The following is a 57671-nucleotide window of genomic DNA, read 5'->3' as shown; positions in this document are numbered from 1 at the left end:
CGCTCCATTAATTCATCAGCGTTTGCCTGATTAGTACGAATAGCGCAGTTAGCAGCATAATACGCACAGTCTGATTTCAGTTCTTCAGTAGTGGCAGTTTCTTTAACTTTATTAAAAATAATTTGCGCAGATGCATATTGTGCATCATTAAACAAGGAAACCGCTTTATTAAAATCTTTTGAATCGCTAGTGTAAATAGTTGATTTTTGTGCTGAAATAGTAGCAGTTATAATGAAAAGTGGTAAATAGAAGAGCCAAGAAATTTTACGCATTGTGATTTTATTTTAATAATTCAAATGTATTATATTCTGAACTCTATAACGAATCGCAATTCGTTTTTATTATGAACATTCTTTTAAACATTGTGAAATTTAACTTTCATACTATATATTCATCGCTTTAAACTATTTGACTTTCCAATAATTATTTATAATTACCCAAATTCTATTTAATTGGATGGAATTTATTTTGAATAGAACCGTTATCTTATTACTTTTACCCCATAAACAAATGCAAATTATGTCACAATCCATACTGTCTTTAAAAAATGTAAATATTTATCAAGAAGGTAAATCTATTTTATCCCACGTAGACTTAGACGTAAAACATGGTGAATTTCTTTACATCATTGGAAAAACAGGATCCGGAAAAAGTAGTTTAATGAAAACTTTATATGGCGATTTAGCTTTGACTGAAGGAGAAGGTCATATAGTAGATTTTGATTTAGCCACTTTGAAAGAAGATGACATTCCGTTTTTAAGAAGAAAGATTGGAATCGTTTTTCAAGATTTCAAATTACTGCCAGACAGAACTGTAAAAGACAATATGCTATTTGTTCTTAAAGCTACAGGCTGGATTGACATTGCCGAAATGCAACGAAAAATTGACGAAGTTTTAGATAAAGTAGGCATGAAAGAATTTGGCAATAAAATGCCGCATCAACTTTCCGGAGGAGAACAACAACGCGTGGCAATAGCCCGAGCTTTGCTCAACGATCCTGAATTAATTCTTGCTGATGAACCAACTGGAAATCTTGATCCACAAACCAGCGTCGAAGTGTTAGAAGTGTTAAAAAGCATCAATGCCAACGGAAAAACCATTATTATGGCGACTCACGATTATGCTTTATTGATGAAATTCCCTTCGAAAACATTGAAATGTGAAGATGCCAGAATTTTTGAAGTGGTTCAGCAACGAACGGCATAATGCTTTCCATACTTGTTCCAATATACAATTATAATGTCTATCCACTCGTTTTAGAGTTGCACAGGCAAAGTCTGGAATCTAATATAGTTTTTGAGATTATTGTAATTGATGATGGTTCAAATTCCGAAATAAACGAAGAAAACAATTCCATAAATTTACTTGAAAATTGTTTTTTTACTCCTTTAAATAAAAACATTGGGCTAAGTTCGAATAGGAATCTCCTTGCTTCCAAAGCAAAATATATCAACCTACTTTTTATAGACGGTGATTCAGTCATAATTAAACCTAATTATGTCAAAGACTTTATTGATGCCGATGCTATTGAAAATGTGGATATTATTTATGGCGGACGTGTTCATCCTGAAACGGTTTTTTCTTCCAACCAAAAATTACGCTGGAAATACGGGAGAACCATTGAGGATAAAACAGCAACTCGAAGAAATTCAGCCGGCTACATAACGTTAATGTTCAATAATACGTTGATAAAAAAGGACTGTTTTAATCAAATAAAATTTGACGAAAATCTCACAAAATATGGCCATGAAGACACCCTTTTTGCCTATCAGGCGAGCTTATCAAACCTCCGTGTAAAACACATAGACAATCCTATTGAGCATAGTGACATAGATGAAAGCAGCATTTTTATTTCTAAAGTAAAGAACAGCTTAGACAACTTGAATTTAATTGACCTAGAGCATAAAATCGATCCAAATTTCGTTAAAATATTACGTTTGTACCATTTTTTCAAAAAATACAAACTGAATTTTGTAGTAGCTTCGTTTTACATCCTCTTAAATAAAATGTTATACAAACAATTAATTTCTAATAACCCTTCTTTATTTTTGTTTAACGCATACAGAATCGGGTATCTTTGTTCTTTAAATCAAAAAAAATCAACTCTTTTTGATCCCAATGAATAATTGATTCCAAGTTTGCATGATTTCCTCGATGTTGTATTTTACGCTGGATAATTTTGCGTTGTTACCCACTTCTATTCTTAATGTCGCATTTTCGATTAAAGCACTTAGTTTTTCAACAAACAAATCGGCATTGCCATCTTCGATTAAAAATCCATTTACATTGTCTTTTATAATTGCTCTTGGTCCACAAGGACAATCATATGCAACACACGGTAAACCGCAAGCCATAGCCTCAATTAACACCATTGGAAAACCTTCGTACCGGGATGTGATTACACATATAGAAGATTCAATATACTTTTCTTCTATATTTTTTACAGGATTAAAAAACCGAATTTTAGAATCTATTTTCAATTTTTTCGCTGCTTCTTTTAAACCTACAGTGTCTTTTCCGTAAATTTCAAGAATCCAATCAGGATGTATTTTGGCTATTCTTTCCCAGATGCTCAGCAATCTATCTAATCCTTTTTCATAAGAATGTCTTGCAACGACAATTACTTTTTTTGTTTCTAATTTTGCTGAAATATTAGTTTGTAACCATAAAGGATTAGGAATAACAAGACCGTTTTTCACATCCCATTCAATCAAACTTTCGTTTGATAAGGCAATAAATTTGGTAAACCTATTTGCTGAAAAATCTTTAAATAACAACTTTATTTTTGTTGAAGACAAATATTTATTTTGCCGCTTTTCTTCAATAAATTTAGAACCGTGACTTTCAAAAATTATCGGAATTTTAGTTTTTAAAATAAAGGGAATTGTATATGCTTTTAAACCGTTGTCACAAACTAAAATTACATCTGGATCAATTGCTTTAATCGTACGCTTTAAGGCTTTTCGATACGAATTAATAAACTGAAAACCCGAACCATTTAACAGTATATCGTGAAAAACAATTTTCTTATTGAAAATATAAAACAATGAAAAACTACCTTCGTTTTGAGTAAGAATATGGATTTGATATCCAAATTTCTCAATGAGGTAATTTGTTTTCATGGAGAGTACTCTGGCCACTCCCCCTTCATTATTTATCTCCGGAACAATATAAAGCAATTTCATTTTTTTGATTTCAAAAATTCATCAAAATCCCTGATGTAATCGTCTGCATTATAAATATCAGATGCAAAAACTAAACAAACTGCTCCGGATGAAAAATTTTCCAACTCGCGCCACATCCCCGTTGGAATGTACAATCCAACATTTGGTTTATTCAAAAGAAATGATTTTTTTTCGAATCCGTCATTTAGAACAATTTCAAAACTTCCGCTCAAAGCAATTAGGACTTCACTTTGATTAATATGAGAATGACTGCCGCGAAAGGAATTGCTGGGCACATCAAAAAGATAATAAACGCGCTTAAATTCAAATGGCAAAACGTCATTCTGAACAAAAGCCAAATTCCCTCGTGTATCCTCTATAACGGGCAATTTAAGTAATTGTATATCTTTTAGTGTAGTCATATTGTATTATAAATTTTCATTAAATCTAACCATTGTTTTCCTATTTTATTTAACAAAAATGGGGTTATGCTTTCCAATGCGTTCTGTTTGCAATATCGATATAGCGTTTCATCAGACACCAATAAATTCATTGCTTTTGTAAGGTTTTGCCAATTTTGATTTTCCACTAAAATCCCATTTTTTAAATGAATTATAGTTTCTTTTGGCCCAGATGGACAATCAAATGCTACAACTGGAGTACTACATGCTAAAGATTCCAAAATAACATTGGGCAAACCTTCATTTTTACTGCTAAGAACTAGAAATTTGGCTTTTATCAAATATTTGAAAGGATTGTTTTGGTAACCTAAAAAATGAACAAAATTATCCACCTTTTTCTCTTTTGCTATTTTTTCTAAAAGCGCTCGCTCGCCATTTCCTATAATTACGAGATGAATTTGCTTATTGGGCAGAATTGAGTTCGCATAACTCAAAATTAATTTATCAAATTGCTTTATGGCATTCTCATAGTGTCCTATTGCAATGATGTAATCAAAATGGATAGCGATGGTTTCTTTACCTTTTTCAATCGCTTCATCCACATTAACAGGATTAAAAATAGTCACAACATTTTTTAAATTATGGGTATCCACAATTAGCTCCTTCACCTGATTAACAATGGCCACATTGGCATAACAATGATTGTACATCAATCTTGTCAGCCAAGAATTATTAGGCATATAATGATCTATCAAAAAACTGTGAACTGTAAAAATCGTTTTGGTTTTATAAATTAACCTTGCTAAAATTAATTCCTGAATAACTTTTGTACGAAATCGAAAGTCTATAATAAAATCAAAATCATTAGCGTTCAGATATCCGCGTATTGCCATAAACCGCTTGTATTTATTCACTAATCCATTACTTTGATTCTTTAACAAACCCAAATTGACCAGCTTTCCGGAATAGGGATAGGAGATTTCATCTATAACAATTATGTTATGGACTTCAATGCCCATTTTTTCAAAAAAAATGGATAATGTTGCCATAACCCTGTCACTGCCACCCCCGCTCAGACGGTAGCCAATTAAAGCAATTTTATATTTTTTGTTGGGCAATATCAATATTGATTTCTTATTTTCGTATCAAATATAACACTTTTAAAAAAAGATGCAAGACAATCCTTTGGTTACCATTATTTGCTTGTGTTACAATCAGGAAGACTATGTTTTGGAGAGTTTATTTTCAGTAATTAATCAAGACTATCCGTCTATACAGCTTATTATTGTTGACGATTGCAGTACTGACAATTCTAAATCAATAATTAAAAAATGGCGTACTGATTTTCCGAAAATTGAATTTATTGCAAATAAAACTAATTTAGGAAGTACCCAATCTTTTAATAAAGCACTCAAGAAAGCCAAAGGAGAATATATTATTGACTTGGCTGCAGATGATGTATTACTACCCAATTGCGTTACTTCGCAAATAAATGCATTCAAAAACACAACTTACAAAAATCTCGGAATTGTATATGGAAATGTTGAATTAATCACTGAAAAAGGTGAATTTGAATCTTATTATTTCCCTGTTGATCGTTTTCAAAAAGTAATTACCGCAAGAACAACAGGTGATATTTATAAATCCGTTCTTTCAGGTGGAGATAGCATTTGTTCCGTATCGGCGATGATAAAAAAAACTGTTTTTGACCATTTAAATGGCTATGATGAAACGCTGGTTTACGAAGATTTGGATTTTTGGATTCGTGCTTCCCGAATTTATGAATTTGATTTTATAGACGATATCCTAATGCAGAAAAGGATTGTTCCGAATTCTTTAGGAACCGATTTTTTTAAGAAGAAAGATTCAAGGGCACAAAAAATAAATCATTCTACTTATTTGATTTTAAAAAAAGCAATTGATCTCAATAAAACAAATGAAGAAAATAAAGCCATATTAAAACGAATTCATTTTGAGATGATTTTAGCTTCTAAAACATCCAATCTTAAACTATTATTAAAGTATATTTTGCTGGAAATTAAGCTAAGAATTCATTTGATGGCTTCCTAAACTAGACGATCAAATAAGCATTTAACGAATCTTTTTCCGCTTCCCAATCTCGGGAAATAGCATCTTTTATAAATTTTGCGGGAATACCGCCAATTAAAATATTTGAACCAAAGGAAATATAATCGGTATTACACAAGCTATTGGAAGCAACGGTACAATAATCCGGAGTTTTAGTATTCTGCATCATAGAAACTCTACTGCCTACATAATTATAATTTCCAATGACGATTGGAGCTGTCATTTTAAACTTCTCTTGCGTAATTGTATTCATCATGGGATGAAAATTAGTATCAATAATTTGACATTCGGAACCAAAACGAGCATAATTACCTAACACAATACTTTCAATACAAATTAATTTAGCATAAGATCCTAAAGATGACATGTGACCAAATTCACAATAGCCATTCTCACCGATGTAGATAAAATAATCTTTCCCAAATTGAACATGACCCTTGAATACTATTTTTCCCAAAATATTAATTTCGGCAATCCCTTTGTGGAGCGTATTCATTTCGTAAGGCTGTCCAAAACCAATCATTCCTTTTTTAATTTTTCCTTCAATTTCTATTTTACCGGGTATTGAGGCAAATTTTACCGTTCCATAAAAAAATACAGGTAGTTTTTTGGCGGTACTGAAAGGAAATTTTTTAAAATTAAAATATATGGTTTTAGTCCAATTTACAGCATAAAAAAATCGAATCTTTTCATAACCTAATTTTGCTTTTCTATAATTATTTTTTAAAATTTTAATCATTGCTCTTTTTGAATATCGTATTAAACAAACCTTTCAGTTCCATTTTTTTATTCATTTGAAATAATACAAAAACTATTGAAACGGGAACCATTGCTGACATTAAACTATATTTCACAATCGAATTTGAAATATATCGAAATAAAAAAGTAGTCATACACATCAAAAAACAAATACCATAAATAGTATAAAAATCGGAGTCAAAATAAAAACCATATCTTTTTTTAGTAATTATTTTTAATCCAAAAAAATGAATCAAATAAAAGACAAAAAAACTAATTCCAAGTCCTTCCAATCCATAAAAATGATATCCTAAAATATTTAAAAATAACGAAATAAGGTTAAACCCAAAAGCCGTTTTCATAAACATTTTTGAATCCCCTTTGGCAATCAAAATATAACCCATTGACCAGGAAACTGCTCTAAACAACATCGCTAATATCCCGAAACAAACCATTGGAATAATCGAAATGAATTTTGGCGTGTAAATAATTTTTACAATGAATGGAATTAGCGTTAAAAACAATATAATTATAGGTGTTATAATCATTATTGAGATGAAAGATTGCTGAACCACACTTGTTCTGATTTTTTCGTTTTCATCACTTATGGAAGCTAATCTTGGGAAATAATCGGTACTCAATGCAGTGAAAATTATTCCGACATAAGAATTCAATAATGTAAAACCAGCGTTATAAAATCCTACTTGTTCTAAACCTCCTTGTTTTCCAACATAAATTTGAATTAAATAGGTTGAAAGCAAAGTCAGCAAACCACTTATTGTCAAAAGAATTCCCAGTTTAATAATACTTTTTCCTTCGCTGGTCAATTGCTCATTCGAAAGGACAATTTTATTTAATTTTATCTTTTTCGAATAAAAGAAAGAGAATACTAATGACCAAAATGAAGCGACAATAATTGTAGGGACAATAGCGTCAATTCGGTAATAATAATACAATGGAATTGAGAATAGCAAGCCAAATAAATTTCCGTAAAAATTGGCTTTCGCCAAAAGTCTCATTCGCCTTAAACCTTGTAAAACTACAAATTCCCCGATCATTAATTGTCTAAACAACAACGTAATCGAAATAAAAACAAACGAAAATACATGATTTGAATTTCCAAAAGTTAACTGACTCAGCCAACTGGAAAGACAAACAGTAACAAGACATCCTAAAATTCCCGTTAATAATGCCAGCCTTTTTACTATTGCTACAATAGTCGCTATACTACTTAAATCATCCTTTTTATAAGTGCTCGAAACATGTTTAATCCCACTAGTTTCAATTCCTAAACTTGTAATACCCCCTATAATATTTACAGCTGAGTTCAATAAAGTAATAATTCCCATTCCTGCCGGACCAATGAAAACAGCAATTAATTTAGTCCGAATTATAGAAATAAGAATAGTAAAAAATTGTACTCCGCCAAAAAGCGAAGTAGTTTTAACTATTTGACGATATGCTGCTTTACTATCAGACACTATTGATACTTATTTAAAATCGCTATAATGAAACCCACTTCATCCATTGTCAAAACAGGACTTATGGGCAAACTTAGTACTTCATCATGAATTTTTTGGGATATCGGAAAAGACATATGGTTCCAAAATGACAAAGCCTTTTGATTGTGTGGCGGAATAGGATAATGGATAACCGTTTCAATCCCATTTTGATGTAAATATTCCTGTAAATCAAGTCTATTTGGGGTCCGAATAACAAACAAATGAAAAACATGGTTGCTTGAAAAATCCCAAAATGGAAGCGTAATTTTATCGTTATTAATTTCAGACAAATACCGTTTTGCAATTCTTCTTCTTTGCTCATTTTCAGTATCCAAATTAGGTAATTTTACATTCAGGAAAGCAGCTTGCAATTCGTCTAATCTTGAATTTATACCAATATGATCATTCTGATATTTCGTTTCTGAACCATAATTTCTAAGTGACTGAATGACTTTAGCTAATTCGGAATCATTTGTAGTTACTGCGCCACCATCGCCTAATGCTCCTAGATTTTTTCCTGGATAAAAACTATACGCTACGCTTGATTTTTGATTCTTGATTACTTCGTCAGTTCGACCTGCGGTCTCGTGTGCTGATTCTTGATTTCTGATTGCTCCATGGGCCTGAGCCGCATCTTCAACAACCAGTAAATCATTTGCTACAGCAATTTCATTTATCTTATCCATTTCAGCCAATTGTCCGTAAAGATGAACCGCTAAAATTGCTTTTGTTTTTGAATTAATTTTTTCTGAAATTAAATCGGGATTGATATTGTAGGTTTCCAGCCTTGGCTCGACCAAAACAGGAATTAAATCTGCTTGCAGAATAGCGAGAATACTGGCAATGTAAGTATTGGCAGGCACGATAACTTCATCACCTTTTAGCAATTTCCCTAATTGTATATAGCCTTTAAAAATTAAAACTAAAGCGTCAAAACCACTTCCTGTTCCAATACAATAGTCAGTCCCGCAATACTTGGCAAAATTGGTTTCAAACTCTTTGACTTCATTCCCTAAAATATACCAACCCGTTTCTAAAACTGTTTTCAATTTTTCTTGAAATGCGTTTTGATAAGGCTCGTTTATTTTCTTTAAATCGAGAAATGGTATCATTTAGTAAGTATGTTTTTTGATTTAGTAAAAAAGGAATCCAGCTTAACATAATTAGCGGTTTCCACTTCGTAAAAATCGTGAACTATGGTACTGGCTCCAAAACTTTCTTTCCAATACGATAATCCATCATTCAGTTTTTTTCCTTGCGATTCATTAGAAATTCCAAAGTCGAAAAATCGTTTACCTGCAAATGTTTCAGTAATTAAGTAATTATATAAAAAGTCTAAGCTTCCCAGATTCTCGTCATTTTCATATTTAGAAATGTATTGACAATGTGCTACCGTTTCACTTTCGAAAACAGTTGTTCCCGCAACAATTTCACCGTTATGATATACATTAAACTGTCTGATATTGTTAGGAAAAAGACTTTTCAAAACGTTCATTTCTTCTAAAGAGTGAACGGGTTTTACGCCATGTCTTTCGTCTAAATTTGGAATTAATATTTCATCCCAAAAAGATTTAAAATCAGTTTCTTCTTTAATTACCAATCCGTTTGTTTTCCCTTTCTGAATCCCTCTTTTTCTACTTTTAGAAAAATTATATTTTTGAGATAAATCAATAACAGACAAACTATCTCTTCTCACTAATTGGGCTTCCGCCAAAAACAAAGCATACTGAATTTCCTCGGCTGGCTTAGTGTGATAAATAGATGGAATTGTTTTTACATGTAATTTTTCAATTCCATCAGCTTCTAAAAACAACAAAACAGCCCTAAAAGCAGTAATTACAGTTGTCAGTTTAGACGCTTCATTATAAACTAATCCGCCATAAGTCAATCCCTGATGTGAGAAAATTTCATTCCCGACTCTATTGGCCGAAAGAACCCCTACCCATTTATCCTTGTACAAAACAATCAAGGAATAGTCCTCAAATCGATCCTTATGATATTCCATAAAATCACGATGAAATAAGAAAGTAGCATTTTTGGCTTGACCAATAAAGGCATTCCAATTTTCACAATCACTTTCCTGGTATTTTTTAACGGAATAATTTTTCACACTTTGGTTTTAGACTTCGTTAAATTAAGCTTTTTTTTATTTATGTTCTAAAGTAGGCAAATACCATTTGTATTTTACGGCCATCAAGCGAACTGAAATGATTACTAAAGAAGTGGTTAAGTATAAAACATCATTTTCCAAATTCAGTTTTCGAAGGAGAAAAAACACAATTCCACCTAAAATACAAATCGTTGCATAAATCTCTTTTCTGAAAATAACAGGGATTTCAGTACACAAAATATCGCGAATAACGCCTCCAAAACAGGCCGTCATGGTTCCTAGTGCAATACATATAACAGGATGAAGTCCAATATTTATTCCTTTTTCAAGACCAATTAATGTAAAAACACCTAATCCAATCGTGTCAAATAAAAATAAAGAAGTACGTAAACGATCGAATTTTTTTCTAAAAATGATGGCTAAAACAAAGCCCATTATTATTACATAAACATACTTTAAGTCCAGCATCCATCCCACCGGCGTTCTACCAATCATAATGTCTCGCAATGTTCCTCCACCCACAGCGGTTACAAAAGCAATGATAAAAACGCCAAAAGGATCCAGCTTTTTATTCATTGCGGTCAATGCCCCTGACATGGCAAAAGCCATCGTACCGATAATATCTAATAGATGAAACACTTATAATTTAGGATTTATGATTTTACAAATTTAAAGAAAATACTCCTTAATAATTACAATAACCGTGTTTTCTAATACGTAGATATTGCATTTTAGAATTTAAAAAAAGGTAGTAACTTAGCGCCTTAGTAACCAAGCGACATTTCCATTGAAACAAATTTCTTCCGTACAAAATCCAGTTATAAAATCTTTAATGTTATTGCAGGAAAAAGCAAAAGCACGCAAACAATCCGGAACATTCTTAATTGAAGGAAAACGTGAAATTTCGATTGCCATAAAAGGGGGTTACGAAATGGAAACACTACTGTTTTTACCTGAAATTTGTTCAGAAGCAGAAGCTAGGAAATTATCTAACAGTGCTGACTTAATAGAAATCAACAAAGAAGTCTATCAAAAACTGGCCTATCGTGATACTACCGAAGGTCTTTTGGCTGTGGCCAAAACCAAATCGTTGCAATTATCCGATTTAAAATTATCCGAAAACCCATTAATTCTGGTTGCAGAAGCTCCCGAAAAACCAGGCAATATTGGAGCGCTACTTCGTACTGCCGATGCTGCCAATCTGGATGCCGTGATTATTGCCAACCCAAAAAGTGATTTATACAATCCAAATATTGTGCGCTCGAGCGTAGGCTGTTTGTTCACCAACCAAATTGCTACCGGAACAACATCAGAAATTATTGCATTTTTGAAAGAAAGAAAAATCAATTTTTATTGTGCTACTCTGCAAAATTCCACATCGTATCACACGCAAGATTACACTACTCCAACCGCTTTGGTTGTGGGTACCGAAGCAACAGGTTTGACAGAAGAATGGAGAAAAGAAGCGACACAAAATATTATAATTCCAATGCAAGGCGAAATAGATTCCATGAATGTTTCGGTTGCAGCAGCGATTCTAATTTTTGAGGCCAAAAGACAAAGAGGGTTTTAGATTGCAGATTTAAAAAAAAAATATAAATAATATGAAAAATAAATTATTCGTTGCATTAACGTTAATCGCAACTACCCTTTCTTTCGCACAAATCAGTTCTTCTCAAGTGGACGAATTAGTAGAACGCTCATTAAAAACATTTAACGTTCCGGGTATTGCAGTAGCCATTGTAAAAGACGGTAAAATAATTCACGCTAAAGGATATGGAGTAAAATCAATTTTGACTAATGAAAAAGTGGATGCAAATACACTTTTTGGAATTGCGTCCAATAGTAAAGCGTTTACAAGCGCTGCTCTGACCATGCTTGTTGATGAAGGAAAAGTGAAATGGAATGATAAAGTCATCAAATACCTTCCTAATTTCAAGATGTATAATGAGTATGTAACCAATGAATTTACAATTCGCGATTTATTGACACACCGCAGCGGATTAGGTCTTGGCGCAGGCGATTTAATGATATGGCCTGACGGAAGTAATTTCACAGCGCAAGATATCATTCAAAATTTACAATATTTAAAACCCGTTTCAGCTTTTAGAACTAAGTATGATTACGATAACTTATTATACATTGTTGCCGGCGAAGTTGTTGCTAAGGTAAGTGGTCAAAGTTGGTGTGATTTCATAGAAGAACGCATCATGAAACCGTTAGAAATGAATCAAAGTGCAGCCTCCTTTTTACGATTAAAAGACACCACAAATATTATTGCTCCTCATGTTCCTATTGACGGAAAACTTAAAGTAATCAAGCGTTATCAAAACCAACTTTTTGATGCGGCTGCCGGAATTTATTCCAGTGTAAATGATTTGAGCAAATGGACAATTATGCAAATGAATAATGGAAAATATGGTAGTGATAACAAGCAGTTATTCTCAGAAAAAGAGCACAATGAAATGTGGCAATTACAAACTATAATACCCGTAACTACAAAACCACCCTACAATACCCATTTTAGCGGTTATGGACTGGGTTGGTTTCTAAGTGACATAAAGGGATACAAACAAGCTACTCATACAGGCGGATTAGAAGGAATTGTCACCCAAGTAACATTACTTCCAGAACTCAATTTAGGAATTATTGTTTTAACAAATCAGCAATCAGGTGCAGCTTTTAACGCCATTACAAATACTATAAAAGATAGTTATCTAGGAGTAAAATCAGAAGATTATGTTACAATTTATAGCACCCGATTAAAATCAAATGTAGCAACTGCCGACAAAGTCACTGATGATGTTTGGGCAACCGTAGCAAAAAACAAAAAAGACAAAATCAAAATAGACTTCGATACTTTTACCGGGACTTACAATGATAATTGGTTTGGAGATATTACACTTTCGCAAAAAAAAGGAAAATTATATTTTGTATCAAAACGTTCTCCTCAACTTTCAGGTGAAGTTTTTTTCTATAAAGAAAATGATTTTGTGGTAAAATGGAATAATGCCTATTTTCATGCCGATGCGTATTTGTTTTTCGAATGTGATGCAACTGGAAAAGCAGTAACTTTAAAAATGAAGCCAATTTCTGAATTAACAGATTTCAGTTATGATTTTCAGGATTTGGATTTCAAAAGAGTACCATAATAATTTCAGTAATTCAATTTTGAATTTTATACTCCAAACCCTTTTTTACTTGCATATCTCCTAACTAATTTCTATTTTTAGGAATTGAACCATGCCGTTATGATAGAAATAGATATTGAAAAAGAAAATAAAGCAATTGCTCAAGAATACAAAGAGTTGCTACGCATAAGTTATCAAACCTTAAGTGATGAAGATAAAAAACTGATCCGAAAAGCTTTTGACGTTGCCGTAGATGCCCATAAAGATCAACGAAGAAAATCAGGCGAAGCCTATATTTTCCATCCCATTGCTGTTGCCAAAATTGTTGCTTCCGAAATAGGTTTGGGGGCCACTTCTATTGCTGCTGCATTATTGCATGATGTAGTTGAAGACACGCTAATGACTGTACCAGATGTTGAACGATTATTTAATCCTAAAGTAGCACAACTTGTAGAAGGATTGACAAAAATCTCCATGGTACAAAAGGATCTAAATGTATCCATGCAAGCGGAAAACTTCCGTAAAATGATATTAACCCTCAATGATGATGTACGTGTCATTCTTATAAAACTAGCCGATCGATTGCATAACATGCAAACAATGGATTCGATGCAAGAGGACAAACAAACCAAAATTGCGTCTGAAACTTTATATATATATGCTCCATTAGCACACCGATTGGGTTTATACAACATTAAAACAAAACTCGAAGATTTAGGATTAAAATATACGGAACCCACTATTTACAACGAGATTGTAAGTAAAATAAAAGAGACCAAAGAAGAACAGGATTCCTATATAAAAGACATTTCTGATGTGCTAAAAACAGCATTGGATGCCGAAGCAATTGATTATATCATAAAAGGTCGTCCAAAATCTATCTACTCCATTCGTAGGAAAATGAAAGCGCAAAATGTAAGCTTCGATGAAGTTTATGATAAGTTTGCTCTTCGTATTGTATACAAATCAACTCCGCACGAAGAAAAATTTCTTGCTTGGAAAATCTATTCTATAGTAACGGATTATTACAGACCGAGTCCAAGTCGTTTACGCGATTGGATTTCTTCGCCTAAATCTACCGGTTATGAAGCCCTGCACATCACCGTTATGGGACCAAAGGGCCGCTGGGTAGAAGTTCAGGTACGTAGTGAGCGTATGGATGAAATTGCAGAAAAAGGCTATGCAGCACATTATAAATATAAAAATGGAGCTACTGAAGAAAATGAACTCGATGCATGGCTGAATTTATTAAAAGAAGCTTTAGAAAGTTCTGAAACCAACGCAGTGGATTTTGTGGAAGATTTCAAAATGAATTTATATTCTAAAGAAATCTTTGTATTTACTCCAAAAGGCGAAATAAAATCTTTGCCAAAAGGAGCTACTTCACTCGATTTTGCATTCAGTATTCACTCAGAAATAGGAATTCGTACCCGAGGAACCCGTGTCAATGGAAAATTAGTTCCTTTGAATTTCGAATTAAAAAGTGGGGATCAAATTGAAGTGATCACCTCACAACATCAAAAGCCAACTTCTAGCTGGTTAGACTATGTAACCACTTCGAGAGCCAAAACGAAAATTAAAAACGTTTTAAACGAAAATACTAAGAAGATTGGTGAAGAAGGAAAAGAACTGCTTACTCGAAAATTAAAACATTTAAAAATAACTTTAAATGAATCCGTTGTTAACGAATTAGTCAACTTTTTCAAATTAAAAACAAGTTTAGATTTATTTTATAGAGTGGGAATTGGCGCCATAGAGAATCAGCAGCTCAAAGATTATGCAGCTCAAAAAAGCAACACTTTTATTAATTTCTTCAAAAATAAAATAAAACGTTCCGCAAGTAGCACAGCCGATGAAGATATTCACAAGCCAATAATAAGCAGCAATTACGATTTGCTCGTTTTTGGAAAGGAACATGACAAACTGGATTACAAATTATCTCCGTGTTGCAACCCAATTCCGGGTGATGATGTATTTGGATTTGTAACCATCAATGAAGGAATAAAAGTGCACAAAAAAGATTGTCCGAACGCCATTGGAATGCAATCTAATTATGCTTACAGAATCATGACAGCCAAATGGATTGACTCATCACAAGAGGAATTCAAAGCCATAATAAACATAACGGGAATGGATGTTTTAGGACTTACAAACCAGTTAACAAAGGTAATTTCGAACAATATGCATGTTAATATTCAAAGTATTTCTTTGAGTACCGATGCAGGAATTTTTCATGGTCAAGTGACAGTAGTTGTTCAAAATAATACAATTTTGAAGAAAATGATCAACAATATCAAAAAAATTGACGGAATTGACAAGGTAACAAGAGTATATAAAACTTAGAAAAGTTCGGCGAAATTTTGTTTGAGGTTACCCGTTTCTCTGCTAAAAACTAAAAAAACTTGAAACTAAACAAAGCTGAAACTTTAAACTTTAAACTAAAAAATTTATCTTTGCCCACATATGACACTCATTTCCACAGATAACACCAAAAACCAAGAAATTGTAAAAAATGTTTTCACAATGTATCTTGAAAAAAAAGGACATCGTAAAACTCCTGAACGTTATGCTATCCTTCAGGAAATATACGATAGCGAAGAACATTTTGATGTAGAGAATCTTTATATCAAAATGAAAAATAAAAACTATCGTGTCAGTAGAGCAACCCTTTACAATACTATTGAATTGCTATTAGATTGTGCGTTGGTTCGTAAACATCAATTTGGGCAAAATCAGGCACACTACGAAAAATCGTACTTTGATAAACAGCACGATCATATCATTATGACCGATACTGGCGAAGTAATTGAGTTTTGTGATCCAAGAATTCAAAGTATTAAAAAGACTATCGAAGAAATATTCGACATAGAAATTACCAATCATTCCTTGTATTTATACGGAATAAAAAAACAAAAATAGTACGACAGCTTAATAGTTGTCTTTTGAATATAAAACTAACTACAAATAAAACACAGAGAATGACCGCAGATTTATTACTAGGCTTACAATGGGGAGATGAAGGAAAAGGAAAAATTGTTGATGTTCTTACTTCAAATTATGATATTATCGCTCGTTTTCAAGGTGGACCAAATGCAGGACACACTTTGGAATTTGACGGAATAAAACATGTTCTTAGAACTATTCCTTCTGGTATCTTTCATAAAACTGCCATAAACATTATTGGAAATGGAGTTGTAATAGATCCTGTAGTTTTTCAAAAAGAAATTGAAGGTCTTGAGAAATTTAATTTAGACATCAAAAGCAAATTAATCATTTCAAGAAAAGCTCATTTAATTTTACCTACGCACCGTTTATTAGACGCCGCTTCTGAGGCTTCTAAAGGGAAAGCGAAAATTGGCTCTACATTAAAAGGAATTGGCCCAACTTATATGGACAAAACCGGAAGAAACGGTCTTCGTGTAGGAGATATTGAATTAGAAGATTTTGCAGATCGTTACAGAGCTTTGGCTGACAAGCATGAAGCCATGATTGAATTTTACGATGTTGACATTCAATACAACTTAGAAGAATTAGAAAAAGAATTTTTTGAAGCAATCGAAGAAATAAAAAAGCTGGATTTTATTGATAGTGAAGAATATTTACACCAAGCTCAAAAAGCGGGTAAATCCATATTATGTGAAGGAGCTCAAGGTTCATTATTAGATGTTGATTTTGGAACTTATCCATTTGTAACTTCATCAAACACAACTGCTGCCGGTGCATGTACTGGTTTAGGAATTGCTCCAAATAAAATAAAAGAAGTATACGGAATTTTCAAAGCGTATGTAACACGTGTAGGAAGTGGCCCATTCCCAACCGAACTTTTTGATGAAGATGGTGCAACTATGGCACGTGTAGGAAACGAATTTGGATCCGTTACAGGAAGACAAAGACGTTGTGGATGGTTAGATTTAGTGGCACTTAAATACGCTGTTCAAATTAACGGTGTAACACAACTGATGATGATGAAAGGGGATGTACTTTCAGGATTTGAAACCTTAAAAGTATGTACCGAATACAATTATAAAGGAGAGAAAATTTCTCATTTCCCTTATAACATCGAACCGGAAAATGTAACTCCAGTGTACCAAGATTTCAAAGGATGGCAAGCGGATTTGACCGGTATGACAACCTATGAAGAATTACCGATCGAATTGAAAGAATACATTGAATTCATCGAAAAAGAAGTGGAAGTTCCTATCAAAATAGTTTCTGTAGGACCGGATAGAAAACAAACTATTATTAAATAAGATTACTAAACGCTCTGAAAATTCAGAGCGTTTTTTTTAGTTTCCAAAAATCCCAACGAATGAAAAATCCAGCTATAAAAATACAAAAAACCGAATTACTTTCTGACAATTGGTACATTTTAAACAAAGTAACTTTTGATTATCAAAAAAAAGACGATTCTTGGATTACCCAAAAAAGAGAAGTTTATGACCGAGGAAATGGTGCTGCCATTTTACTATACAACACCCAACAAAAAACGGTTATTCTAACCCGACAATTCCGCTTGCCAAGTTACCTTAACGGAAATGAAACAGGAATGATGATTGAGGTTTGCGCAGGACTTTTGGACGAAGACCATCCGGAGCAATGCATCATTCGAGAAACCGAAGAAGAAACAGGATACCGCATTACTAAAGTTGACAAAATAATGGAAACGTATATGTCGCCTGGAGCTGTAACTGAAATTTTATATTTATTCGTTGGTGAATATGATGAATCCATGAAAGTCAGTGAAGGTGGTGGAGTTGAACATGAGGAGGAAAATATAGATGTCTTAGAAATGACCTATGACGAAGCTTACGCCATGATTGAATCTGGGGAAATAAAAGATGCAAAGACAATCATGTTGTTGCAATATGCAAAAATAAAAAATCTCGTTTAATTTAACGATGAGCAATCAAAATAAAGGAGCGTTTTTCGCTTTATTGGCCACTTTACTTTGGTCCGTAAATATGGTAATCGCCAGCGGTATTAAAGGGCACATTCCTCCTATTGGACTGGCTTTTTGGCGCTGGACAATCGCTTGTATCGTTTTGGCTCCATTTGCAATCAAAAGTACTATCGAAAGTTTTACCTTTATAAAGAAACACATTCGGTATCTCATGGGTACAGCGGTATTAGGCATCACTATTTTTAATACGCTTATTTACTTTGCAGGAAAAACAACTAGCGCTGTCAATTTATCATTAATAGCCATTTCGATTCCGTTGTTCATTGTGGTACTCTCCAGAATTATTTTTAAAGAGAAAGTGTCAACTATAAAAATAGTTGGAATTGTAACCATAATTACAGGAGTTCTTGTACTTATTAGCAAAGGGTCTCTAGAAGCATTACTGCATATCAACTCTACAATTGGGGATTTATTAATGCTTGTGGCCTGTTTCTTTTTTGCCTATTACACGATACTAGTTCGACAAAAACCAGATGAATTAACCCCAAAAGTATTTTTATTTAGTGTTTTTGTTATCGGCACAATTTTCCTTTTGCCTTTTTATATTTGGGAACATTTATTTTATAAAAAAGTAATTTTTGATACTAAAACAGTATTGGTAACTACTTATGTGGGCATCTTTGCTTCACTGGTTTCTTATTATTTGTGGAACGAAGCGATTCGGTTGATAGGCACCTCAAAAACAGCATTAATTTATTATTTAATTCCGGTGTTCAGTGGAATTTTAGCGTATTTTTTTCTGGGTCAGGCAATTGTGATCACTCAAATTATAAGCATGGGAATCATTATTAGCGGTTTATTGATAACCAATAGGAAGTAACTATTTTTAGTCTCTTTTATAAAAACAAAAAAGTGCAATGAACGTATTTTCATTGCACTTTTTTTATGCTAAAGTCTTATCTGAGAAAACAAATTACTTATTAGGTTGCGGAGTCATTCTTAAATATGGTTTGACCCTTTCATATCCTTTTGGAAATTTAGCAGCAATATCTTCATCTTTAACCGCTGTTGAAATAACCACTTTTTCTCCATCTTTCCAATTTGCAGGTGTTGCAACACTATAATTTGCTGTCAACTGTAAGCTATCAATTACACGAAGTAATTCATCAAAATTTCTTCCGGTTGACGCAGGATAAGTCAAGGTTAATTTTATTTTTTTGTCAGGTCCAATTATAAAAACCGAACGAACTGTAAAGTTTTCATTGGCATTAGGATGAATCATATCATACAATTGCGCTATATGTTTGTCTTCGTCAGCAATAATTGGAAAGTTAACTGTTGTATTTTGCGTTTCGTTGATATCTTTAATCCATTCCTTATGAGAATTTAATCCGTCAACGCTTAATGCGATTACTTTTACATTTCTCTTTACAAATTCAGGATAATAATTAGCCATAGTTCCTAATTCAGTAGTGCAAACTGGAGTAAAATCAGCAGGATGCGAAAATAATATCCCCCAAGAATCCCCTAGCCATTCCTGAAATTTTATCTTTCCTTGTGTAGTTTCTGCCTCAAAATCTGGAGCAATATCGCCTAATCGTAGTGTTGCCATAATATTTTTTTTTTTGATTATTAACAATCTAAGTTATTGAATTAAGGGTAACAAAAATTAAAACAAATCTTAAAGTTGTACTAAAAAATTAACAGGATAAAGCTTTTGATTATTCTCAGCTACAAAAAACATTCTTGCGGCCAAAATACCTAGCCACGATAAAAGTGGAAATCCTTTCTAGCAGTAAATCCTTAAAGGTTTACTGCTAGAAAGATTGCAACGGATAGCGGGAAAAAGCTCCAAAAATAAATAGTTAAGAAAGATTATTTCTTTTTTATATTGGGTAAAAAATAAGTAAAAACACCAATAAGCGGCAGAAAAGAACTTAATTTATAAACGTATTCAATACAGGTTTGATCTGCAACATAACCCAAAATTGCTGAACCTAAACCTCCCATACCAAAGGCAAAACCGAAAAATAGTCCGGAAATCATTCCTACTTTTCCTGGCATTAATTCTTGTGCAAAAACTAAAATTGCTGAAAACGCAGAAGCGATAACAATTCCAATGATAACCGATAATACTCCGGTCCAAAATAAATCAGCATAAGGCAATAATAAAGTGAATGGAGCAGCTCCAAGTATCGAAATCCATATGATATACTTTCTCCCAAAATGATCTCCTAAAGGCCCACCTATTAATGTTCCTGCAGCCACTGAAGCTAAAAACACAAACAAATGAAACTGAGATTCTTGTATTGTTAGCCCAAATTTATGCATGAGATAAAAAGTAAAATAACTTGACATACTCGCCATATAGAAAAACTTCGAAAATATCAACAACAATAAAACTGCTAATGCTGTATTAATTTTTCTTTTGGATAATGAAACAGCAACCTCTTCAGTGTCTATTTTTTTTGCAGCTCGAAGATTCAAATGATTTTGATACCAAAGCGCGATTTGGGACAAAATAATTATTCCTAAAATACCCACAATTACAAACCATATTATATTCGATTGTCCAAAAGGAGCAACAACCAATGCTACTAATAAAGGACCAATTGCACTTCCTGAATTTCCACCCAATTGAAAAATAGATTGCGCCAAACCTCTCTTCCCTCCCGAACCTAAATAAGCAACACGAGACGCTTCCGGATGAAATATAGAGGAACCAACTCCTACAAAAGCAACCGACACCAACAACATCAAAAAAGAAGTAGAAATCGATAAAAATCCCAATCCTGTTATAGTAAATAACATCGCAACTACTAAAGAATAAGGTTTTGGATACTTATCGGTATAAAAGCCTATAAAAGGCTGCAGAATAGAAGCTGTAAGTTGGAAAACGAATGTTATCAATCCAATTTGAGTGAAACTAAGATTAAAATTTTCTTTTAATATTGGATAGGTCGAAGGAATAACTGATTGCATTAAATCATTTAACAAATGAGCAAAAGCTATTGAAAATAAAACCGAATAAACTGTTTTTTGAACAATTGGAGCGCTAATGGTCTGTGGCGCTGTTGCTGATAAAATATTCATATGCTAATAATAAAAGGATCTCAAAATTAAATAAACTGTGCCACAAAATACCAAAAAACTAATGTTAAGAATGACAATGGTATTCCAAAACCAATCATCATACTGCTCAACTTGGGTTTTAAACCATGAGAAGTAGCCAAAATACTGGCTGTAATCATTGGAGCCATAGCTGCTTCCATGATGGACACCTGAATTGTTTTAGAATTTTGGTCTAAAATTACGACATACAACAAATATATTAAAGCTGGAGTCAATATTAATTTGTACAAAAGTCCCAGTCCCAAAAATTTCCAATGTTTGCTTTTCCTATCAAATCGCAATTGCAATCCAACAGAAAGCATTGCCAATGGAGTCATCACCTTAGCCACATTTTGTAAACCAAACTGGATATATTCGTGAAAATCAAAATTGAATACATTCATTAAACATGCCAATAAAAAAGTAATAAATGGAGGGAATAACAGTATTTTTTTGGCAATATGAAATCCGTTTGGACTTCCTGGAGAAAATAGAGTAGCCACAAGAATTCCTAATGTTGAGAGTACTACAAAAGTACCCGGCTGATCAACTAAAATGGCAGTTTTTAAGCCCTCTTCACCATATAAAGCTTGAATAATTGGAAAACCTAAAAAAGAAGTATTTCCCAAACCTGCAGTTATAATTAAACAACCCGTAAGTTTTTTTGGCCATCCAAATCTATTTCCTAAAAAACTAAAAAACAAATACGAAACTATAAAACCAATCCATGTAACACCGATAGGAAACAGCAGCTTATTATCCCATTCTATTTTCGGAATATAATATAAAGCCAAAGCAGGAAGGCAAATATAAATGACCACATTGTTTAACATCTTGTACGTACTGGAAGGTAAACGTTTCACCTTTTGCAATGCGATTCCAAGAAATAAACAAACGAAGATTAGAATAAAGTTGCTCATAATTCAGCAAAGATATTGACTAATGATTTATAAAATGAATTCAAAAAAAATAAAATTTGCACTTTATGAATAAAAGGAGTTACCAATCACAAATGAAATGACAATTTATTGGAATGACTGTCTATTCAAGATAGTTTTTTATTAATTTTACTTTTAAAATAAGCTCCTTTGCCAAATAAAAAATCGCCTTTTTCCGCCCTTAACGAAAAGCCCGGTATTTCTCCACCAGAAATCATCAATGCAATCGCCGTGGAGCATATCAAAAAATTTAGAAAAATCCAACCTTCCTCAAAAGAATTGGTTGAGGGAATTTTAGCAGGTAATATAACTGCGTTGAGTCGAGCAATTACGTTAGTCGAAAGCATCAATAGCGCTCATTTGACAAAAGCCAACGAAGTTATAAATGCTTGTTTGCCTCATGCTAACAAATCCGTAAGAATAGGTATAACTGGAGTTCCCGGTGTTGGAAAAAGTACCTTTATTGAAGCTTTTGGAAAACAGTTGACCAGTTTAGGGAAAAAAGTAGCAGTACTCGCCGTTGATCCCAGCAGCACCATTTCGCATGGAAGTATTTTAGGTGATAAAACCCGAATGGAAGAATTAGTTAAAGATGAAAATGCTTTTATTCGTCCTTCTGCATCTGGAGAAACATTAGGTGGTGTGGCTCGAAAAACCAGGGAAACGATTACGCTTTGTGAAGCTTATGGGTTTGATACTATTATTATTGAAACTGTGGGAGTTGGACAAAGCGAAACCGCCGTTCACAGTATGGTAGATTTCTTTTTACTATTAAAAATTTCCGGTGCGGGAGATGAATTACAAGGCATCAAACGGGGCATTATGGAAATGGCTGATGCTATCGTAATCAATAAGGCAGATGGCGATAATATTAAAAAAGCAAATTTGGCAAAAGTAGAATTCAATAGCGTTCTGCATCTTTTTACGGCTAAAAAATCCGGTTGGGTTCCTAAAACTTCAACTTGTAGTGCGATAACACATCAAGGAATTAGCGCTGTTTGGAAAACTATTACCCAATTTCTGGAACTCACAAAAGGGAATAATTATTTCTTTGAAAAGCGAAAAGAACAAAACCAATATTGGATGTTAGAAACCATCAACGAACAATTGAAATTGAATTTTTATAATCATACTGTAATTCAGCAATTATTGGATTCAACTAAAAAAGCGGTGCAAAACGATGAAATTTCACCCTTTGCAGCCGCTCAATTATTATTGGAAACTTATTTTAAAAAATAACCTTACTCTTTTTCGTAAAGTTCCATTTCCCTATCATAAAATTCATTCGCAAGAACAATCAATCCCTCCATTTCGGCATTCAATTCTCCTTCATCAAGATCTTCTGCTTCTTCCATGAATTCTACCTCATCATCTTTTAAATTGATAATAAATCTTGGATAGTCAAGGTGAATGATGAAAATATCTTCCGGAAAATCAGTATTGTCGCCTAGTAAAAATTTTGGTAATTCCATTTTTTTATGTTTAATCGTTAATCATTGTTTTCTTTATTCGATTAAACAAATAACCGAATAAACTTTTTTAAAATCTATTTGTCAGAAAGTATAACCGGTGTATTTCCTCTACCATTCATAAAAATGATTTTAGTATTAGGAGAAGCAGCTAATTCTTTTTGAGCTTTTATTTGTTCGTATTGCAATTGTTTATCTGATAAGCCCGTTGAAATAATTCTTTGATAATCCGCGATACCTTGTGCTTCAACTCTTTTTCGTTCGGCTTCCTGTTTTTCTTTTTGAAGTACAAAAGTCATCTTTTGAGCGTCTTGTTCGGCATTTATTTTACTTTCAATAGATGCTTTTACTGATGTAGGAAGATTGATATTTCTAATTAACAATTGCTCTAAAACCAATCCTCTGGTTTTAAAATCAGCTTCTATCGTTTTAAAAATTCGTTGTTGAAATTCATTTCTTTTAGTAGAATATAACGCGACTGCATCATAATAAACCGCATTATCTCGTATACGGGTCCTTGTTACGGGACGAACAATTTTATCCGAATAATCAACTCCAATTTGTTTTAAAATTTTAGGCGCTGCTTCTGGCGAAACACGGAATAAAACGGTCAAATCTATTACCACTTCCAATCCGTCGTTTGACAAAACACGAATGGCATCATCACCTGCTTGAGCACCTTCTCCATGAACTGCTGACATAGTGTAATTTTGGGTTTGAATATCAAACTCGGTAACATCTAATAATGGATTTATCAAATGCAAACCACTTTCCAAAACATCAGGTTGCACACTTCCGTATAGCGATTGAACTCCTACTTTTCCCGCATCAATCTGTTTGAACATTGAAGAAAAAAGCCCTAAAGCAATTACTAAGAAGCCAATAATTTTTAGAACATTTGCGAATTTTGAAAACGGATTTACATTGTTTTTTAGTGAAAAACTTGTAATCAATAAAATTATTCCAAGAATAATAAATAGTATCATTTTTTTTATTTGGTTGGTTAGGTTTGTATGCTTATTGTACGAAGAAAGAAATTAGAAGTTACATTGTCAGAACATTATTATTTATGATTCTTTAAAACTAATTTTCTTGTTAATCTCGCAAAGCGAATATACAAAAATAAAGCGGCAGCTGTTAATCCCGCCAAAAGCCCAATCCATATTCCTACTGCTTGCAAAGAAGTATATTTTCCTAGATAATAAGAAATTGGAAAACCTATAACCCAATACGCAACAAACGTAATATACATAGGAATTTTCACATCTTGTAAACCTCTTAAAGCACCCAAAACCACTACTTGAATACCATCTGAAATTTGAAAAACTGCTGCTACTAATAAAAGTTTAGCTGTTATAATTATTATTTCATTATTATCTAATACTTGTGCGGAATCAGTCATATTCAAAAATAAATGTGGCAAGTAATTATGGAAAACAACAAAAATAATCCCGAAAAGTGTTTCCAACATAATCGCTAATAAAAAAATAGAACGAGCAACAATTATTAAATTTTTATAATCGTTCATTCCTTTAGTATGACTCACTCTGATCATCGCGGTAACACTTAAACCCATAGCTACCATGAATGTTGATGAAGCAAGAGTCAGTGCTATTTGATTGGCTGCCTGACTATTTTTTCCTAAAGAACCGGAAAGCCATATTGCCGCCGTAAATAGAGTTACTTCAAATAGCATTTGCATCGCTGAAGGCAAACCTAGATTGATGATTTTTTTCAAAACTGATTTCCGTATTTCTTTGAAACTAAAATTCTTGAAATAACGTTTCAAATCTTCATTTCTTTTCATAAGATAATGCATAAAAACCACCATCATAATTCTTGAAATTACCGTTCCTAAAGCTGCACCTAGAATTCCTAATTTTGGGAAAATCCAAAATCCATAAATCAGCACATAATTAAAAAACACATGCACCACATTTGCCATAAAAATAGCATACATCGAATATTTTGTTTTCGCTAAACCATCTGCAAATTGTTTGTATCCTTGATACATTATAACCGGAATTAAAGAAAAAGCTACCCAGTCTATATAAGGAGCAGCCATATCAGCTACTGCTTTGGGCTGGTGCATTAAGTACATTATTTGCTTAGACAATACCGTCAAAATGAATAACGCTACTCCTAGAACAGTACACAGCAGTAATCCATGGTGAAAAGTAGTTCTAATTTTTTTATCATCGTTTTCGGCATCAGCCTCCGCGGTCAATGGTGTTATAGCTGTAGAAAAACCTATTCCTAAGGATAATGCAATAAAGATAAAACTATTACCCAAAGATACAGCTGCCAACTCAGTAGAACCAAGGTTACCTACCATAAAGTTATCCACTATACCTATCAATGTATGGCCTAACATTCCCAAAATTACAGGATAAGCTAGTTTAATATTATAAGAAAACTCTTTGGTATATTGAGATAAATTCACTTTCTATTTTTTTTGGCAAAGATAATTAGAAGGTTTCAATTGTATTGATACAATTGAAAATATATAGCCTCTCTTTTAGTTATTATTTACATATATCGAGGAATTCTATAACAAAACCCATTAATTCTATAACATTCCGAGGAATGGGGAGTTCTACATTTGCAATGTTGTTTTGTATCAAATAAAAATCAGAACAATGAAAATAAAAAAATTATTAATAAAAAATTACAATTATGAAAAGCACAGGAAAAATCAAAATGTTATTTCTATTCGCAATAGCAATGATGTTTGCTAGCAATGTACAAGCACAAGAAACAAAAGAAGCTACAAATTATGATCAAGGTTTCCGTTTAGGATTTGGTGTAAATGCAGGATACTCCGTTAATGATCCATACAAATTGGTATTAGGAGCCGATGCAAGAGTTCAATACGATTTGTCAAAAAAATACTCTTTAACTTTGACAACTGGTTATACTAACTTATTTGTAAGTAAAGCAGACGGTAATGATTTAGGATTTATCCCAGCTAAAGCAGGTTTTAAAGCTTTCGTATGGAATGACCAATTTTATGTAATGGGAGAAGCTGGTGCTGCTTTTGCAGTAAGTAATGGTTATGATAAAACGTCTTTATTATTATCTCCTAGTATTGGTTATGCTACAAAATATATTGATGTATCATTGCATTATGAGCACTATTCTGACTTTGCAAAAGTGAACAACAACGGTTCTATAGGAAAAGGTGTTGGACAAGTAGGAGTTCGTTTAGCTTATGGTTTTGAGCTATAAGACATATAGTTTTTTTTTAAAAATGCCCTGAAATTTCAGGGCATTTTTGGTTTATAAAACTTTTTATCCGTTAGGGTCTTCATAAAGACGATCAGCTGCTTTTTTTCCAAATCAGTTAAATTCAGTTTATCCTCAGGTAAAGTCTGATTTGGTAAATTAAATCCCAATCCATTTCCACCACCTTCATTATAAAAATCAAGTACTTCTTCCAAAGTTTTAAAAATACCGTTATGCATATAAGGAGCTGTTAAGGTAACATTCCTTAGAGTTGGTGTTTTGAAAGAATTGCGATGAATTGCTGCTTTTGTTAATTCAAATTTCCCTAAATCGGCATCCAATTTTTTAGTGGCATCAGGTACACCTAATACCTCACTTTCGGATTTTACAAAACCCGGAGGGACTGTTCCGTTAGTTAATGGAATAAAATGACAGGTAGCACATTTTGCTTTTCCAGCAAATAAATTAAATCCAGCAATTTCATCCAAATCAAATGTTTCATTTCCCCGCATATATTCATCAAATTTTGAATCATAATCACTCAAAGATCTTATATAAGAGGCTAATGCATTTTTTATTCCAAACTCGTCTATTGCTTTTCTCGGAAATGCTTTTTGGAATTTAGTTACATAACTCTCGTTCTTTTTTAAAATCAAAACTGACTTTTTCAAAGAACCGTGCATTTCATTTTCATTTGTAATTACAGCTACAGCTTGGTCTTCCAGATAAGTAACTCTGGAATCAGAAAAGAAAGCACGTTGGAAAGCGATATTAGACAGCGTTGGCGTATTTCTCTTAACCAACGATTGTCCATCTAATGAAACTGCTTTTTCTAATCCATCGGTAAAAGCTTTGTCAGCATGATGACAGGAAGCACAGGAACGAGAATTATTCCCGGACAAAATGGGATCGTTGAACAATAATTTTCCTAACTCGATTTTTTCTGGAGTAGTTTCATAATCTGGAAATGCTGAAAAAGCTTCGGTATCAAACGCGTTTTTATCAAAAAGTGTTTGAGCCGTTGTTTTTAATCCTCTGATTTCTTTCGTCACAGGTATTTTCAAATCCATTTGAATTTTATATAAACCCTTACTGAGGGGATTAGCAATTTTCCGAATAAAAACAGCTCGGTCAAATTCATTGAACTTGGTATTTTTTTTCAAATATGCTGTTCCTTCTTCAATCGTTTTTAAAACTAAATTAGAAGACGATTCATCATAAATTTGATAATATTTTTCGATACTTTCTAATGATGCAAATGCTTCTGGAATGGAATTTTGGGCGATTGGAGAATCAAATCCGGTGATTCCTAAAGTAATAATTCTAAAAACTTCTAAACGCATCGCATCAAAAACATGGGAATCAGTCAATTCATTGGTTTGCGAAACTTTGTTCAACCGTTTTAAGTTGGCAGAAAGAATTCCAATTTCTTTTAAAAGTTCCTCTTTTGATCTAGAATCATATTTAGGAAAAAGAAATTCTTCGATTACCTGAAATCCTTCCGGAGGAACTGTTTTTCCTTCGTCTTCTTCGAATTCATCTAATGCAGGTCCATTAATCGCTTTTGAAACAACAGGGAAATAATATTCGCTTATCGTTTCTACGCGCTTATAGTTAACATGCGCCAGAAGAAATTGTTTTTGAATTTGTGTCGAAATCGAATCTGATTGTACCAAGAGTTCCAATTGGGAAATATCTTGAATTAAAACCTGAATATCGGATTGAAACAAATCATTTATTTTTTCGTGCTTGGATTGGTTTTTACAAGAGAAAAGAAAGGGCAACAGTAAAAGAAAAAAGAAATTTTTCATAATAAAATTAAAAATGAGGAAAAAAGCAAAAACCACGATTCCTAATAAGAAACCGTGGATTTTGTAACTATTTAATTTAGAGCTAAATTATCTAGCAAGTCCTTTGATAATTACAATTTGACTGGCTTGATCTTCATTTGGACGATTGGTTCCTCCATCAACTCCTTTATATTTTGTTCCTCTCCAGGTATGTGGTTGAACACTTAATAAAAAGGTATCGTCAATGCCTACTTGTTCCGATACATCAATTAATGCTCCATATTCCCAATCTCCAAATTTAGAAGTTCCTCCAACATTATATTTTGCAGCATCTATAGCGGTACGACGGTGATCTAACTCTACGACAACTTTTAATGCCTTGGTAGCAATATTATATTGATAAATGTAACCGTCGTGGGTTTCGTCTCCATATCCATTAGCGTCTTCTTGCACATATACATAGTTTTTTGTCACGCAAATATTATCTGGATTTTGAAATTTTCCGGCAACTCCAGTACGATCATCACCATCAAGGATTACTTGTAAAGTTCCAGTCAACGGATTTGCAGCGTCTAAATTCAATTTGTAAACTCTACCATACTTCGTTCTTGAAGCATCCGCATTAGTTCCAGTAGTATTTTGTCCTGTAACATTAAAGTAAATTTCACGATCAGCTGCATCGCCTCCTTTTCTATAATCTAAGTCTTCTACTCTACCAAATTTAATTGCTTTTAGCGTATTTACCGATGCGTTAATTTGGGCTCCTGTCATACTAGTATGATTTTCGATTTTCACAAACGAAACAGTATACGTTTGTCCTACAGCCATATCTTTTTCTCTTTGATTTTCATCTGTTCTTTTCATCATGTATAAAGAACCATTCGCTAAATCACCAACCGTATTGGAAACGTACATAAATACCTGACCTCCATAAGTACCAGAATCATCATCACCTATTACAACAACCGTTTTTCCTGTAAAGGCAGTCTTTTTTAAAGGCAAAGCATTCTCCGCGCTTAATCTTCCTAAGCCCGGCAATTCTTTAGAAACAGCTGCTGACCCAACATCTCCATAAGGATTTAGAGCATGAGTACGAGATTCTTCACCTGATTCACCACTCGTTAAATAAAGTGGCCCAAAACCATGTTCAGCGACTGTTGCCATCGTAGCACCACATAATCTCCAAGTTCCTCCATTAGAGTTCAACAAATATTCTCCTTTTGTAGGTTTGAATGTTTTGTCTAATGTAATTCTGGAAACCGCAAAGTTATCTTCTTGATTTACTAAAAAAGTAAAAGTTCCATCTGAATTTTTCAACAATCCTGAGCCGTCAGCTGAGCCACCAAAAACATAATTTGGACTCCCTGCCAAAACATCATCTGAAGTAATCAGTGAAAAAAGTTCTAAGCTTTCAAAACCAGCTTGCTTTTTCAATAATACTGGAGTTACAGATTGGTTTACTAAAACTACATCCGTAGTTTCATTTGAAGATTTAGCATCATTCTCACAAGAGATTAATGAAGCTAAAAATAACATTGGTAAAATAATTCTTTTCATCTTGGTCGATAGTTTTAAATTCAAGGCAAAGAAACGCACTGAATTTTAACTTCAAATGAACCGAACATTAACAAAAAGCTAAGAGTTAACTAGGGTTTCCAACTCTAAAAAACAATAAATTTACATACTAACAATACCGTAATACAATGATAAACTTGAAATAACTTTCATGAGAAAATCATTAAACTATTTCTCTTTCTTAAGCATTTCTTTATACATTTCAATATTCTCCCTGATTTTTTCATCCATTTCGGGTTCTTTAATATCGGTATGTTTTTGCATTTCTTCCCAAATAATTTTGGCTACAATATAGCGGGCCATTTCTTTATCATCGGCAGGAATAACGTACCAAGGTGCATAATCAGTAGATGTATTATTAATTGCTTCTTCGTAATAATGCATATAATCGTCCCAACGTTCTCTTTCTTTTAAATCACCGGTTGAGAATTTCCAGTTGTGTTTTTGTTCTTCCAGTCGGCGTAACAAGCGTTGTCGTTGCTCTTCTTTACTTATATGTAAAAAGAATTTCAGCATAATCGTTCCATTTTGAGTAATGTGCTTCTCAAAATTATTGATTTGCTGCATTCTATTTTCCCAAAATGTTTCAGTAATTGCTGAAACGCTATCAATTCCTGGCAAATTTTCATTCATAATATATTCCGGATGCACTCTGGTGACCAAAACGTTTTCATAATGCGATCTGTTAAAAACCGTAAACTTCCCTTTTTCAGGTAAAACCAAATAATGTCTCCACAAATAATCATGTTCTAACTCGCTTGAATTTGGTGTTTTAAAACTATGAACAACCACCCCACGGGAGTTAAATTCCTTAAAAACTTCCCGAATCATACTATCCTTCCCCGAGGTATCCATGCCTTGCAAACAGACCAAAACACCATAGCGATTGTGTGCATACATCACATCTTGTATTTCGCTCAATTTCCCTTGCACTTTCTCCAGTTTCTCTTCTTTATCATCATCATCGGCTTTGCTAAACAAGTTCGTAGGAATTTGAGACAATTCAATTTTGCCAATCACTTTAAAATCATCGGGTTTTATAGACTTCATAAGAAATAATTTATCTTTGCATCTCAAATATAAGAAATATTAGGGAATTATCCTGATGAATTTCAGGAGCTATTTCCTGCTGTACACTTGTATCTTTCTAGTCCTTAACCTGTTTCACTATCCTGAAACAAATTCAGGACTAAAAAGGATACCGCTTCCATAAGGGCTAGGACACTTCTTTCCAAAATAAACAATATGCTACAATTTCAACTCGAATTCCTATTTCAAATCAAAGGGATTGGTTCCGCTTCAGGGCTCATTCGCAAAGACGATTCCTTATTTATAATCGCTGACAACAGCTCTTTTCTTTACGAATATGACATCAAAGAAAAAGAACTCCATAAAATAAAGCTCTTCGAAAACAGTCAGGAAAACATTCCTAAAAAAGACAAATTCGATTTTGAATCCATAACCCAAAAAGGAAATAAAATCTATCTTTTTGGTTCTGGTTCCACTTCAAATAGAAACAAACGCATCAGTTACGATCTTACTTCTGGAGCAATAGAAGACAAAGATTTGTCTGCCATTTATGAAAAACTAAAACAAACTGCTTCTATTTCGGATGCAGATTTAAATATAGAAGGCGCTTTATTTCACAACGAAAAATGGCATTTGTTTCAGCGAGGAAATGGAGCACAATCCAAAAACGGTATTTTTATTTTAGACAAAGATGGAAATGATATTCGCTTTGTTCCAATCCAATTGCCAGAAATCCAAAACATTGAAGCTACCTTTACCGATGCAATTCATGTGGAAGATAAAATCTATTTCTTGGCAGCGGTAGAAAACACGACCTCAACCTATGAGGATGGTGAAGTATTTGGAAGTTTCATCGGAGCTTTATCATTAGACACTTTCGAAGTTGCATTTACCCAAAAAATTTCAGAAACTCATAAATTTGAAGGATTAACTGTATATACACATTCAAAAGAAAAAATCGAGTTCCTACTTTGTGAAGACAAAGACACCGAAGCTTTAGAAACAGACATTTACAAATTGACTTTGGATTTAAAAAGGAGTCTATTATATTAAAAATATTCGTTTCAGTCAAAACACTATAACGTTAAATTTAAATTAAATAGAAACCCAAAATAGATTTCAAATATAAAACGAGGTACTTTTACTGTAAACGAAGCCCTATATTGGCTTCCCAATAATTGATAAAATGACAGACTTAAAAAATAAAAATGCCCTGATTACGGGGGCAGGAAAAGGAATTGGAAAAGCGATCGCTTTGGCCTTAGCCAAAGAAGGTGTAAATGTGATTTTGGTTGCCAGAACACAAGAGGAAATTGACAGCGTAGCTGCAAAAGCACGCTCTTTAAGAGTAAAAGCACTGGCAATAACCGCTGATGTTGCCGATATGAATTCGGTAAACGCTGCCGTTGCCAAAGCCTTAGCTGAATTTGGAACTATTGATATCTTAATCAACAATGCCGGAATAGCAGCTTTTGGAAAATTTTTAGAATTAGAACCAACCGATTGGGAACGCATCATTCAGGTAAACCTGATGGGAACGTATTATATAACCCGTGCCGTTTTGCCCAATATGATCGAAAGACAAATGGGTGATATCATCAATATTTCCTCCACAGCAGGATTAAGCGGAAATGCTTTAACCAGTGCCTATAGCGCTTCTAAATTCGCAGTCTTAGGATTGACTGAATCGCTGATGCAAGAAGTCCGTAAGCACAATATTCGCGTGACGGCATTAACACCGAGCACCGTTGCCACCGAAATGGCCAAAGATTTAAAACTGACCGATGGAAATCCGGAAAAAGTAATGCAAGCAGAAGACATGGCCGAATTAATCATTGCGCAACTCAAATTAAACCGACGCGTTTTCATCAAAAACAGTAGTATTTGGTCTACGAATCCTTAAAAGTAGTCGAAAGTCAAAAGTCTTAAAGTCGGATGACAAATATCTAATAAAAAAACCATTAAGAAATTAAGTTTGCTTCGCCTGTTCGCTATCGCTCGGGTCATTAAGTCTTACGCTTAATTTTCTTAATCTCTTAATGGTTAAAAAACTTTCGAGTTATTATTTTAATATCCTCATTAGTTTCTTAATCTCTTTGTTAATTAAAGTCCTGATTAGTCCTAAAAACTTATGTGACTTATATGTTTAGTAATTAAACCAAAGCCGTAACAAAATCCATTCGTACACTTCCATCTTCATCAATTTTTGTCAAATTGATTTCATGTAATGTATTTACCAATTCCGGATTCCAAGGCGTTTTTACTTTCACGTAATTTTCGGTAAAACCGTGAATATACCCTTCTTTATTTTCGCTTTCAAACAAAACAGTTCTGTTAGTTCCCAATTGACTTTCATAAAAAGCACGACGTTTTTTAACCGATAAACCGCGCATCATTTTGCTGCGCTTGGCACGAACATTTCCAGGAACAACACCTTCCATTACTGCCGCTTCGGTATTATCACGCTCTGAATACGTGAAAACATGCAAATACGAAATATCCATATCATTCAAGAAATGATAGGTTTCTAAGAAATGCTCATCAGTTTCACCCGGAAAACCAACAATCACATCCACACCAATACAAGCGTGCGGCATGACTTCCCGAATCTTATTTACTCTTTCCGTATATACTTCACGTTGGTACCGACGTTTCATCAACTTCAAAATATCATTGCTCCCGGATTGCAACGGAATATGAAAATGCGGCACAAAAGTCCTGCTTTTCGACACAAATTCTATCGTTTCATTTTTCAATAAATTCGGTTCAATAGAGGAGATTCGCAGTCTTTCGATACCTTCCACTTTGTCTAATTCCTGAACTAATTCTAAGAATGTATGTTCGTGTTTTTTATTTCCAAATTCCCCTTTACCGTAATCGCCAATATTTACACCAGTAAGCACAATTTCCTTGATATTTTGTTTTGAAATTTCAGCTGCATTTTTCAATACATTTTCCAGTTCATCACTTCTCGAAATTCCTCTTGCTAATGGAATCGTACAATAGGTGCATTTATAATCGCAACCGTCCTGCACTTTCAAGAAAGCACGCGTTCTGTCTCCTATCGAATAACTTCCCACATAAAAATCGGCTTCGGCAATCTCACAGGAATGTACTTCTCCAAAATCATTTTTGGACAAATCATTAATATAATCGGCCAATTTAAATTTCTCAGTTGCACCAAGAACTAAATCCACTCCATCAACAGCAGCTAATTCTTCCGGTTTCAATTGCGCATAACACCCTACTGCCGCGACAAATGCTTTATCATTCAATTTCATTGCTTTTCGCACCACTTGCTTGAACTGCTTATCTGCATTTTCCGTCACCGAACACGTATTAATCACATACATATCAGCCACTTCCTCAAAATCTACCCGATCAAAACCCTCGTCTTGAAGATTACGGGCAATCGTAGAAGTTTCCGAAAAATTCAATTTGCAACCAAGCGTATAAAAAGCAACTTTTTTTCTGTTTTCCATAAGATAACTCAATTAATGAAATCGTTGTCAAAAAATTGAGTGCGCAAATTTACGAACAAAAATTTATACTTTAAAGCTCATATTATTTATATTTGTAGTACAAATAATTTATACTAATATTATGCAATCAACTAATTTACAAAAAGATAAACTAGAGTTAATTGAAAAAATTATTCATTTAGAAGACCAAAACACATTGGACTACATAAAAAGTATCTTGAATGACGAAACTTCTGAATATGAATTAACTACTGAACAGAAATTAGTTTTAGAAGAAGCGACCGAAAAATACTATTCTGGAGAAGAGCCTTCATTCACTTGGGAAGAGATAAAAATCAATGCCAGAAAAAGCTACAATGAAAAGAAATCTTAAATTTACTTTTCGAGCTAATATTGATACAATCGTTACTTATGAATTTTATGAATCCAGACGCAAAAATCTCGGAGAACGATTTCTTGACGAATTAGAAAACTGCTATAAATCAATCGTTTTAAATTACACTACATACAAAGTTGTTCATAAAATATAAAGGCAAGCAGTCGTAAAAAAATTTCCTTTTGTTGTTCTATACAGTGTTGATTAGAAAGACATTATCATAACAGCCGTTTTCAGCACTAGCAAAAATCCAAGTAAAAAATTCAAATAGTTCCCTTTTTAGGATACTATTTAGATTTCAGAAAACATACTTTTTCTTTTCTTAAAAAGATTTTTTTTATAGTGGTATAAATCCCTCTTAAAAACAGTTTATCCACTTCTCCACAAAACAGTAGACAAATATTTCTTTCTTCGTACCATACAACAAGACAAGAACTGTTATTAAAATATCCGATAATTTACATCGCGCACCATGTAAATTATCGGATATTTTAATAATAGACAAATCGAATATTTGTCTTATGGTGCACTTAAAAAAAAATTAATTCAAAATAAACCGTCTCACCACCTCAGCTACACCGTGATCATTATTTGAAGCTACAATAACATCTCCTTGATCTCTTAATTCTGGATCTACATTATCTACCCATACCCCTAATCCGGCATATTGGATCATGGTTAAATCATTTCCTGCATTTCCAACGGCTATGATTTCACTTTGATGAATGTTCAGTTTTTCAGCTAAAAATTTGATGCTGGCACCTTTATCAATTCCGTTTTGTGCAACTTCCAGAAAAAACGGTTTTGACATACATACACTCAGATGTGGCATGGTAGCCCTTAAGTCTTTTTCAACTTCTTTGAGATAGGCTGGCTCTTCCAATAAAATACATTTTATGGCTGCCGATTTAACTTCCTCTTTAAAGCTAAGGACTTTATTGTGTTCTAAACCGGTGATGTTTTTTTCGATTTCAATGTATTCAGAATCCGTCTCACTCACAATTTTCCCGTCAAGATACGTAATAATATGCGTATTACTTTTTAAACTGTAATCATACAAATCATGGATTTGTTCTTGGGTTAGCGTTTGCTCAAAAATGATTTTATCTTCTTTTAAATCAGTAATTACAGCGCCGTTATAGGATATCATATAGGAATTATCCAATTGCAATTCTTTCGCGTAAGCAATCATAGCAGGTGTTGGTCTGCCAGATGCCAAAATAACATAAACTCCCAGTTCTTGGGCCTTAAACAACATTGCTTTATTCTCGTTTGAAATGATATGGTCATCGGTTAACAAAGTGTCATCCATGTCCAAAACTAACATTTTATATTTCATTCTATTTTTTATTGTGAATATGTTTAAATACTCATTCTGAATTCTTCAATAACGGGATTCACTTTTGAAAACTCGGTTTCCTGAACAAACAATTCCACTGCCAAGCCGGAATTTCCAAAACCTCCTAATCGAGCTGATTGTATATTATTTTTTAAAACGGTATCTACTCCTATTGCTTCAATTCTCTGTTGTAACGCTAAAGCTAAAATTTCACTTCCCGAAAACACTTTCATTAATCCCATCTTATTCTTTATTTAATTATTTATTACCATTTTCTTCATCTCCTTCTTGCTCTTCGAAGTCATCTCCAATTTCATGTTTAAAATCTTCTTCCTCCTCAAAATCTTCGTCTTCATCTTCTTCTTCATCCTCCTCTTCGGCTCCATCAAAATCGAATTCAAAAGGCTCCACTAGCATTTTTTCAGCAAGGACTTCTATTCGTTCTGTCAATTGTTCCGAAAAAATAATACGTTGAGTTCTTACAATGCTATTCGAAATACGCATAATTTTAGTTTCATGACGCAATTTCAAGATTGGGTCTGCATCATCAAGGATAAACATTTTCAATCGGTTTACATTAAAACCTGCTGTTGTGAACATTTCACTCAACCTGTTTGGAGTCCCAATCAACACATCAATTCCGCTAGAAATATAATTCTTATCGTACTCCATATCCCCTTTATCATGAACGCCATAAACTTCTAAATTAGAATTCTTTCCGTATTTTTCAAAAAGCGATTCCATTTCCAATACTTTGGCTTTGTCTTCGACAATAATCAACGCCCGTGGTGATTCTTCGGTTGCGCCTGCCAGTCTCTGGATTACATTCAGCACAATTGTTGTCGATTTCCCGCTTCCTTTTGGTGCAATAATGATACAATCCGAACCACTTTTCATTGTCGAAAATGTTTCTTTTTGCATTGCATTGGCCTCGTTCAAACCGTTTTCAATTAAGGCTTCTTGTAACGCTTCGTTTATTTTTTTTAGTTTCATTTATTTTAGATTAAAAGATTTAAATATTCAAAAATTAAAGGAGTACTCCACGAATTTTTAAATTATTTAATCTTTAAATTATTTAATTATTTTGATGCAAATAACTTCACATCATTCTCGGAAATTTCGCTTCCGCCAAGGATAATCAAGCGTTCCACTACATTTCGTAATTCACGGATGTTTCCTGTCCAATCGTAATCTTGCAATAAATGGATCGCTTCTTTTGAGAACTTTTTTATAGCATTTCCTTGCTCAGAAGCAATTTTATCTGCAAAATATGAAATCAACATTGGGATATCATCTCGCCTGTCATTCAACGATGGAACTTTTATCAGGATAACTGCCAAACGATGGTATAAATCCTCACGGAAACGCCCTTCGGCAATTTCTTTTTTTAAATCTTTATTGGTCGCTGCTACGACGCGAACATCGACTTTAATATCTTTATCTGCTCCCACTCTGGTAATCATGCTTTCCTGTAAAGCACGCAATACTTTGGCTTGCGCCGAAAGACTCATATCACCAATTTCATCCAAGAAAATAGTTCCCTTATCTGCAGCTTCAAATTTTCCAGCACGGTCTTTCACTGCCGATGTAAATGCTCCTTTTACGTGACCGAATAATTCACTTTCTATCAACTCCGATGGAATAGCAGCACAATTCACTTCGATTAAAGGAAAGTTAGCTCTTTGACTTCTTTCGTGTAATTGATGCGCAACAAGCTCTTTTCCGGTTCCATTTGGTCCCGTAATTAAAACTCGAGCTTCAGTTTGGGCAACCTTATCAATCATTACATTGATGTGATTAATAGCGTCGCTTTCGCCAATCATTTCGTAGTTTTTACTGACTTTTTTCTTCAGAATTTTATTTTCAACTACGAGTTGTTTTTTATCTAAAGCGTTGCGAACCGTATTCAATAATCGATTTAAATCCGGTGGTTTTGAGATGTAATCAAATGCACCCAAACGCATCGTATTGATGGCCGTTTCCATATCACCATGACCGGAAATCATAACCATCGGAATTTCGGGTTTGATTTTTTTGACGGCTTCCAGAACCTCAACACCGTCCATTTTCGGCATTTTTATATCGCACAAAACCAAATCGTAATCGTTGTTTTTTATTTTTTCAAAACCTGCAGCACCGTCTTCGGCTTCTTCAACCTGATAGGTGTCGTTTTCTTCGGAGAGTATTTTTGTGAGCACTCTTCGAATAGCGGCCTCGTCTTCTATGATTAGTATTTTTGACATATTTTTATTTTTTTAGCCCCGATTAAAGTGGAAATCCTTTTTATTTTTTCTTTAAAAATAAAAAGATTGCAACGGAAAGCGGGAAATAGCTCCATAAATTAATTAAATTTTAACGGAAGCTGAAACGAATTTGGACATTAATATTTCAACCATCGGTATAATTCGTTCCATGTTGGTTTTTTGCCGTACATGAGTATTCCTACTCGGTATATTTTGGCGGCAAACCAAACCACTGAAAAGAAGGTGCCGAATAATAGTGTTATTGATATCGCGATTTGCCACCAAGGTACGCCAAACGGGATTCGCATGAGCATAACGATGGGTGATGTGAGCGGAATCATTGAAAAAATAATTGCAATTGTCCCATGTGGATCATTTATAACAGTAAAAAAACCAATGTAAACACTTAACATTAATGGCATAATGATTGGTAAAAGAAATTGTTGTGAGTCGGTTTGATTGTCGACTGCCGCTCCAATTGCTGCGTAAAATGAACTGTACAGAAGATACCCGCCAATGAAATAAATCACAAATCCAATCAAGATACTTGTAATGGGTAAATTCCATAATTCCTTGATATACATTTGGGCGGTTCCGGCAAATTCTTGTTGGGCGGTATGCATTAATTCAGGTGAAATTCTAGCGGTTGGTCCAACATTTACACCAAAAAATAGTGACGCAGCAAACATTAAGGATAATCCGATAGCTGCCCAAATGACGAATTGCAATAATCCTGCTAATGCCGTTCCTACAATTTTCCCCATCATCAATTGAAATGGTTTTACGGAGGAAATGATGATTTCAACAATTCGGTTCGTTTTTTCTTCTATAACGCTTCGCATTACCATGTTGCCGTAGATGATAATGAACATCATGATAAGATAGCCAAAAGCGCCACCAATTCCGATTTTTATTTCGTTAAGTCCTTTTACACTTTCTTCGCCTGATGCTTTTGTTAAGCTGATATTGACTTTAGATTCTGCATTTTTTATCGCTAATGTATCGAGATGCGCTTTTTCCAAATTGGTTTTGGTCAACTTCTTTGCAATTACATCTTGGACACTTTCAATGAATGAAATACTCGGACTGTCGTTCGAAATAAATTGAATTTTATTTTCGAAATCTTTCGAATTGCTTTCATTTGGAATGTATAACAATCCTTCGTAGTTTTCGTTGGTGATGCTGTCTTTCAGAAATTTTAAATCTATTTGAGACAGATCAAGGTATTTGTATTCGCCTTTCTTAGCATTTTGTGAAGTGAATTCCTTTGCAAACAAACCCGATTCATCGTGAATAGCGATGCGTTTGGTATCGGCTTTCATGGAACTTAAATACCCGACAAACGCAGCTACTGCTACAAATAGTAACGGACTTAGAAAAGTCATAACAATAAAAGATTTATTGCGCACTTTAGCAATAAATTCTCTTTTTATGATTAATGCTATTATAGACATTTTAGATTATTAGATTGTTAGCCATTTTAGATTTATAAACCTTTAGATTTTCTAAAAATCTAAGAAGTCTAAGGAAGTCTATTTACTTACTGTTTGTATAAAAATATCATTTACACTGGGTATTTTTTCTACAAAGTGCGTCACTTGTCCGCGTTGTGTCAGGATATTCAACAATTCATTTGGCATCGCATTGCCAAGTTGAATTTCCAGTTTCAATTCTTTGTTGAGTGATTTAAAATTAGCCGGCCCTACAGTAAATTTCTGTGTAATAGCATAGATCAAACCTTCTACATTATCTGATAAAATGCCCACTTCAAAACTATTGGTTTTAAATTGTCTTTTGACATCGTCCAGTTTTCCTTCAATCAGTTTATTCGATTTATGAATCAGCGCAATATGATCACATAATTCTTCTACACTTTCCATACGATGTGTTGAGAAAATTATGGTCGCGCCTTCTTCTCTCAGCGCCAAAATTTCATCTTTTATGATATTGGCATTTACAGGATCAAAACCAGAAAATGGCTCATCAAAAATCAACAATTTTGGTTTGTGCAACACACACACTACAAACTGAATTTTCTGTGCCATTCCTTTAGAAAGCTCTTGAACTTTCTTGTTCCACCACCCTTGAATTTCCAATCTGTCAAACCAATATTCGAGTTGTTTCTTGGCTTCAGCCTTAGAAAGTCCTTTCATTTGAGCCAAATACAAGCATTGCTCCCCCACTTTCATCGTGTTGTACAATCCTCTTTCTTCGGGTAAATACCCTATGTATTGAACATGTTTGGGTTGCAGTTTTTCACCGTCCAAAATAATTTCGCCGCTATCCGGTAATGTAATTTGGTTTATTATTCGGATAAGTGATGTTTTTCCGGCGCCGTTTGGGCCTAAAAGTCCGTAGATACTTCCCTTTGGAACAGTTAATGAAAGCTCGTTAAGCGCCACATAATCACCGTATTGCTTGACGACTTTATTAACTTCAAGTATATTACTCATGCTGCATTTTTAATTGTGGTAAAAGTAAATAATTAGTACCGAAATACTTAGAATTGTTTCATAAAAAACCCATCCTTATTTTAACAAGGATGGGGAAATATATATTTTAGATTACACGTTCTAAATCGCGTTTATATCGTTTTTTATTATGAAAACATATCTTTTACTTTCTCGAAAAATGATTTATCTGATTTTTCCGGATTTGGAATAAAATTTTCATCACTAAGATTTTTTTCAAAAAATTGTTTTTGATCTTTGTTAAGCGTTTTTGGTGTCCAAACATTTACATGTACCAGTAAATCTCCATTACCATATCCGTTTATACTCGGAATTCCTTTTCCTTTTAATCTAAGGATTTTCCCGGATTGAATTCCTTCCTCAAGTTTAATTCTCACTTTTCCGTTAATGGCTTCAATATCTTTCGAAATTCCCAAAACTGCTTCAGCAAAACTGATGTATAAGTCAAAATGTAAATTCTCCCCTTCACGTTTCAAAAATTCATGCTCAATTTCTTCGATTGCAACAATTAAATCACCCGGAATACTATTCCCGGGAGCATCGTTTCCTTTATTGGAAACTTTCAATTGCATTCCGTCAACAACACCTGCAGGTATTTTTATTGAAACCGTTTCATCTTCAAGAATCATTCCTTGAGAATCCGCGTCTGCCGGTTTTTTATCTAAAATTTGACCTGAACCGTTACAAGTAGGACACGTAGAAGCAGATTGCATTCTACCTAAAATCGTATTGGTAACTCGCATTACCTGTCCTTGACCGTTACAGGTAGAACAAGTTTTGTAGCTAACTCCAGGTGCCTGAACCTTGCGTTTTACTTTTACTTTTTTCTCCACACCATTAGCAACTTCTTCCAGCGTCAATTTTACTTTGATACGAAGGTTGCTTCCTTTAGCACGACGAACTCCGCCGCCTCCGCCGCCTCCGAAACCACCAAAACCTCCTCCGAAAATATCTCCAAACTGACTGAAAATGTCATCCATATTCATTCCGCCGTGACCACCGCCACCAAAACCTCCTGAACCATCAAAAGCTTGATGACCGTATTGATCGTATTTGGCTTTTTTCTGCGGATCACTTAGTATTTCGTATGCTTCGGCCGCTAATTTGAATTTTTCTTCTGCCGATTTGTCTCCAGGGTTTTTGTCAGGATGATGCGCTATTGCTTGTTTTCTGTAGCCTTTTTTAATTTCGGCTGCATCAGCATTTTTTGAAATGCCTAATATTTCGTAAAAGTCTTTTTTCATTTTTGATTTTTTATGTCGTACAGATGCGATTTATCGCGTCTCTACTACTGCCCTATAACAACTTTTGGAAAACGAATAATCTTATCTCCCAATTTATATCCTTTTTCAAGAACATCGACAATTTTACCTTTCATTTTGTCAGATGGCGCAGGAATTTGAGTTATTGCTTCAGCAAAATCTGCGTCAAAAGCATCTCCCGCTGTAACCTCAACTTGTTCTAATCCTTTAGAAACTAAAGTGTTTTTTAATTTCTCATGAATAAGCTCCACCCCTTTCAATAAAATTTCATCTTCGGACTTGCTTATTTCTACAATAGCTCTGTCAAAATCATCTAAAACAGGTAACATAGCAAGTAAAACTTCTTGATTTGCTGTTTTAAACAATTCGATACGCTCTTTAGAAGTTCTTCGTTTGTAATTTTCAAATTCAGCAAATAATCGTAAATACTTATCTTTCTCTTTGGCTAAGTCTTGAGTTAATTGTTCTTCAACACCTAATTCCTCAACAATAAGCTGCTCACCATTCGCATTTTGTTCTAATGTTAGGTCATCTATTTCTTGATCGATTTCTGTATTTTCAGTAGTCATATTACTTGTGTTTTTAAAAAAATTCTTAAACTTCATTTTTATTCTTTTCTTTGGATTGCAAAAGTACTGCCAAATCTTATAAAATGTCAAATTGTCACCTTACTATGGAACACTCTTTTATTTTTGAATTAATTTCACAAAATAATTTTAATGTATTGTGATGAAATTTTAATATAATTTTAAGACTATACTAACAAAGATTACATAAATTTGTTATTGTCTTCTTTTAAAGAAAACACAAAAGGTTGCCCACTAAAAATTATTAATTCATATTACCCTATATTAAAAAAAGCTTCGTTTTAAAAACGAAGCTTTTTTTATGTTCAAATGTCATTATGAAAGTATCTTTTTCAGACCTTCATAATCCAGTAAAACCTGCTCTCCTGTCACTAAATTTTTAAGCGAAAAAGAATTAGACTCAATTTCTTGCTCTCCTACAATTACAGCAAAAGGAATTCCTCGTTTATCAGCATGTTGAAACTGTTTGGCTAACTTTGCGTTATCAGGATACAATTCTACTTTTATGCCGGACGCTCTTAATTTTTGCATCGCTTGCATCGCATAAAATGCTTCTGTGTCACCATAATTAATAAACAACGCTTTGGAAGTTGCTGTTACGGTTTCAGGAAATAAATTCAACTCTTCGATAACCAAATAGATTCGGTCCAAACCAAAAGAAACCCCAACACCACTCATGTTTTTGAGTCCGAAAATTCCGGTCAAATCATCGTATCTTCCACCACCGCCAATGGATCCCATGGCAACAGATTTTGGCGGGGCCACTTCAAAAATTGCTCCTGTATAATAATTCAACCCTCTTGCCAGTGTTACATCTAAATCTAAAATTGCAGTTGACAATCCAAGTTTAATCACGTTGTCACAAATAAAACGCAACTCATCAACTCCTTTCATTCCTTCACTGGATTCCGCAAGCAAAACTGAAAGTTGGTTTATTTTTTCCGAAATAGTTCCGGTAAAATTAAATAACGGTTGTACTTTTTCAATAGCTTCTTCAGAAATGCCTTTCTCTATCATTTCTTTTTTCACGCCGTCCTCGCCTATTTTATCGAGTTTATCAAGCGCTACTGTGAAATCTATTAATTTATCTGAGGCGCCAATAACCTCAGCAATACCTGATAAAATTTTTCTGTTGTTGATTTTGATAGTTACCCCTTCTAAACCCAAAGTCGTAAAAACAGTGTCATATAGTTGAACCAACTCCACTTCCTGCCATAACGATTTAGAACCCACAACATCAGCATCACATTGAAAAAACTCTCTGAAACGCCCTTTTTGCGGACGATCAGCACGCCAAACGGGCTGAATTTGGTATCTTTTGAATGGAAATTCAATTTCGTTTTGATGTTGTACTACATAACGGGCAAACGGAACCGTTAAATCATAACGCAAGGCTTTCTCAGAAATACTTGCCGTTAATTTAGTACTGTCTTTACTTTCTAAATGACTTGCATTGGCTTTAGCCAAATAATCTCCGGAATTTAATATTTTGAAAATCAAACGATCGCCTTCTTCTCCGTATTTCCCCATTAAGGTTTCGGAGTTTTCAAATGAAGGTGTTTCTATAGGTTGGAAACCAAATTTCTCGAAATTACTTTTTATAATCTGAATGATATATTGACGTTTTGCCACCTCGGTTGGTGAGAAATCTCTAGTCCCTTTTGGAATACTTGGTTTTGATGCCATTTTTTGATTATTGGATTTTTAGATTTTCAGATTTAGGAATTGTTGAAAAACTCCTAATTCCAATTCTTTGCAAATATCTTATTTTTAAAATAAATCTGTTTACAAATTTTCGCATTTTATTCCCTGATGCCTAGCCCAGATTACAGCGGAAATAGGGACATGAAAAATAATATTGTTTTCTTGCCTGAAAGAGCGACCAAAGGAAGCTCCTTTAAGGCAATTGAAAACAAATTATTTTCATGAACCGATTATAGCGGAAAGCTGGAAATAGCTCCTAAAAATAAATTAGGCTTTTTGAAAAGAAAATTTGTAACAAAAATTGTATTTTCGTGTCAAACTCGTATGATGCTAAAATTATTCAAAGAAAATATTCGGATTGCATTTGGTTCCATCAGGACACAATTGTTACGAACCATACTTACCGTACTGATTATCGCGATTGGAATTACGGCTTTGGTAAGTATATTAACCGTTGTTTCGGCTTTAGAAAACACAATTTCATCTGATTTTGCTTCGATGGGAGCCAATACTTTTAATATTAATCAATATGAAAATGAAGTCCGAAACCGTGGTGGTCAGGAACGTGAAATTATAAATCCTATCATTTCCTACCCGGAAGCAGTGGCTTTCAAAAATAAATTCAACTATCCTTTTACTGAAACTTCCCTGTCCTTTAAGGCCACATCAGTAGCGGAAGTTAAATTCGGAGCGATTAAAACCGATCCTGAAAATTCAATTGTGGGCGTTGATGATCATTTTATGATTAATTCAGGTTTAGAAACTAGCGCAGGACGAAATTTTACCGGTTTTGACATCGATAACAATGCGTATGTCTGTATTGTAGGTTCTGATTTCGAAAAAGGATTACTGAAAGACGTGAATCCTATTGACAAAGTAATTTCAATTCGTGGCGCCCGATTTAGAGTCATAGGAGTACTGAAAGAAAAGGGTTCTACGTTTGGGAACAGCCAAGATTTAAGAGTTTTAATCCCAATTCAAGTCGCTCGATCTCTTTTTACTGCACCTAATATCAATTACACTATGAGTATCATGGTTTCTAAGAAAGAATTATTAGACCAAGCCATTGATAATGCTACCGGCACGATGCGTAGAGTCCGTAAATTAAGCCCTGTAAAAGACAACAATTTTGGCGTGGTTCGTAGTGATGACCTTATCAATAGAATCCTTGGAATCACTAAATATCTTGGACTTGCTTCCTGGCTTATTGGAATTATTACCGTTTTAGGATCGTCCATTGCTTTGATGAATATAATGATTGTTTCGGTGACGGAACGTACCCGAGAAATTGGGGTTAGAAAAGCATTGGGAGCCAAAAAAACTACGATTGCTTTTCAGTTTTTTATAGAAACTTTACTTATTGGACAATTAGGCGGACTTGTAGGAATTATTTTTGGAATCCTGATTGGTTTTGTAATCGCTACTGCAATGAGTTTTGTGTTTGTCATTCCGTGGGGCGCAATTATGGCAGCGTTTATAACAAGTTTTATTGTAGCAATCGTTTCTGGTTTATATCCTGCCGTAAAAGCTGCAAAACTAGATCCAATTGAGGCGTTGCGATACGAATAGCGGGCAGATTAAAAAAATCATTGAATGCTATTTTTTTGATTTTTGAATGCTGATTAACGATTTTTGATTTCAGAAGTTTAAACCCTTAAATCTGCTCTCATCATTCTGTCATTTCCATAAATATCCTTGCGTAATTCGATGTTTTTGAAATTCATTTTTTGGAGCAACTCTATCATTTCTTTTCCCAAATATTGATTGATTTCAAAATATAATTGTCCGTTTGACGGTAAATTTTTTTGAGCCAATTCAGCTATTTTCCTATAAAAAATCAACGCATCATTATCTTCAACAAAAAGAGCCAAATGCGGTTCATTCTCCAAAACGTTCTTCTTGATTTCCTCTTTTTCCAGATTCCGAACATAGGGAGGATTCGAAACAATAATGTCAAATTGTTGCTTTAAATCTTCGGTTTCAAGAATGTTTTTATTTATAAAAGTAACGTTTACTGCATTAATTTGGGCATTTTTTTGAGCTGTAGCCAAAGCTTTTTCGGAAACATCTATGGCAAAAACTTGGGCATTAGGTATGTTTTTAGCCAATGAAATAGCAATGCAGCCACTTCCTGTTCCAATATCTAAAATCTTTAAATTTTTTAATTTTTGAATCTTTGAATTACTTTTAATAATCCAATCCACTAGTTCTTCGGTTTCTGGTCTTGGAATCAAAACGTTTTCATTAACTTCAAATTCCAAACCGAAAAAACTGGTTTTACCTAATAAGTACTGTATTGGAATTTCTTTTTTTAATGGTTCCAAAATAGAATCCCAAACCGAAATTTCATTTTCCGAAAAAACCAAATCAGGCTGCAACGCCAAATCAATTCTTTTCAACTTATTTTTTTCTTCTAAAATTAAATAGAAAAAACTCTCCGCTTCACCGGCATCGTAAATTGGAGTAAGCGAGTCAATAAATTGAGTTCTGTATTCTTTTATATTCATTGGTTTTTTATATTCGCTAATCAAAATTGAATATTCAGTTTTTTGATTCGAAATTCGTTATTCCAAATTGAATATTCATCATTAAAAAAAACTAAAGTTTGAACAAAGAATTTTGAAGTTTTTATAAATCCTTCAACATCCAAACTGGACAACTGGTATGACCGGTACTTCCCATTGGGGAACAGATGTATTCGAAACCTACTTTTTTATATAGCTTCTGGGCATCATGCATAAATGGCATGGTTTCGAGGTAACATTTTTCAAAACCAAAATCCTTCGCACTTTGCAAACATACCGCCATGACTTTACCTCCAATTCCAAGACCTCGAGTTTCTGGAAGGAAATACATTTTTTGCAATTCACAAATGGTGTCTGCTTCATTTTCAAGTGGGGCTACTCCGGCAGAGCCGATAATCTTACCCTCTTTTTCAACAACATAATAAACTGATTTAGGTTTATTATACTCTTCAAACATTAAATCCAAATAAGGATCCTCATAGGCTGTTCCTACTTTTGGAATGTTCAATTCGTCAAAAACTGCTCGTATTAACTGTGCAACTGCTTGATTGTCGTCTTTTTTTATTTTTCTAATGCTGTAATTTTCCATCTTATTTCAGAAACTAATTTTAGGTACAAAAGTAGAAATTGTTTGTTGTTATTTTCTAAAGTTTTAAAACTAATGCTGAAGTTTCGGGGCTAAACTCAAAAAATACTACTTTTGCAATGTGAAAATACATGAAAAATATATAAAACGATGCATCGAGTTAGCCAAAAATGGTCTAGGAACAACCTATCCGAATCCTTTGGTAGGTAGTGTAATTGTTTATAAAGATAAAATCATTGGCGAAGGCTGGCATAAAAAAGCAGGAGAACCTCACGCCGAAGTAAATGCCGTGAATTCAGTAAAAGATAAATCGGTATTAAAAAAAGCGACAATTTATGTTAGTTTAGAACCATGTAGTCATTATGGAAAAACGCCACCTTGCTGCGATTTAATTATCAAAAATAAAATTCCAAATGTGGTTATCGGTACTATTGATCCAAATATAAAAGTCGCAGGAAACGGAATTAAAAAACTTATTGAAGCTGGAATACAAGTTACAGTTGGCATTCTGGAAGCAGAATGTCATGAACTGAACAAACGCTTTTTTACTTTTCACGAAAAGAAAAGACCGTACATTATTTTGAAATGGGCCCAAAGTCAGGATGGTTTTATTGCACCTTTAGAAAAAAATGAAAAAAAACCAGTTTGGATTACTAATGTTTATTCCCGTCAATTAGTCCACAAATGGCGCACTGAAGAGCAAGCTATTCTGGTGGGGACGCAAACAGTTATCGATGATAATCCAAAACTTAACGCACGAGATTGGCATGGAAACAATCCGATTCGCGTAATTATAGATCAAAATAATCGAATTCCTAAAGACAGTCATATCTTTAATAATCAGATTAAAACCATCGTATTTTCGAAATCGAAAAGCACAATTGAAAAAGAAAACACTATCTTTGAAGTAATTGATTTTGAACAGAACATAGCGAAACGAATAGAAAAAGCGTTATATCAGCATCAAATTCAATCTGTAATTATTGAAGGCGGCAGACAAACACTACAGACTTTTATAGACGCAAACCTTTGGGATGAAGCAAGAATCTTTGTTGGAAACATTCAATTTACTACGGGAACAAAAGCCCCAAGACTAGATAAAAAATCGTTCGAAAAATATTCGATAGGCAATGATGAACTCATAATTTCTAGAAACCATGATTAATACTATTATATTTGATTTTGGGGATATCTTTATCAATTTGAATAAACAAGCCACTATGGATGCCTTAAATCAATTAGGTTTGCAGGAGTGGAATGAAGATTTAGATGATTTAAATATTCAGTTTGAAACAGGTCAAATCTCACGTGAAAATTTCCTTATTGGTATTCAAAAACATGTGCCAAATGCTTCTACAAACGAAATTTTGGAGGCATGGAACGCTATACTTCTTGATTTCCCATTATACCGATTGGAATTTCTTCAAATGCTTTCTAAAAAATACCGCTTATTTTTATTGTCAAATACGGATGCTATTCATATAGAAACTTTTGAGCAAAAAAATGGAATTTCATTTTACAGTGATTTCTATCAATGCTTTGAAAAAGTATATTTTTCGTTTGAAGTAGAAATGAGAAAACCCAATCCGGAAATATTTAATTATTTGGCAAACAAGCATGATTTAGCTCCAAAACGGACTTTATTCATTGACGATAAAAAAGAAAATACCGATGCAGCACTTGCATTAGGGTTTCAAGTTTGGAATTTACAAGTGGGAGAGGAAGATGTCGTCAATTTATTTGACAAAAAAATAATTTAGAAAAACCTACCTTTTTGGAATTAAAAGATACTTACAATACTATTGAATTTCCCTCTTCAGAAATACTTTTCAAAGAAAAAAACAGTAAATTCTTTGGTTATGCCTACCCAATTCAATCTGAAGACGAAGTAAAACCACTAATCGAAATTTTACGAAAACAACATCCCAGTGCAGGACATTTTTGTTATGCCTATCAAATAGGTGCTGACACAGTAACGTATAGAGCTAATGATGATGGAGAACCAAGTAACACTGCAGGCATGCCTATTTACGGACAAATCCAGTCATTTTCAGTAACTAATGTATTAATTGTGGTGGTTCGGATTTTTGGAGGTGTAAAACTAGGTGTTGGTGGATTACTATCCGCTTATAAGACGACCGCCCAAATTATTCTCGAAACTTGTGAAATAGTCGAAAAAACTATAAATATTCATTATTCAATCACATTTGATTATAAAAACATGAACAAAGTGATGCGAGTAATCAAGGAGAAAAAGCTAGAAATAGTGGCTCAGGAAATGGAAATAAATGAAAATTCAGGACTTCCAGTAGGCAAAATTGAAATAAAAACACGAAAAAAAAATGCCGAAATGGTATTCAACATTTTTAATCTGATGTTTGAAATCGACATAAAACGACTGTAATTTTTATTCAAAATTGCTGTTTTTATAATTTATTCTATCCTTTTTAACAAATCTAAAATATAATCGGGAGGAGCAGTTGGACGACCTGTTTTTAAGGCCACAAAAACCAAAATAAATTGGGCAGTTGTTAACAACTCTTCGGACTCATTATAAATAGCGCAATCAAATTCAATCTTCACAGAACTCTGACTTTTAAAAGTGGTATGAACGGTAAGCAACTCATCATACCGAGCTGATTTTTTATAATTTATATTCATTGAAACAATCGGCAACCCGATACCGCTTTCTTCCATGTTTTTATATGAAATCCCTTTGTCTCTAAGCCATTCGACCCTTCCTATCTCAAAATAAGGAATATAATTCCCGTGATAAACTACCCCCATTTGGTCCGTTTCGGAGTAACGTACACGAACTTGAATTTGATGATCTTTCATTAATTATGTATTAAAAAATTAAATTTAAAACGTGCCTTACAACAATAATTTGTAAAATTATTACCCAATATATTTTTTTTTATAGAAATTTGTTCACATATTTGTTACCCCGAAAAACGATGAAATTTCACTCTTTTTTTAGTAAGATAATAATTGCCAAATAAAAATAATTTAACAGAATATATGAACAAAACTGCTCAATCAGTATGGGAAAACTGTCTTTCTTTCATAAAAGACAATATTCAGGATCAAGCTTACAAAACTTGGTTCGAACCAATCAAATCAGTTGAGCTAACCGATAATGCATTATATATTCAAGTTCCAAGTAAATTTTTCTATGAATGGCTAGAAGAACACTATGTGAAATTATTAAAAGTGGCACTAACCAAAGAACTTGGTAAAAACGCAAAGTTACTCTATAAAATCAGAATGGAAAACACTTATGGCAACAAACAACCGTTTACGGAACAATTGCCAAGTGCCAATAGAGTCCCTATGAAGCCACAAGAAGTAGATGCCCCATTTAAAAACCTGAACCCCGAATTAAAAAATCCATTTGTAATTCCAGGAATTAGGAATTTAAAAATTGAATCTCAACTTAACGCAAATTACAGTTTTGATAATTTTCTGGAAGGAGATTCTAATCGATTAGCGCGTTCCGCCGGTATGGCTGTTGCCAATAAACCTGGAGGAACCTCGTTTAATCCTTTATTAATTTTTGGAGGAGTTGGTCTTGGAAAAACACACTTAGCGCATGCTATTGGTGTAGAAATAAAAGACAAATATCCTGAAAAAACAGTGCTATACATCTCCGCTGAAATTTTCACACAACAATATATTGACTCGGTAAAGAAAAACAACCGAAATGATTTTATACACTTCTATCAATTAATTGATGTTTTAATTATTGATGATGTTCAATTCCTTTCCGGGAAATCAGGAACACAGGATGTATTTTTCCATATTTTCAATTATTTGCACCAAAACGGGAAACAGGTAATCTTGACATCAGACAAGGCACCAGTTGACATGCAAGATATTGAACAACGTTTATTATCTCGTTTCAAATGGGGTTTATCTGCAGAATTGCACCAACCGGATTATGAAACCAGAATTTCTATCCTTAAAAATATATTGTACAGAGATGGTGTAGAAATCCCTGAAGAAATAATTGAATATGTTGCAAGAAACATCAAATCTAATGTAAGAGAACTGGAAGGAGCCATTATTTCCTTGATTGCACAATCTTCTTTCAATAAAAAAGAAGTTACTTTAGAACTTGCCAAAAGTGTTGTTGAAAAATTTGTAAAAAATGTAAAACGAGAAATTTCGATCGATTACATTCAAAAAATTGTTTCCGATTATTTCCAATTGGATTTAGAAACACTACAATCAAAAACTCGAAAGAGGCATGTTGTACAAGCGAGGCAATTAGCCATGTTTTTTGCGAAAAAATTTACAAAAGCATCTTTGGCAAACATTGGTTCACAAATTGGAGATAGAGATCACGCTACAGTATTACATGCTTGCAAAACCGTTGATAATTTAGTTGCTACCGACAAACAATTCAAGAAATTTGTTGAAGACATCAATAAAAAATTAACGCTATAAAAAGCATCATGTCCATAAAAATTTTAATGGTTTGTTTAGGAAATATTTGCCGGTCACCCTTAGCCGAAGGTATATTAGCATCAAAACTCCCAAAAAATAAATTTACAGTAGATTCAGCAGGAACAGGTTCATGGTACATTGGTCATTGCCCTGATGATCGTTCTATTGCTGTTGCAAAAAAAAACAAAATAAATATTTCAAATCAAAAAGGACGTCAATTCAGCGAAAAAGATTTTGATACTTTTGATTATATCTTTGTGATGGATAATTTTAATTACGAGAATGTTGTCGAGCTCGCTGAAAACCAAGATCAAAAAGAGAAAGTACACCTCATTTTAAATGAATTATTTCCAAATGAAAATGTAGATGTTCCCGATCCTTATTTTGGTTTAACAAATGGATTTGAAATAGTTTACAATATGCTTGATGAAGTATGTGCAGTAATCGCTAAAAAACTTATTGAAAAGCACCAATAATACCTCGGGTTTAAAAAATTTATTTTCGAAGCAATTATAATCCTTAAAAAACAATCCTACTTTTTACAGGAAAGTCAAGCATACAATTTACTTTAAAAAACATAAAATCAAACGCATGAAATCAATCCCTCTTTTAGGAAAACTCTATTTAATACCAACTACATTGGGAGATAGCGATCCTATGGATGTGTTACCACAAACCATAAAAAGAAGTATTGATTTTATTGATTACTATATCGTTGAAAACGAAAAAACTGCCCGAAAATCCATCAAAGGAGTTAGTCCTGAAAAGAAACAATCGGAGCTAAACCTTTTTGTTTTAAACAAACACACTGAAACTAAAGAGCATTTAGACTTTATCAAACCTCTATTAGAAGGAAAAAATGTAGGATTGATGAGCGAAGCAGGCTGTCCCGGCGTAGCTGATCCCGGTGCCGTAATTGTAAAATTGGCACATGAAAAAGGAATCCAGGTTGTCCCACTTGTAGGCCCATCTTCTATTCTTTTAGCGATGATGGCATCTGGAATGAACGGACAAAGTTTTACATTTAATGGGTATTTACCTATTGAAAAAGGGGAAAAGAAAACAGCTCTTAAAAACTTGGAAAAACTATCTCAGGATAAAAATCAATCTCAAATTTTTATAGAAACACCTTATAGAAATAATAAAATGCTGGAGGATATTTTACAGGCCCTAAATCCTGCAACCTATCTTTGTATTGCAACAGACATTACTTTACCAACAGAATATATCAAAACAATGCGATCCTCTGATTGGAAAAAAACACAGGTAGACTTACACAACCGCCCTACTATTTTTATAATTCATAAAATGTAGCTGATTTATTAATTTAATATCAAATCAGACTATTTTTTATAGTGAAAAACCAGAAAATATTATTTCTAACTGTAGTCTCAACCCCTTCTACAATAGCTTGAAAAAATAAATAAATCTTTAAAATGTCATTTGATGAAAGATTATTTTTCATTTGATAAAAAAACGCAATTTTCCTTTTTATTTATAGTTATAAATGGATTTTCTTGCTAAAAATTAGCGTAAAAATTCCCTCATATTAACTTTATTTATAGAAAAAGTTAACTGCATCACTTTGAAAAAAGTGGTAACTTTACTAGTCCCCAATATAATTTTTTGATTAAACATTCAAAAAAATGAAACTGCTAATGTTTTGAATTATAACGATTTAAATAAATTTAAAAACAAAAGGGGGAGAAAATGACAAGCCTTACTAAATTTATTTTAATCATAACTATTAAATTGACTTAAATAATTTAAAAACTAAACATCATGAAATCATTTATTATCGTTGTGCTTTTTTTAAGCATAACCATTACGTCTTATTCGCAAGATATAGATGGAAATATAAGGATGGAAGAATTACCAGGAGTTGTAATTAAAAGTGCCGGAAAAGACTTTTCTATATATTTACCCGATAAAAATTCTGATAACGAGGTAAGAGCTCTAGAAGAAAAATTTATAGCTTACGATCTGGGAAAAGATTATGAAGGATATGAAAACTATTTAGTAATTATGGAAACCAAAAATGGATCATTGAATGCAACTTATAATGAAAATGGAAAATTGATTCGGGTTGTTGAAAACTACAAAAACGTAAAACTTCCTAGTAGTGTAATCTATTCCGTTTATAAAGCTTTTCCTGGGTGGCAAATTGTAAATGATAAATATTTATATTCTCAAAAAGAAGGTGATGTTATTAAAAAAGAATATAATCTCAGAATAAAAAAAGATAAAGAAGTTCGCAAATTAGTTGTCAATGCGAATGGCGATATTGTTAAAGGAATGTAATCACAAATAAACATAAAAAAAAGCTATCATTCGGATAGCTTTTTTTTTTAGAACGTATAGCACTATTAATTTTTGAAGTATGAAGAAATAAAAAACGCTATACAACTATTTTTTAAAAATTTCAATGTTCAAAAAAACAAAATTATGATTAAACCCGTTATATTTATCAAGTAATAAATGAAATTATTTTATGAGTAAACTTCCAAATATCACCACAAGTATCTTTACTGTTATGTCAAAAATGGCCGCTGAGTATAATGCTATTAATCTATCGCAGGGCTTTCCAAACTTCCCTGTTGATGAAAGATTAACAGCTATTGTTGCCAAACTTGCCAAAGAAAACGTACACCAATACTTGCCCATGTCTGGTTATCAGCCATTATTATCAAAAATAGTGACACTCATCAAAAAATCGTATGATAGAACCGTTCAAGCTGATACTGAATTATTAGTAACAGCAGGTGCTACCCAAGCTATTTTCACTACAATACTGGCTTTAGTAAAAACTAATGACCAAGTTCTTATTTTAGATCCAAGTTATGATTGTTATGAAGCACCCATATTATTATGCAATGCAAATCCGGTTCGAGTGGCACTCAACGAGGATTATACACCAAATTGGGAGATTATAGAAAAAGCCTGCACTTCAAAAACCAAAATGATTATCATTAATAATCCGCATAATCCAACCGGTAAAATATTTACGAAATCCGATTTTGATTCATTGGATATTCTATTGGAAAAATATCCTGACATTTTAATTCTATCTGATGAAGTGTACGAATACATCACTTTCGAAGAAAAACATATTTCTGCTCATACTCGAAAAAAACTACTTAATCGTTGCGTGATGATTTCATCTTTTGGAAAATCATTTCATGTTACAGGATGGAAAGTAGGCTATTTAGCCGCACCAGAATACCTGATGAAGGAAATCAAAAAAGTCCACCAATTTTTAGTTTTTAGTGTAAATAGTATTTGTCAAGTAGCTATTAGTGACTATTTAGACTTAGTTTCTCTGGATGAAATCGGGGAATTCTATCAGGAAAAACGAGATTACTTTAGAAAATTATTAAAAGACAGTCGCTTTAAACTCATGCCTTGCGAAGGAACTTATTTTCAGGTTGCTTCCTATACTGCAATTTCAAGTGAAAATGATGTAGATTTTTGCAAACGCCTAATCGTTGAACATGGTGTAGCTGCTATTCCAATTTCTACTTTTTATGCTGATGGAAAAGACCTGAAATTAATTCGGTTTTGTTTTGCCAAAGACAATGCAACACTAGAAGAAGCCGCTAAAAGATTGTGTACCATTTAAAAGCATCAATTTTATTTTTTATTATGCATGCATACTATTTAATTTAATATATTTACAATAAAAAAATATCAAAACATGAGTTATACAGATAAAATGTTACGTGACGATGCGCTAAAAGGTAAAGTGATTGTCGTAACAGGTGGTGGAAGTGGCTTAGGTAAAGCAATGACTAAATATTTCTTAGAATTGGGTGCACAAGTTGCCATTACATCCAGAGATTTAGAAAAACTAAAAAATACAGCTGCAGAACTGGAAACTGAAACGGGCGGAACTTGTTTTCCTATTCAATGTGATGTACGTCATTACGGAGAAGTTGAAAACATGTTACAAGAAGTTTTAAAAGCTTTTGGTAAAGTTGATGTTTTACTCAATAATGCTGCCGGAAATTTCATTTCGCCAACCGAAAGATTATCTGCAAATGCTTTTGATACTGTGATTGATATTGTTTTAAAAGGAACAAAAAACTGTACCCTTGCTTTTGGAAAACATTGGATTGACACCAAACAAAAATCATCTACCATATTAAATATCGTAACTACTTATGCTTGGACAGGTTCTGCGTATGTGGTACCAAGTGCTACTGCAAAAGCTGGAGTTTTAGCCATGACACGAAGTCTTGCTGTAGAATGGGCTAAGTACGGGATTCGTTCCAATGCGATAGCTCCGGGACCTTTTCCAACCAAAGGCGCTTGGGACAGATTATTGCCAGGAGATTTAGCCGAAAAGTTTGATATGGCAAAAAAAGTACCGCTAAAACGTGTAGGAGATCATCAGGAATTAGCCAATTTAGCGGCTTATTTAGTGTCTGATTTTTCAGCGTATGTAAATGGTGAAGTGGTTGTTATTGATGGTGGTGAATGGCTGAAAGGCGCCGGACAATTCAACATTCTGGAAGCTATTCCCGAAGAACTTTGGGATCAATTGGAAATGATGATTAAAGCAAAGAAGAACAAATAATAGTTTAAATAAAATCAAAAAAAGAGAGTCAAATAAATGGCTCTCTTTCTGTTTTTGTCAATATTTATTATTCTCCAACGCGACTATAATTTCACTTTTCAGCAAGCCACTTCCACCGCCATAATGCTGTACAACAATTATATTTGGATTTTGTTTTTTGAAAAAAGCACGCAAACTAGTTTCACTTTCTTTCTGGATTCCGGATCCTAATAATACGAGTGAAAACTCTTTTTGGCAAAAAATTTCTTCTGCCTCATCATCATTCATAACGCCTACTCCACTCCAACCTTCATTGGAATTAATAAGTCGGACAACAATTGCCAGAATTTCGATATGCCTTCCGATATAAAGAATATTAGTGGTTTCCATCATTCAACTTTTAAAAACAGCAGCCTCAAAAATTCTAATTCTTTGATAATACTATTTTTGTTCTTGTTAAAATTATAATTTTATAAATTGCAATTCGATATTCAATCGAACTTCTTCACCTACTAAAACTCCTCCAGTTTCAAGAGCTGAATTCCAATTCAGTCCCCAATCTTTTCTATTAATTTTTCCTTCTAATGAAAGAGCTAATTTCGTATTCCCCCATGGATCTTTCATTAATCCACTAAATTCTGCTGGCAGTTTCACTGATTTTGTTACGCCATGCATAGTTAAATCTCCAACCAATTCATATTCTCCCTCATTAACTTTAGTAAATGAAGTCGCTGAGAATTTGATTTCGGGAAATTGCTCTGAATCAAAAAAATCAGGACTTAATAAATGGGTATCTCTATCTGTATTTCCGGTGGATATAGAATCGATTGCGCCAGTAAATTCAATTTTTGAATTTTCAAAATCAGTATCTTCTGATTCAATTGAAGCCTCAAATTTTGAAAATTTTCCTGAAATAGTTGT

The 57671-nt window shown here is 33.5% G+C and carries 59 protein-coding genes (2 of these 59 cut by a window edge); 26 read left to right on the top strand and 33 right to left on the bottom strand.

What is annotated here, in order from left to right; all coding sequences use genetic code 11:
- Positions 1-272 carry the 5' portion of a tetratricopeptide repeat protein gene (locus ACM55G_RS11785; protein ID WP_416844127.1) on the bottom strand. The gene continues 2743 nt to the left of window position 1, outside the view, so the window shows 272 of its 3015 coding nt (coding positions 1-272); its start codon is at positions 270-272; its stop codon lies off the left edge, out of view.
- Positions 273-519: 247 nt separating this feature from the next.
- Here ACM55G_RS11785 and ACM55G_RS11780 point away from each other — a divergent pair, with 247 nt between their 5' ends.
- Together ACM55G_RS11780 and ACM55G_RS11775 are read left to right on the top strand one after the other, a co-directional pair.
- On the top strand, positions 520-1206 hold the full coding sequence (locus ACM55G_RS11780; RefSeq protein ID WP_416844126.1) for a cell division ATP-binding protein FtsE: 687 nt from the start codon (positions 520-522) through the stop codon (positions 1204-1206).
- Positions 1206-2126: a glycosyltransferase family 2 protein gene (locus ACM55G_RS11775; protein ID WP_416844125.1), complete on the top strand. Its 921-nt coding sequence runs from the start codon at positions 1206-1208 to the stop codon at positions 2124-2126. The genes ACM55G_RS11780 and ACM55G_RS11775 overlap by 1 nt, the downstream gene beginning before the upstream one ends.
- Here ACM55G_RS11775 and ACM55G_RS11770 read toward each other — a convergent pair.
- Genes ACM55G_RS11770 through ACM55G_RS11760 form a run of 3 tightly spaced genes read right to left on the bottom strand, consistent with a single transcriptional unit; the run spans position 2100 to position 4683 of the window.
- Positions 2100-3185 (bottom strand): glycosyltransferase family 4 protein, encoded by a 1086-nt coding sequence (locus ACM55G_RS11770; RefSeq protein WP_416844124.1) that lies wholly within the window; start codon positions 3183-3185, stop codon positions 2100-2102. The genes ACM55G_RS11775 and ACM55G_RS11770 overlap by 27 nt on opposite strands.
- On the bottom strand, positions 3182-3586 hold the full coding sequence (locus ACM55G_RS11765) for a sugar 3,4-ketoisomerase (protein ID WP_416844123.1): 405 nt from the start codon (positions 3584-3586) through the stop codon (positions 3182-3184). Before ACM55G_RS11765 ends, ACM55G_RS11770 begins: the two co-directional genes overlap by 4 nt.
- Positions 3583-4683, bottom strand: a complete 1101-nt coding sequence (locus ACM55G_RS11760) for a glycosyltransferase (protein ID WP_416844122.1) — start codon at positions 4681-4683, stop codon at positions 3583-3585. The genes ACM55G_RS11765 and ACM55G_RS11760 overlap by 4 nt, the downstream gene beginning before the upstream one ends.
- 52 nt (positions 4684-4735) lie before the next feature.
- Between ACM55G_RS11760 and ACM55G_RS11755 the strand changes: the two genes are divergently transcribed.
- Complete coding sequence (locus ACM55G_RS11755) at positions 4736-5635, top strand: glycosyltransferase (RefSeq protein ID WP_416844121.1); 900 nt, start codon at positions 4736-4738, stop codon at positions 5633-5635.
- A 1-nt stretch (position 5636) separates the two neighbouring features.
- Here the strand turns inward: ACM55G_RS11755 and ACM55G_RS11750 are convergent, their stop codons facing one another.
- Genes ACM55G_RS11750 through ACM55G_RS11730 form a run of 5 tightly spaced genes read right to left on the bottom strand, consistent with a single transcriptional unit; the run spans position 5637 to position 10642 of the window.
- Complete coding sequence (locus ACM55G_RS11750; RefSeq protein ID WP_416844120.1) at positions 5637-6392, bottom strand: acyltransferase; 756 nt, start codon at positions 6390-6392, stop codon at positions 5637-5639.
- On the bottom strand, positions 6385-7872 hold the full coding sequence (locus ACM55G_RS11745; protein WP_416844119.1) for an oligosaccharide flippase family protein: 1488 nt from the start codon (positions 7870-7872) through the stop codon (positions 6385-6387). Before ACM55G_RS11745 ends, ACM55G_RS11750 begins: the two co-directional genes overlap by 8 nt.
- The gene (locus ACM55G_RS11740) at positions 7872-9005 is read right to left on the bottom strand and encodes a DegT/DnrJ/EryC1/StrS family aminotransferase (protein WP_416844118.1); all 1134 of its coding nucleotides are present in this window, start codon (positions 9003-9005) and stop codon (positions 7872-7874) included. The genes ACM55G_RS11745 and ACM55G_RS11740 overlap by 1 nt, the downstream gene beginning before the upstream one ends.
- Positions 9002-10003, bottom strand: a complete 1002-nt coding sequence (locus ACM55G_RS11735) for a GNAT family N-acetyltransferase (RefSeq protein ID WP_416844117.1) — start codon at positions 10001-10003, stop codon at positions 9002-9004. Before ACM55G_RS11735 ends, ACM55G_RS11740 begins: the two co-directional genes overlap by 4 nt.
- A gap of 36 nt (positions 10004-10039) precedes the next feature.
- On the bottom strand, positions 10040-10642 hold the full coding sequence (locus tag ACM55G_RS11730; protein ID WP_416844116.1) for a trimeric intracellular cation channel family protein: 603 nt from the start codon (positions 10640-10642) through the stop codon (positions 10040-10042).
- A 148-nt stretch (positions 10643-10790) separates the two neighbouring features.
- On the opposite strand from ACM55G_RS11730, the gene ACM55G_RS11725 reads away from it, so the two are divergent.
- From ACM55G_RS11725 to ACM55G_RS11695, 7 genes are all read left to right on the top strand, one after another.
- Positions 10791-11576 carry a TrmH family RNA methyltransferase gene (locus ACM55G_RS11725; protein ID WP_416844115.1) on the top strand — a complete coding sequence of 262 codons (786 nt, stop codon included), beginning with the start codon at positions 10791-10793 and terminating at the stop codon, positions 11574-11576.
- A gap of 31 nt (positions 11577-11607) precedes the next feature.
- Positions 11608-13155, top strand: coding sequence for a serine hydrolase (locus ACM55G_RS11720; protein WP_416844114.1), 1548 nt, complete (start codon positions 11608-11610; stop codon positions 13153-13155).
- A gap of 99 nt (positions 13156-13254) precedes the next feature.
- On the top strand, positions 13255-15477 hold the full coding sequence (locus ACM55G_RS11715; RefSeq protein ID WP_416844113.1) for a RelA/SpoT family protein: 2223 nt from the start codon (positions 13255-13257) through the stop codon (positions 15475-15477).
- Positions 15478-15597: 120 nt separating this feature from the next.
- On the top strand, positions 15598-16053 hold the full coding sequence (locus ACM55G_RS11710; RefSeq protein ID WP_035670620.1) for a Fur family transcriptional regulator: 456 nt from the start codon (positions 15598-15600) through the stop codon (positions 16051-16053).
- A gap of 59 nt (positions 16054-16112) precedes the next feature.
- Positions 16113-17384, top strand: coding sequence for an adenylosuccinate synthase (locus tag ACM55G_RS11705; RefSeq protein WP_416844111.1), 1272 nt, complete (start codon positions 16113-16115; stop codon positions 17382-17384).
- A gap of 59 nt (positions 17385-17443) precedes the next feature.
- Positions 17444-18025 (top strand): GDP-mannose pyrophosphatase NudK, encoded by a 582-nt coding sequence (gene nudK / locus ACM55G_RS11700; protein ID WP_416844110.1) that lies wholly within the window; start codon positions 17444-17446, stop codon positions 18023-18025.
- Positions 18026-18032: 7 nt separating this feature from the next.
- On the top strand, positions 18033-18914 hold the full coding sequence (locus tag ACM55G_RS11695) for a DMT family transporter (protein ID WP_416844109.1): 882 nt from the start codon (positions 18033-18035) through the stop codon (positions 18912-18914).
- Positions 18915-19007: 93 nt separating this feature from the next.
- Here ACM55G_RS11695 and ACM55G_RS11690 read toward each other — a convergent pair whose 3' ends face one another.
- The 3 genes from ACM55G_RS11690 to ACM55G_RS11680 form a co-directional block, all read right to left on the bottom strand.
- The gene (locus ACM55G_RS11690; protein ID WP_416844108.1) at positions 19008-19646 is read right to left on the bottom strand and encodes a peroxiredoxin; all 639 of its coding nucleotides are present in this window, start codon (positions 19644-19646) and stop codon (positions 19008-19010) included.
- A gap of 263 nt (positions 19647-19909) precedes the next feature.
- Positions 19910-21127 carry an MFS transporter gene (locus ACM55G_RS11685; protein ID WP_416844107.1) on the bottom strand — a complete coding sequence of 406 codons (1218 nt, stop codon included), beginning with the start codon at positions 21125-21127 and terminating at the stop codon, positions 19910-19912.
- A gap of 26 nt (positions 21128-21153) precedes the next feature.
- Positions 21154-22065 carry an AEC family transporter gene (locus ACM55G_RS11680; protein WP_416844106.1) on the bottom strand — a complete coding sequence of 304 codons (912 nt, stop codon included), beginning with the start codon at positions 22063-22065 and terminating at the stop codon, positions 21154-21156.
- Positions 22066-22233: 168 nt separating this feature from the next.
- On the opposite strand from ACM55G_RS11680, the gene meaB reads away from it, so the two are divergent.
- Complete coding sequence (meaB, locus tag ACM55G_RS11675; protein WP_416844105.1) at positions 22234-23322, top strand: methylmalonyl Co-A mutase-associated GTPase MeaB; 1089 nt, start codon at positions 22234-22236, stop codon at positions 23320-23322.
- Between the two features lie 2 nt (positions 23323-23324).
- On the opposite strand, the gene ACM55G_RS11670 is transcribed toward meaB, so the two are convergent.
- The 3 genes from ACM55G_RS11670 to ACM55G_RS11660 all read right to left on the bottom strand — a co-directional run bounded on the left by ACM55G_RS11670 (position 23325) and on the right by ACM55G_RS11660 (position 25995).
- Positions 23325-23555, bottom strand: coding sequence for a hypothetical protein (locus tag ACM55G_RS11670; protein WP_416844104.1), 231 nt, complete (start codon positions 23553-23555; stop codon positions 23325-23327).
- A gap of 74 nt (positions 23556-23629) precedes the next feature.
- Complete coding sequence (locus ACM55G_RS11665) at positions 23630-24538, bottom strand: prohibitin family protein (RefSeq protein ID WP_416844103.1); 909 nt, start codon at positions 24536-24538, stop codon at positions 23630-23632.
- A 77-nt stretch (positions 24539-24615) separates the two neighbouring features.
- Positions 24616-25995, bottom strand: coding sequence for an MATE family efflux transporter (locus ACM55G_RS11660; protein ID WP_416844102.1), 1380 nt, complete (start codon positions 25993-25995; stop codon positions 24616-24618).
- Between the two features lie 233 nt (positions 25996-26228).
- Here ACM55G_RS11660 and ACM55G_RS11655 point away from each other — a divergent pair, with 233 nt between their 5' ends.
- Complete coding sequence (locus tag ACM55G_RS11655; RefSeq protein ID WP_416844101.1) at positions 26229-26780, top strand: hypothetical protein; 552 nt, start codon at positions 26229-26231, stop codon at positions 26778-26780.
- Positions 26781-26815: 35 nt separating this feature from the next.
- Here the strand turns inward: ACM55G_RS11655 and ACM55G_RS11650 are convergent, their stop codons facing one another.
- The 3 genes from ACM55G_RS11650 to ACM55G_RS11640 form a co-directional block, all read right to left on the bottom strand.
- Positions 26816-28588 carry a cytochrome c peroxidase gene (locus ACM55G_RS11650; protein ID WP_416844100.1) on the bottom strand — a complete coding sequence of 591 codons (1773 nt, stop codon included), beginning with the start codon at positions 28586-28588 and terminating at the stop codon, positions 26816-26818.
- A gap of 87 nt (positions 28589-28675) precedes the next feature.
- Positions 28676-30124, bottom strand: coding sequence for a PhoX family protein (locus ACM55G_RS11645; protein WP_416844099.1), 1449 nt, complete (start codon positions 30122-30124; stop codon positions 28676-28678).
- A gap of 186 nt (positions 30125-30310) precedes the next feature.
- Positions 30311-31192, bottom strand: coding sequence for a PPK2 family polyphosphate kinase (locus ACM55G_RS11640; protein WP_416844098.1), 882 nt, complete (start codon positions 31190-31192; stop codon positions 30311-30313).
- A gap of 195 nt (positions 31193-31387) precedes the next feature.
- Here ACM55G_RS11640 and ACM55G_RS11635 point away from each other — a divergent pair, with 195 nt between their 5' ends.
- Together ACM55G_RS11635 and ACM55G_RS11630 are read left to right on the top strand one after the other, a co-directional pair.
- Complete coding sequence (locus tag ACM55G_RS11635) at positions 31388-32224, top strand: DUF6929 family protein (RefSeq protein WP_416844097.1); 837 nt, start codon at positions 31388-31390, stop codon at positions 32222-32224.
- A 133-nt stretch (positions 32225-32357) separates the two neighbouring features.
- Positions 32358-33074, top strand: coding sequence for a 3-ketoacyl-ACP reductase (locus ACM55G_RS11630; protein WP_416844096.1), 717 nt, complete (start codon positions 32358-32360; stop codon positions 33072-33074).
- Positions 33075-33324: 250 nt separating this feature from the next.
- On the opposite strand, the gene mtaB is transcribed toward ACM55G_RS11630, so the two are convergent.
- Positions 33325-34653, bottom strand: a complete 1329-nt coding sequence (mtaB, locus tag ACM55G_RS11625; RefSeq protein ID WP_416844095.1) for a tRNA (N(6)-L-threonylcarbamoyladenosine(37)-C(2))-methylthiotransferase MtaB — start codon at positions 34651-34653, stop codon at positions 33325-33327.
- 121 nt (positions 34654-34774) lie between these two features.
- On the opposite strand from mtaB, the gene ACM55G_RS11620 reads away from it, so the two are divergent.
- Complete coding sequence (locus tag ACM55G_RS11620; protein ID WP_416844094.1) at positions 34775-35026, top strand: hypothetical protein; 252 nt, start codon at positions 34775-34777, stop codon at positions 35024-35026.
- A complete protein-coding gene (locus tag ACM55G_RS11615) occupies positions 35010-35183 on the top strand; it encodes a hypothetical protein (RefSeq protein ID WP_416844093.1) in 174 nt (57 codons plus the stop codon). Before ACM55G_RS11620 ends, ACM55G_RS11615 begins: the two co-directional genes overlap by 17 nt.
- 387 nt (positions 35184-35570) lie before the next feature.
- Here ACM55G_RS11615 and ACM55G_RS11610 read toward each other — a convergent pair whose 3' ends face one another.
- The 9 genes from ACM55G_RS11610 to hisS form a co-directional block, all read right to left on the bottom strand.
- Entirely contained in the window at positions 35571-36368 is a 798-nt protein-coding gene (locus ACM55G_RS11610) for a Cof-type HAD-IIB family hydrolase (RefSeq protein WP_416844092.1), read from the bottom strand.
- 23 nt (positions 36369-36391) lie between these two features.
- Positions 36392-36610 carry a DUF2007 domain-containing protein gene (locus ACM55G_RS11605; protein ID WP_416844091.1) on the bottom strand — a complete coding sequence of 73 codons (219 nt, stop codon included), beginning with the start codon at positions 36608-36610 and terminating at the stop codon, positions 36392-36394.
- Positions 36611-36626: 16 nt separating this feature from the next.
- On the bottom strand, positions 36627-37361 hold the full coding sequence (locus tag ACM55G_RS11600; RefSeq protein ID WP_416844090.1) for a DEAD/DEAH box helicase: 735 nt from the start codon (positions 37359-37361) through the stop codon (positions 36627-36629).
- Positions 37362-37447: 86 nt separating this feature from the next.
- Positions 37448-38611: a sigma-54-dependent transcriptional regulator gene (locus ACM55G_RS11595; RefSeq protein WP_416844089.1), complete on the bottom strand. Its 1164-nt coding sequence runs from the start codon at positions 38609-38611 to the stop codon at positions 37448-37450.
- Positions 38612-38748: 137 nt separating this feature from the next.
- Positions 38749-40065 (bottom strand): ABC transporter permease, encoded by a 1317-nt coding sequence (locus tag ACM55G_RS11590; RefSeq protein ID WP_416844088.1) that lies wholly within the window; start codon positions 40063-40065, stop codon positions 38749-38751.
- Between the two features lie 78 nt (positions 40066-40143).
- Positions 40144-41064: an ABC transporter ATP-binding protein gene (locus tag ACM55G_RS11585; RefSeq protein WP_416844087.1), complete on the bottom strand. Its 921-nt coding sequence runs from the start codon at positions 41062-41064 to the stop codon at positions 40144-40146.
- Positions 41065-41210: 146 nt separating this feature from the next.
- A complete protein-coding gene (dnaJ, locus tag ACM55G_RS11580; RefSeq protein WP_416844086.1) occupies positions 41211-42326 on the bottom strand; it encodes a molecular chaperone DnaJ in 1116 nt (371 codons plus the stop codon).
- 44 nt (positions 42327-42370) lie between these two features.
- Positions 42371-42949: a nucleotide exchange factor GrpE gene (locus tag ACM55G_RS11575; RefSeq protein WP_416844085.1), complete on the bottom strand. Its 579-nt coding sequence runs from the start codon at positions 42947-42949 to the stop codon at positions 42371-42373.
- Positions 42950-43246: 297 nt separating this feature from the next.
- Positions 43247-44617 (bottom strand): histidine--tRNA ligase, encoded by a 1371-nt coding sequence (gene hisS / locus ACM55G_RS11570; RefSeq protein WP_416844084.1) that lies wholly within the window; start codon positions 44615-44617, stop codon positions 43247-43249.
- A gap of 342 nt (positions 44618-44959) precedes the next feature.
- Here hisS and ACM55G_RS11565 point away from each other — a divergent pair, with 342 nt between their 5' ends.
- Positions 44960-46204, top strand: coding sequence for an ABC transporter permease (locus ACM55G_RS11565; RefSeq protein WP_416844082.1), 1245 nt, complete (start codon positions 44960-44962; stop codon positions 46202-46204).
- A 77-nt stretch (positions 46205-46281) separates the two neighbouring features.
- Here the strand turns inward: ACM55G_RS11565 and prmC are convergent, their stop codons facing one another.
- Entirely contained in the window at positions 46282-47142 is an 861-nt protein-coding gene (gene prmC / locus ACM55G_RS11560) for a peptide chain release factor N(5)-glutamine methyltransferase (protein WP_416844081.1), read from the bottom strand.
- Between the two features lie 121 nt (positions 47143-47263).
- The gene (locus ACM55G_RS11555) at positions 47264-47749 is read right to left on the bottom strand and encodes a GNAT family N-acetyltransferase (RefSeq protein WP_416844080.1); all 486 of its coding nucleotides are present in this window, start codon (positions 47747-47749) and stop codon (positions 47264-47266) included.
- Between the two features lie 118 nt (positions 47750-47867).
- Between ACM55G_RS11555 and ribD the strand changes: the two genes are divergently transcribed.
- The 3 genes from ribD to ACM55G_RS11540 are packed head-to-tail and all read left to right on the top strand — an operon-like array spanning position 47868 to position 50150.
- Positions 47868-48911 carry a bifunctional diaminohydroxyphosphoribosylaminopyrimidine deaminase/5-amino-6-(5-phosphoribosylamino)uracil reductase RibD gene (gene ribD / locus ACM55G_RS11550; protein WP_416844079.1) on the top strand — a complete coding sequence of 348 codons (1044 nt, stop codon included), beginning with the start codon at positions 47868-47870 and terminating at the stop codon, positions 48909-48911.
- Entirely contained in the window at positions 48904-49506 is a 603-nt protein-coding gene (locus ACM55G_RS11545) for an HAD family hydrolase (protein ID WP_416844078.1), read from the top strand. Before ribD ends, ACM55G_RS11545 begins: the two co-directional genes overlap by 8 nt.
- Positions 49507-49520: 14 nt before the next feature.
- Positions 49521-50150 (top strand): IMPACT family protein, encoded by a 630-nt coding sequence (locus tag ACM55G_RS11540; RefSeq protein WP_416844077.1) that lies wholly within the window; start codon positions 49521-49523, stop codon positions 50148-50150.
- Positions 50151-50179: 29 nt separating this feature from the next.
- On the opposite strand, the gene ACM55G_RS11535 is transcribed toward ACM55G_RS11540, so the two are convergent.
- A complete protein-coding gene (locus ACM55G_RS11535; protein WP_416844076.1) occupies positions 50180-50584 on the bottom strand; it encodes an acyl-CoA thioesterase in 405 nt (134 codons plus the stop codon).
- Between the two features lie 183 nt (positions 50585-50767).
- Between ACM55G_RS11535 and dnaA the strand changes: the two genes are divergently transcribed.
- From dnaA to ACM55G_RS11505, 6 genes are all read left to right on the top strand, one after another.
- Positions 50768-52195, top strand: coding sequence for a chromosomal replication initiator protein DnaA (gene dnaA / locus ACM55G_RS11530; RefSeq protein WP_035674283.1), 1428 nt, complete (start codon positions 50768-50770; stop codon positions 52193-52195).
- Between the two features lie 8 nt (positions 52196-52203).
- Positions 52204-52671, top strand: coding sequence for a low molecular weight protein-tyrosine-phosphatase (locus tag ACM55G_RS11525; protein ID WP_416844075.1), 468 nt, complete (start codon positions 52204-52206; stop codon positions 52669-52671).
- A 115-nt stretch (positions 52672-52786) separates the two neighbouring features.
- Positions 52787-53509 carry an SAM-dependent methyltransferase gene (locus ACM55G_RS11520; protein ID WP_416844074.1) on the top strand — a complete coding sequence of 241 codons (723 nt, stop codon included), beginning with the start codon at positions 52787-52789 and terminating at the stop codon, positions 53507-53509.
- Between the two features lie 468 nt (positions 53510-53977).
- Complete coding sequence (locus ACM55G_RS11515) at positions 53978-54496, top strand: hypothetical protein (RefSeq protein WP_416844073.1); 519 nt, start codon at positions 53978-53980, stop codon at positions 54494-54496.
- 190 nt (positions 54497-54686) lie between these two features.
- Positions 54687-55814 carry a methionine aminotransferase gene (locus tag ACM55G_RS11510; RefSeq protein ID WP_416844072.1) on the top strand — a complete coding sequence of 376 codons (1128 nt, stop codon included), beginning with the start codon at positions 54687-54689 and terminating at the stop codon, positions 55812-55814.
- A 75-nt stretch (positions 55815-55889) separates the two neighbouring features.
- Complete coding sequence (locus tag ACM55G_RS11505) at positions 55890-56771, top strand: SDR family oxidoreductase (RefSeq protein WP_416844071.1); 882 nt, start codon at positions 55890-55892, stop codon at positions 56769-56771.
- Between the two features lie 57 nt (positions 56772-56828).
- Here the strand turns inward: ACM55G_RS11505 and ACM55G_RS11500 are convergent, their stop codons facing one another.
- The gene (locus tag ACM55G_RS11500; protein ID WP_416844070.1) at positions 56829-57143 is read right to left on the bottom strand and encodes a hypothetical protein; all 315 of its coding nucleotides are present in this window, start codon (positions 57141-57143) and stop codon (positions 56829-56831) included.
- Positions 57144-57212: 69 nt separating this feature from the next.
- Positions 57213-57671: the 3' portion of a YceI family protein gene (locus tag ACM55G_RS11495; protein WP_416844069.1), read on the bottom strand. It continues 72 nt past the right edge of the window; the window shows 459 of its 531 coding nt (coding positions 73-531); its start codon lies beyond the right edge, outside the window; the stop codon is at positions 57213-57215.

The organism is Flavobacterium algoriphilum, assembly GCF_048158655.1.
GTDB lineage: Bacteria > Bacteroidota > Bacteroidia > Flavobacteriales > Flavobacteriaceae > Flavobacterium > Flavobacterium algoriphilum.
This window is presented reverse-complemented; position numbering and strand designations above follow the sequence as displayed.

What these genes read in the sequence shown, in the direction of transcription:
- ACM55G_RS11775 (WP_416844125.1), top strand. Translation starts at nt 1,206, where the DNA reads ATGCTTTCCATACTTGTTCCAATATACAATTATAATGTCTATCCACTC.
- ACM55G_RS11635 (WP_416844097.1), top strand. Translation starts at nt 31,388, where the DNA reads ATGCTACAATTTCAACTCGAATTCCTATTTCAAATCAAAGGGATTGGT.
- mtaB (WP_416844095.1), bottom strand. Translation starts at nt 34,653, where the DNA reads ATGGAAAACAGAAAAAAAGTTGCTTTTTATACGCTTGGTTGCAAATTG.
- ACM55G_RS11645 (WP_416844099.1), bottom strand. Translation starts at nt 30,124, where the DNA reads ATGAAAAGAATTATTTTACCAATGTTATTTTTAGCTTCATTAATCTCT.
- ACM55G_RS11685 (WP_416844107.1), bottom strand. Translation starts at nt 21,127, where the DNA reads ATGAATATTTTATCAGCAACAGCGCCACAGACCATTAGCGCTCCAATT.
- ACM55G_RS11510 (WP_416844072.1), top strand. Translation starts at nt 54,687, where the DNA reads ATGAGTAAACTTCCAAATATCACCACAAGTATCTTTACTGTTATGTCA.
- ACM55G_RS11605 (WP_416844091.1), bottom strand. Translation starts at nt 36,610, where the DNA reads ATGGGATTAATGAAAGTGTTTTCGGGAAGTGAAATTTTAGCTTTAGCG.
- ACM55G_RS11515 (WP_416844073.1), top strand. Translation starts at nt 53,978, where the DNA reads ATGAAATCATTTATTATCGTTGTGCTTTTTTTAAGCATAACCATTACG.
- ACM55G_RS11720 (WP_416844114.1), top strand. Translation starts at nt 11,608, where the DNA reads ATGAAAAATAAATTATTCGTTGCATTAACGTTAATCGCAACTACCCTT.
- ACM55G_RS11575 (WP_416844085.1), bottom strand. Translation starts at nt 42,949, where the DNA reads ATGAAGTTTAAGAATTTTTTTAAAAACACAAGTAATATGACTACTGAA.
- ACM55G_RS11670 (WP_416844104.1), bottom strand. Translation starts at nt 23,555, where the DNA reads ATGGAATTACCAAAATTTTTACTAGGCGACAATACTGATTTTCCGGAA.
- ACM55G_RS11545 (WP_416844078.1), top strand. Translation starts at nt 48,904, where the DNA reads ATGATTAATACTATTATATTTGATTTTGGGGATATCTTTATCAATTTG.
- ACM55G_RS11750 (WP_416844120.1), bottom strand. Translation starts at nt 6,392, where the DNA reads ATGATTAAAATTTTAAAAAATAATTATAGAAAAGCAAAATTAGGTTAT.
- nudK (WP_416844110.1), top strand. Translation starts at nt 17,444, where the DNA reads ATGAAAAATCCAGCTATAAAAATACAAAAAACCGAATTACTTTCTGAC.
- hisS (WP_416844084.1), bottom strand. Translation starts at nt 44,617, where the DNA reads ATGGCATCAAAACCAAGTATTCCAAAAGGGACTAGAGATTTCTCACCA.
- ACM55G_RS11615 (WP_416844093.1), top strand. Translation starts at nt 35,010, where the DNA reads ATGAAAAGAAATCTTAAATTTACTTTTCGAGCTAATATTGATACAATC.
- ACM55G_RS11520 (WP_416844074.1), top strand. Translation starts at nt 52,787, where the DNA reads ATGAAATCAATCCCTCTTTTAGGAAAACTCTATTTAATACCAACTACA.
- ACM55G_RS11780 (WP_416844126.1), top strand. Translation starts at nt 520, where the DNA reads ATGTCACAATCCATACTGTCTTTAAAAAATGTAAATATTTATCAAGAA.
- ACM55G_RS11595 (WP_416844089.1), bottom strand. Translation starts at nt 38,611, where the DNA reads ATGTCAAAAATACTAATCATAGAAGACGAGGCCGCTATTCGAAGAGTG.
- ACM55G_RS11535 (WP_416844076.1), bottom strand. Translation starts at nt 50,584, where the DNA reads ATGAAAGATCATCAAATTCAAGTTCGTGTACGTTACTCCGAAACGGAC.
- ACM55G_RS11710 (WP_035670620.1), top strand. Translation starts at nt 15,598, where the DNA reads ATGACACTCATTTCCACAGATAACACCAAAAACCAAGAAATTGTAAAA.
- ACM55G_RS11770 (WP_416844124.1), bottom strand. Translation starts at nt 3,185, where the DNA reads ATGAAATTGCTTTATATTGTTCCGGAGATAAATAATGAAGGGGGAGTG.
- dnaA (WP_035674283.1), top strand. Translation starts at nt 50,768, where the DNA reads ATGAACAAAACTGCTCAATCAGTATGGGAAAACTGTCTTTCTTTCATA.
- ACM55G_RS11590 (WP_416844088.1), bottom strand. Translation starts at nt 40,065, where the DNA reads ATGTCTATAATAGCATTAATCATAAAAAGAGAATTTATTGCTAAAGTG.
- ACM55G_RS11705 (WP_416844111.1), top strand. Translation starts at nt 16,113, where the DNA reads ATGACCGCAGATTTATTACTAGGCTTACAATGGGGAGATGAAGGAAAA.
- ACM55G_RS11740 (WP_416844118.1), bottom strand. Translation starts at nt 9,005, where the DNA reads ATGATACCATTTCTCGATTTAAAGAAAATAAACGAGCCTTATCAAAAC.
- ACM55G_RS11525 (WP_416844075.1), top strand. Translation starts at nt 52,204, where the DNA reads ATGTCCATAAAAATTTTAATGGTTTGTTTAGGAAATATTTGCCGGTCA.
- ACM55G_RS11665 (WP_416844103.1), bottom strand. Translation starts at nt 24,538, where the DNA reads ATGATACTATTTATTATTCTTGGAATAATTTTATTGATTACAAGTTTT.
- ACM55G_RS11755 (WP_416844121.1), top strand. Translation starts at nt 4,736, where the DNA reads ATGCAAGACAATCCTTTGGTTACCATTATTTGCTTGTGTTACAATCAG.
- ACM55G_RS11610 (WP_416844092.1), bottom strand. Translation starts at nt 36,368, where the DNA reads ATGAAATATAAAATGTTAGTTTTGGACATGGATGACACTTTGTTAACC.
- ACM55G_RS11650 (WP_416844100.1), bottom strand. Translation starts at nt 28,588, where the DNA reads ATGAAAAATTTCTTTTTTCTTTTACTGTTGCCCTTTCTTTTCTCTTGT.
- ACM55G_RS11715 (WP_416844113.1), top strand. Translation starts at nt 13,255, where the DNA reads ATGATAGAAATAGATATTGAAAAAGAAAATAAAGCAATTGCTCAAGAA.
- ACM55G_RS11680 (WP_416844106.1), bottom strand. Translation starts at nt 22,065, where the DNA reads ATGAGCAACTTTATTCTAATCTTCGTTTGTTTATTTCTTGGAATCGCA.
- dnaJ (WP_416844086.1), bottom strand. Translation starts at nt 42,326, where the DNA reads ATGAAAAAAGACTTTTACGAAATATTAGGCATTTCAAAAAATGCTGAT.
- ACM55G_RS11765 (WP_416844123.1), bottom strand. Translation starts at nt 3,586, where the DNA reads ATGACTACACTAAAAGATATACAATTACTTAAATTGCCCGTTATAGAG.
- ACM55G_RS11565 (WP_416844082.1), top strand. Translation starts at nt 44,960, where the DNA reads ATGATGCTAAAATTATTCAAAGAAAATATTCGGATTGCATTTGGTTCC.
- ACM55G_RS11655 (WP_416844101.1), top strand. Translation starts at nt 26,229, where the DNA reads ATGAAAAGCACAGGAAAAATCAAAATGTTATTTCTATTCGCAATAGCA.
- ACM55G_RS11505 (WP_416844071.1), top strand. Translation starts at nt 55,890, where the DNA reads ATGAGTTATACAGATAAAATGTTACGTGACGATGCGCTAAAAGGTAAA.
- ACM55G_RS11500 (WP_416844070.1), bottom strand. Translation starts at nt 57,143, where the DNA reads ATGATGGAAACCACTAATATTCTTTATATCGGAAGGCATATCGAAATT.
- ACM55G_RS11620 (WP_416844094.1), top strand. Translation starts at nt 34,775, where the DNA reads ATGCAATCAACTAATTTACAAAAAGATAAACTAGAGTTAATTGAAAAA.
- ACM55G_RS11585 (WP_416844087.1), bottom strand. Translation starts at nt 41,064, where the DNA reads ATGAGTAATATACTTGAAGTTAATAAAGTCGTCAAGCAATACGGTGAT.
- ACM55G_RS11555 (WP_416844080.1), bottom strand. Translation starts at nt 47,749, where the DNA reads ATGGAAAATTACAGCATTAGAAAAATAAAAAAAGACGACAATCAAGCA.
- ACM55G_RS11600 (WP_416844090.1), bottom strand. Translation starts at nt 37,361, where the DNA reads ATGAAACTAAAAAAAATAAACGAAGCGTTACAAGAAGCCTTAATTGAA.
- prmC (WP_416844081.1), bottom strand. Translation starts at nt 47,142, where the DNA reads ATGAATATAAAAGAATACAGAACTCAATTTATTGACTCGCTTACTCCA.
- ACM55G_RS11690 (WP_416844108.1), bottom strand. Translation starts at nt 19,646, where the DNA reads ATGGCAACACTACGATTAGGCGATATTGCTCCAGATTTTGAGGCAGAA.
- ACM55G_RS11695 (WP_416844109.1), top strand. Translation starts at nt 18,033, where the DNA reads ATGAGCAATCAAAATAAAGGAGCGTTTTTCGCTTTATTGGCCACTTTA.
- ACM55G_RS11640 (WP_416844098.1), bottom strand. Translation starts at nt 31,192, where the DNA reads ATGAAGTCTATAAAACCCGATGATTTTAAAGTGATTGGCAAAATTGAA.
- ACM55G_RS11630 (WP_416844096.1), top strand. Translation starts at nt 32,358, where the DNA reads ATGACAGACTTAAAAAATAAAAATGCCCTGATTACGGGGGCAGGAAAA.